Origin of the sequence: Sulfurimonas indica, from assembly GCF_009192995.1 — a bacterium.
GTDB lineage: Bacteria > Campylobacterota > Campylobacteria > Campylobacterales > Sulfurimonadaceae > Sulfurimonas > Sulfurimonas indica.
On the sequence record NZ_SDID01000011.1, the window covers coordinates 1 to 56,916 of the forward strand.

At 37.9% G+C, this 56,916-nt stretch carries 61 protein-coding genes, 1 tRNA gene and 1 other RNA gene (1 of these 63 only partly in view); 17 read left to right on the forward strand and 46 right to left on the reverse strand.

Annotated features, from left to right (window positions below):
* The first annotated feature begins 85 nt into the window (after window positions 1-85).
* The 3 genes from ssrA to ES948_RS06640 all read left to right on the forward strand — a co-directional run bounded on the left by ssrA (window position 86) and on the right by ES948_RS06640 (window position 2,667).
* Window positions 86-479, forward strand: a transfer-messenger RNA (tmRNA) gene (gene ssrA / locus ES948_RS06630).
* An 83-nt stretch (window positions 480-562) separates the two neighbouring features.
* Window positions 563-1,243, forward strand: coding sequence for a phosphoglycolate phosphatase (locus ES948_RS06635; protein ID WP_152184169.1), 681 nt, complete (start codon window positions 563-565; stop codon window positions 1,241-1,243).
* A 2-nt stretch (window positions 1,244-1,245) separates the two neighbouring features.
* Window positions 1,246-2,667 carry an FAD-dependent oxidoreductase gene (locus ES948_RS06640; RefSeq protein ID WP_152184170.1) on the forward strand — a complete coding sequence of 474 codons (1,422 nt, stop codon included), beginning with the start codon at window positions 1,246-1,248 and terminating at the stop codon, window positions 2,665-2,667.
* On the opposite strand, the gene ES948_RS06645 is transcribed toward ES948_RS06640, so the two are convergent.
* Window positions 2,646-2,720 (reverse strand) — tRNA-Val (locus tag ES948_RS06645). The genes ES948_RS06640 and ES948_RS06645 overlap by 22 nt on opposite strands.
* Window positions 2,721-2,921: 201 nt before the next feature.
* Here ES948_RS06645 and pckA point away from each other — a divergent pair.
* Window positions 2,922-4,508 carry a phosphoenolpyruvate carboxykinase (ATP) gene (gene pckA, locus ES948_RS06650; protein WP_152184171.1) on the forward strand — a complete coding sequence of 529 codons (1,587 nt, stop codon included), beginning with the start codon at window positions 2,922-2,924 and terminating at the stop codon, window positions 4,506-4,508.
* A 17-nt stretch (window positions 4,509-4,525) separates the two neighbouring features.
* Here the strand turns inward: pckA and ES948_RS06655 are convergent, their stop codons facing one another.
* Window positions 4,526-5,095, reverse strand: a complete 570-nt coding sequence (locus ES948_RS06655; RefSeq protein ID WP_152184234.1) for a DedA family protein — start codon at window positions 5,093-5,095, stop codon at window positions 4,526-4,528.
* A 33-nt stretch (window positions 5,096-5,128) separates the two neighbouring features.
* Entirely contained in the window at window positions 5,129-7,111 is a 1,983-nt protein-coding gene (gene uvrB, locus ES948_RS06660; RefSeq protein WP_152184172.1) for an excinuclease ABC subunit UvrB, read from the reverse strand.
* An 83-nt stretch (window positions 7,112-7,194) separates the two neighbouring features.
* Here uvrB and ES948_RS06665 point away from each other — a divergent pair, with 83 nt between their 5' ends.
* Window positions 7,195-8,799, forward strand: coding sequence for an ATP-binding protein (locus tag ES948_RS06665; protein ID WP_152184173.1), 1,605 nt, complete (start codon window positions 7,195-7,197; stop codon window positions 8,797-8,799).
* On the opposite strand, the gene ES948_RS06670 is transcribed toward ES948_RS06665, so the two are convergent.
* Window positions 8,800-9,372 (reverse strand): outer membrane beta-barrel protein, encoded by a 573-nt coding sequence (locus ES948_RS06670; protein WP_152184174.1) that lies wholly within the window; start codon window positions 9,370-9,372, stop codon window positions 8,800-8,802.
* A gap of 34 nt (window positions 9,373-9,406) precedes the next feature.
* Window positions 9,407-10,552, reverse strand: coding sequence for a BaiN/RdsA family NAD(P)/FAD-dependent oxidoreductase (locus tag ES948_RS06675; RefSeq protein ID WP_152184175.1), 1,146 nt, complete (start codon window positions 10,550-10,552; stop codon window positions 9,407-9,409).
* 48 nt (window positions 10,553-10,600) lie between these two features.
* Between ES948_RS06675 and rimO the strand changes: the two genes are divergently transcribed.
* Together rimO and tilS are read left to right on the forward strand one after the other, a co-directional pair.
* Window positions 10,601-11,929: a 30S ribosomal protein S12 methylthiotransferase RimO gene (gene rimO, locus ES948_RS06680; RefSeq protein WP_152184176.1), complete on the forward strand. Its 1,329-nt coding sequence runs from the start codon at window positions 10,601-10,603 to the stop codon at window positions 11,927-11,929.
* Entirely contained in the window at window positions 11,910-12,899 is a 990-nt protein-coding gene (gene tilS / locus ES948_RS06685) for a tRNA lysidine(34) synthetase TilS (protein ID WP_152184177.1), read from the forward strand. The genes rimO and tilS overlap by 20 nt, the downstream gene beginning before the upstream one ends.
* Here the strand turns inward: tilS and ES948_RS06690 are convergent.
* Genes ES948_RS06690 through ES948_RS06725 form a run of 8 tightly spaced genes read right to left on the reverse strand, consistent with a single transcriptional unit; the run spans window position 12,845 to window position 18,387 of the window.
* Window positions 12,845-13,402 (reverse strand): hypothetical protein, encoded by a 558-nt coding sequence (locus ES948_RS06690; RefSeq protein WP_152184178.1) that lies wholly within the window; start codon window positions 13,400-13,402, stop codon window positions 12,845-12,847. The two genes, tilS and ES948_RS06690, sit on opposite strands and share 55 nt — an antisense overlap.
* Window positions 13,392-13,925, reverse strand: a complete 534-nt coding sequence (locus ES948_RS06695) for a hypothetical protein (RefSeq protein WP_152184179.1) — start codon at window positions 13,923-13,925, stop codon at window positions 13,392-13,394. Before ES948_RS06695 ends, ES948_RS06690 begins: the two co-directional genes overlap by 11 nt.
* Window positions 13,922-14,947, reverse strand: coding sequence for a hypothetical protein (locus ES948_RS06700; RefSeq protein WP_152184180.1), 1,026 nt, complete (start codon window positions 14,945-14,947; stop codon window positions 13,922-13,924). Before ES948_RS06700 ends, ES948_RS06695 begins: the two co-directional genes overlap by 4 nt.
* Window positions 14,947-15,783, reverse strand: a complete 837-nt coding sequence (locus tag ES948_RS06705) for a tyrosine-type recombinase/integrase (RefSeq protein ID WP_152184181.1) — start codon at window positions 15,781-15,783, stop codon at window positions 14,947-14,949. The genes ES948_RS06700 and ES948_RS06705 overlap by 1 nt, the downstream gene beginning before the upstream one ends.
* The gene (locus ES948_RS06710; protein WP_152184182.1) at window positions 15,764-16,219 is read right to left on the reverse strand and encodes a hypothetical protein; all 456 of its coding nucleotides are present in this window, start codon (window positions 16,217-16,219) and stop codon (window positions 15,764-15,766) included. Before ES948_RS06710 ends, ES948_RS06705 begins: the two co-directional genes overlap by 20 nt.
* Entirely contained in the window at window positions 16,209-16,832 is a 624-nt protein-coding gene (locus ES948_RS06715) for a lysophospholipid acyltransferase family protein (RefSeq protein ID WP_152184183.1), read from the reverse strand. Before ES948_RS06715 ends, ES948_RS06710 begins: the two co-directional genes overlap by 11 nt.
* Window positions 16,825-18,129: a tRNA (N6-isopentenyl adenosine(37)-C2)-methylthiotransferase MiaB gene (gene miaB / locus ES948_RS06720; RefSeq protein ID WP_152184184.1), complete on the reverse strand. Its 1,305-nt coding sequence runs from the start codon at window positions 18,127-18,129 to the stop codon at window positions 16,825-16,827. The genes ES948_RS06715 and miaB overlap by 8 nt, the downstream gene beginning before the upstream one ends.
* 12 nt (window positions 18,130-18,141) lie before the next feature.
* Window positions 18,142-18,387, reverse strand: a complete 246-nt coding sequence (locus ES948_RS06725; protein ID WP_152184185.1) for an HP0268 family nuclease — start codon at window positions 18,385-18,387, stop codon at window positions 18,142-18,144.
* 173 nt (window positions 18,388-18,560) lie between these two features.
* Here ES948_RS06725 and nusA point away from each other — a divergent pair, with 173 nt between their 5' ends.
* On the forward strand, window positions 18,561-19,694 hold the full coding sequence (gene nusA / locus ES948_RS06730) for a transcription termination factor NusA (protein WP_152184186.1): 1,134 nt from the start codon (window positions 18,561-18,563) through the stop codon (window positions 19,692-19,694).
* A gap of 6 nt (window positions 19,695-19,700) precedes the next feature.
* Here nusA and ES948_RS06735 read toward each other — a convergent pair whose 3' ends face one another.
* From ES948_RS06735 to ES948_RS06760, 6 genes are all read right to left on the reverse strand, one after another.
* Entirely contained in the window at window positions 19,701-20,660 is a 960-nt protein-coding gene (locus ES948_RS06735) for an ABC transporter permease (RefSeq protein WP_152184187.1), read from the reverse strand.
* 7 nt (window positions 20,661-20,667) lie between these two features.
* Complete coding sequence (gene hepT / locus ES948_RS06740; RefSeq protein WP_152184188.1) at window positions 20,668-21,075, reverse strand: type VII toxin-antitoxin system HepT family RNase toxin; 408 nt, start codon at window positions 21,073-21,075, stop codon at window positions 20,668-20,670.
* Entirely contained in the window at window positions 21,065-21,439 is a 375-nt protein-coding gene (gene mntA / locus ES948_RS06745; protein WP_152184189.1) for a type VII toxin-antitoxin system MntA family adenylyltransferase antitoxin, read from the reverse strand. The genes hepT and mntA overlap by 11 nt, the downstream gene beginning before the upstream one ends.
* A gap of 35 nt (window positions 21,440-21,474) precedes the next feature.
* The gene (locus ES948_RS06750; RefSeq protein WP_188109474.1) at window positions 21,475-21,765 is read right to left on the reverse strand and encodes a nucleotidyltransferase domain-containing protein; all 291 of its coding nucleotides are present in this window, start codon (window positions 21,763-21,765) and stop codon (window positions 21,475-21,477) included.
* Window positions 21,762-22,244, reverse strand: a complete 483-nt coding sequence (locus ES948_RS06755) for a hypothetical protein (protein WP_152184191.1) — start codon at window positions 22,242-22,244, stop codon at window positions 21,762-21,764. Before ES948_RS06755 ends, ES948_RS06750 begins: the two co-directional genes overlap by 4 nt.
* 112 nt (window positions 22,245-22,356) lie before the next feature.
* Window positions 22,357-23,670 carry a hypothetical protein gene (locus tag ES948_RS06760; protein ID WP_152184192.1) on the reverse strand — a complete coding sequence of 438 codons (1,314 nt, stop codon included), beginning with the start codon at window positions 23,668-23,670 and terminating at the stop codon, window positions 22,357-22,359.
* A 107-nt stretch (window positions 23,671-23,777) separates the two neighbouring features.
* On the opposite strand from ES948_RS06760, the gene ES948_RS06765 reads away from it, so the two are divergent.
* Window positions 23,778-24,203 carry a hypothetical protein gene (locus tag ES948_RS06765; protein WP_152184193.1) on the forward strand — a complete coding sequence of 142 codons (426 nt, stop codon included), beginning with the start codon at window positions 23,778-23,780 and terminating at the stop codon, window positions 24,201-24,203.
* A gap of 9 nt (window positions 24,204-24,212) precedes the next feature.
* On the opposite strand, the gene fabI is transcribed toward ES948_RS06765, so the two are convergent.
* From fabI to gap, 4 genes are all read right to left on the reverse strand, one after another.
* Window positions 24,213-25,031 carry an enoyl-ACP reductase FabI gene (gene fabI, locus ES948_RS06770; protein WP_152184194.1) on the reverse strand — a complete coding sequence of 273 codons (819 nt, stop codon included), beginning with the start codon at window positions 25,029-25,031 and terminating at the stop codon, window positions 24,213-24,215.
* 138 nt (window positions 25,032-25,169) lie between these two features.
* Window positions 25,170-25,886, reverse strand: a complete 717-nt coding sequence (locus ES948_RS06775) for a triose-phosphate isomerase (RefSeq protein WP_152184195.1) — start codon at window positions 25,884-25,886, stop codon at window positions 25,170-25,172.
* Window positions 25,887-25,889: 3 nt separating this feature from the next.
* Window positions 25,890-27,098, reverse strand: coding sequence for a phosphoglycerate kinase (locus ES948_RS06780; RefSeq protein ID WP_152184196.1), 1,209 nt, complete (start codon window positions 27,096-27,098; stop codon window positions 25,890-25,892).
* 9 nt (window positions 27,099-27,107) lie between these two features.
* Complete coding sequence (gene gap, locus ES948_RS06785) at window positions 27,108-28,109, reverse strand: type I glyceraldehyde-3-phosphate dehydrogenase (RefSeq protein ID WP_152184197.1); 1,002 nt, start codon at window positions 28,107-28,109, stop codon at window positions 27,108-27,110.
* A 331-nt stretch (window positions 28,110-28,440) separates the two neighbouring features.
* Between gap and nadD the strand changes: the two genes are divergently transcribed.
* Both nadD and rsfS read left to right on the forward strand, forming a co-directional pair.
* Window positions 28,441-28,989, forward strand: coding sequence for a nicotinate (nicotinamide) nucleotide adenylyltransferase (nadD, locus tag ES948_RS06790; protein WP_152184198.1), 549 nt, complete (start codon window positions 28,441-28,443; stop codon window positions 28,987-28,989).
* A complete protein-coding gene (gene rsfS / locus ES948_RS06795) occupies window positions 28,973-29,293 on the forward strand; it encodes a ribosome silencing factor (protein ID WP_152184199.1) in 321 nt (106 codons plus the stop codon). The genes nadD and rsfS overlap by 17 nt, the downstream gene beginning before the upstream one ends.
* Here the strand turns inward: rsfS and mltF are convergent.
* The 5 genes from mltF to ES948_RS06820 are packed head-to-tail and all read right to left on the reverse strand — an operon-like array spanning window position 29,290 to window position 35,225.
* Window positions 29,290-30,828 carry a membrane-bound lytic murein transglycosylase MltF gene (gene mltF / locus ES948_RS06800; RefSeq protein ID WP_152184200.1) on the reverse strand — a complete coding sequence of 513 codons (1,539 nt, stop codon included), beginning with the start codon at window positions 30,826-30,828 and terminating at the stop codon, window positions 29,290-29,292. The genes rsfS and mltF overlap by 4 nt on opposite strands.
* 35 nt (window positions 30,829-30,863) lie before the next feature.
* Window positions 30,864-32,141 (reverse strand): ArsS family sensor histidine kinase, encoded by a 1,278-nt coding sequence (locus ES948_RS06805; RefSeq protein WP_152184201.1) that lies wholly within the window; start codon window positions 32,139-32,141, stop codon window positions 30,864-30,866.
* Window positions 32,141-32,803 carry a response regulator transcription factor gene (locus ES948_RS06810; RefSeq protein WP_152184202.1) on the reverse strand — a complete coding sequence of 221 codons (663 nt, stop codon included), beginning with the start codon at window positions 32,801-32,803 and terminating at the stop codon, window positions 32,141-32,143. Before ES948_RS06810 ends, ES948_RS06805 begins: the two co-directional genes overlap by 1 nt.
* A gap of 53 nt (window positions 32,804-32,856) precedes the next feature.
* Window positions 32,857-35,001: a ferrous iron transport protein B gene (gene feoB, locus ES948_RS06815; protein WP_152184203.1), complete on the reverse strand. Its 2,145-nt coding sequence runs from the start codon at window positions 34,999-35,001 to the stop codon at window positions 32,857-32,859.
* On the reverse strand, window positions 34,998-35,225 hold the full coding sequence (locus ES948_RS06820) for a FeoA family protein (protein ID WP_152184204.1): 228 nt from the start codon (window positions 35,223-35,225) through the stop codon (window positions 34,998-35,000). Before ES948_RS06820 ends, feoB begins: the two co-directional genes overlap by 4 nt.
* Window positions 35,226-35,416: 191 nt before the next feature.
* Here ES948_RS06820 and ES948_RS06825 point away from each other — a divergent pair, with 191 nt between their 5' ends.
* A complete protein-coding gene (locus tag ES948_RS06825) occupies window positions 35,417-35,974 on the forward strand; it encodes a CDP-alcohol phosphatidyltransferase family protein (protein ID WP_152184205.1) in 558 nt (185 codons plus the stop codon).
* Window positions 35,975-35,976: 2 nt separating this feature from the next.
* Here ES948_RS06825 and ES948_RS06830 read toward each other — a convergent pair whose 3' ends face one another.
* From ES948_RS06830 to ES948_RS06840, 3 genes are read right to left on the reverse strand one after another with little or no spacing between them, the layout of a single operon-like run.
* Entirely contained in the window at window positions 35,977-36,363 is a 387-nt protein-coding gene (locus ES948_RS06830) for a DoxX family protein (protein WP_152184206.1), read from the reverse strand.
* 3 nt (window positions 36,364-36,366) lie between these two features.
* Complete coding sequence (locus ES948_RS06835) at window positions 36,367-36,561, reverse strand: hypothetical protein (RefSeq protein ID WP_152184207.1); 195 nt, start codon at window positions 36,559-36,561, stop codon at window positions 36,367-36,369.
* A complete protein-coding gene (locus tag ES948_RS06840) occupies window positions 36,562-37,833 on the reverse strand; it encodes a DNA recombination protein RmuC (RefSeq protein ID WP_152184208.1) in 1,272 nt (423 codons plus the stop codon).
* Window positions 37,834-38,161: 328 nt separating this feature from the next.
* On the opposite strand from ES948_RS06840, the gene ES948_RS06845 reads away from it, so the two are divergent.
* Window positions 38,162-39,676: a DEAD/DEAH box helicase gene (locus tag ES948_RS06845; protein WP_152184209.1), complete on the forward strand. Its 1,515-nt coding sequence runs from the start codon at window positions 38,162-38,164 to the stop codon at window positions 39,674-39,676.
* 76 nt (window positions 39,677-39,752) lie between these two features.
* Entirely contained in the window at window positions 39,753-40,136 is a 384-nt protein-coding gene (locus tag ES948_RS06850; protein WP_152184210.1) for an HIT family protein, read from the forward strand.
* A 69-nt stretch (window positions 40,137-40,205) separates the two neighbouring features.
* Here the strand turns inward: ES948_RS06850 and ES948_RS06855 are convergent, their stop codons facing one another.
* From ES948_RS06855 to metK, 7 genes are all read right to left on the reverse strand, one after another.
* On the reverse strand, window positions 40,206-41,204 hold the full coding sequence (locus ES948_RS06855) for a beta-ketoacyl-ACP synthase III (RefSeq protein ID WP_152184211.1): 999 nt from the start codon (window positions 41,202-41,204) through the stop codon (window positions 40,206-40,208).
* 1 nt (window position 41,205) lies between these two features.
* Window positions 41,206-42,201 carry a phosphate acyltransferase PlsX gene (gene plsX / locus ES948_RS06860; protein ID WP_152184212.1) on the reverse strand — a complete coding sequence of 332 codons (996 nt, stop codon included), beginning with the start codon at window positions 42,199-42,201 and terminating at the stop codon, window positions 41,206-41,208.
* A gap of 4 nt (window positions 42,202-42,205) precedes the next feature.
* Window positions 42,206-42,355: a 50S ribosomal protein L32 gene (rpmF, locus tag ES948_RS06865; RefSeq protein WP_013326319.1), complete on the reverse strand. Its 150-nt coding sequence runs from the start codon at window positions 42,353-42,355 to the stop codon at window positions 42,206-42,208.
* A gap of 159 nt (window positions 42,356-42,514) precedes the next feature.
* Window positions 42,515-42,877 (reverse strand): DUF177 domain-containing protein, encoded by a 363-nt coding sequence (locus tag ES948_RS06870; protein WP_246153836.1) that lies wholly within the window; start codon window positions 42,875-42,877, stop codon window positions 42,515-42,517.
* Between the two features lie 19 nt (window positions 42,878-42,896).
* A complete protein-coding gene (gene ndk / locus ES948_RS06875; RefSeq protein ID WP_152184214.1) occupies window positions 42,897-43,310 on the reverse strand; it encodes a nucleoside-diphosphate kinase in 414 nt (137 codons plus the stop codon).
* A gap of 149 nt (window positions 43,311-43,459) precedes the next feature.
* The gene (locus tag ES948_RS06880; RefSeq protein ID WP_152184215.1) at window positions 43,460-43,744 is read right to left on the reverse strand and encodes a 4Fe-4S dicluster domain-containing protein; all 285 of its coding nucleotides are present in this window, start codon (window positions 43,742-43,744) and stop codon (window positions 43,460-43,462) included.
* Window positions 43,745-43,859: 115 nt separating this feature from the next.
* The gene (gene metK / locus ES948_RS06885) at window positions 43,860-45,017 is read right to left on the reverse strand and encodes a methionine adenosyltransferase (protein WP_152184216.1); all 1,158 of its coding nucleotides are present in this window, start codon (window positions 45,015-45,017) and stop codon (window positions 43,860-43,862) included.
* Between the two features lie 170 nt (window positions 45,018-45,187).
* Between metK and ES948_RS06890 the strand changes: the two genes are divergently transcribed.
* Window positions 45,188-45,784 carry a peroxiredoxin gene (locus ES948_RS06890; protein ID WP_152184217.1) on the forward strand — a complete coding sequence of 199 codons (597 nt, stop codon included), beginning with the start codon at window positions 45,188-45,190 and terminating at the stop codon, window positions 45,782-45,784.
* Window positions 45,785-45,978: 194 nt separating this feature from the next.
* Here ES948_RS06890 and ES948_RS06895 read toward each other — a convergent pair whose 3' ends face one another.
* The 3 genes from ES948_RS06895 to ES948_RS06905 form a co-directional block, all read right to left on the reverse strand.
* A complete protein-coding gene (locus ES948_RS06895) occupies window positions 45,979-47,238 on the reverse strand; it encodes a sensor domain-containing diguanylate cyclase (RefSeq protein WP_152184218.1) in 1,260 nt (419 codons plus the stop codon).
* Between the two features lie 65 nt (window positions 47,239-47,303).
* Window positions 47,304-48,188: a DMT family transporter gene (locus ES948_RS06900; protein ID WP_246153837.1), complete on the reverse strand. Its 885-nt coding sequence runs from the start codon at window positions 48,186-48,188 to the stop codon at window positions 47,304-47,306.
* Window positions 48,182-49,450 (reverse strand): ATP-dependent DNA helicase, encoded by a 1,269-nt coding sequence (locus ES948_RS06905; protein WP_152184219.1) that lies wholly within the window; start codon window positions 49,448-49,450, stop codon window positions 48,182-48,184. Before ES948_RS06905 ends, ES948_RS06900 begins: the two co-directional genes overlap by 7 nt.
* A 67-nt stretch (window positions 49,451-49,517) precedes the next feature.
* Here ES948_RS06905 and ES948_RS06910 point away from each other — a divergent pair, with 67 nt between their 5' ends.
* Window positions 49,518-50,771 (forward strand): diguanylate cyclase, encoded by a 1,254-nt coding sequence (locus ES948_RS06910; protein ID WP_152184220.1) that lies wholly within the window; start codon window positions 49,518-49,520, stop codon window positions 50,769-50,771.
* Here ES948_RS06910 and ES948_RS06915 read toward each other — a convergent pair.
* From ES948_RS06915 to ES948_RS06925, 3 genes are read right to left on the reverse strand one after another with little or no spacing between them, the layout of a single operon-like run.
* Window positions 50,768-51,901 (reverse strand): vWA domain-containing protein, encoded by a 1,134-nt coding sequence (locus ES948_RS06915; protein ID WP_246153838.1) that lies wholly within the window; start codon window positions 51,899-51,901, stop codon window positions 50,768-50,770. The two genes, ES948_RS06910 and ES948_RS06915, sit on opposite strands and share 4 nt — an antisense overlap.
* Before the next feature lie 3 nt (window positions 51,902-51,904).
* A complete protein-coding gene (locus ES948_RS06920; protein WP_152184222.1) occupies window positions 51,905-52,900 on the reverse strand; it encodes an AAA family ATPase in 996 nt (331 codons plus the stop codon).
* A complete protein-coding gene (locus ES948_RS06925) occupies window positions 52,897-54,141 on the reverse strand; it encodes a hypothetical protein (protein ID WP_152184223.1) in 1,245 nt (414 codons plus the stop codon). The genes ES948_RS06920 and ES948_RS06925 overlap by 4 nt, the downstream gene beginning before the upstream one ends.
* A 126-nt stretch (window positions 54,142-54,267) precedes the next feature.
* On the opposite strand from ES948_RS06925, the gene nhaA reads away from it, so the two are divergent.
* Complete coding sequence (nhaA, locus tag ES948_RS06930; RefSeq protein WP_152184224.1) at window positions 54,268-55,608, forward strand: Na+/H+ antiporter NhaA; 1,341 nt, start codon at window positions 54,268-54,270, stop codon at window positions 55,606-55,608.
* Here the strand turns inward: nhaA and ES948_RS06935 are convergent.
* Window positions 55,595-56,623 (reverse strand): dipeptide epimerase, encoded by a 1,029-nt coding sequence (locus ES948_RS06935; RefSeq protein ID WP_152184225.1) that lies wholly within the window; start codon window positions 56,621-56,623, stop codon window positions 55,595-55,597. The genes nhaA and ES948_RS06935 overlap by 14 nt on opposite strands.
* Window positions 56,620-56,916, reverse strand: partial view of a hypothetical protein gene (locus ES948_RS06940; RefSeq protein WP_246153839.1) — the 3' portion only. 84 nt of this gene lie beyond the right edge of the window; 297 of the gene's 381 nt are visible here — the last part of the coding sequence; the start codon falls outside the window, past its right edge; it ends in the stop codon at window positions 56,620-56,622. Before ES948_RS06940 ends, ES948_RS06935 begins: the two co-directional genes overlap by 4 nt.

Consider the following 56,916-nt stretch of genomic DNA (forward strand, 5'->3'; position numbering starts at 1 on the left):
TTTTACCTATATCAAATCTTAAAATATTAACAAACTAAACATAATCTTTGATATAATTCTTTTGCTACATAATTGTAGTTATTTTGGGGACGACATGGCTTCGACTGGAGTCAATCGTCTGCGGTTGCATGTCGGACTGAGCAACTCCGTTACACGGCTCATCTTGCAATAAATGCAAACAATACAAATTATCGCCCAGCTTTAGCAGTAGCTTAAGTTTTACCCCCTCTTAAAGAGGACGGGCTGCTTCACCTGTGGATTCTAAATAAGCAGGATTTTCTCAAAGAGAATGAAGAAGTATAACCCTTTATTTAGATATATCATGAGTCTGTCTCAGCTCATGACGAATAAAAGAGACTGGTCTTGTGTAGCTTTGCAGGTTGTGTGAAGCAAGATAAGAATAAACAACCTTTCTAAGCATGTAGACGCCGCAGATAGTTGGCTCTAGGACTCCGGTTCGATCCCGGACGTCTCCACCAAATATTTTAACTTCCTCTTAAACTTTCATAATACTAACTAATAATAATCATAAATAAATTATCTCCTGTGTTATAATCAACTTATGAAATTTACAGATAAAGAATTACTCATTTTTGATTTTGACGGTACTTTGATAGACAGTGTACCGGACTTGGCTGATGCACTCAATAAAATGCTTACACAGATAAACAAAGAACCTTTTGAGGAAGATACTATACGTTATTGGGTAGGAAATGGTGCACAAACTTTAGTAAAAAGAGCTCTCTTAGGGAAAAATGACATATCCGATTTTCAAGAAGATACAGAATTTACTCAAGCCCTCTCTCTTTTTCTCTCTTTGTATAAAGAGATGCTTTGTAATAAAACAGTTATGTATGATGGCGTGGCACAAACACTGCAAAAATTAAAAGCAGATGGATACAGACTCACAATTGTGACCAATAAACCCTATGATTTTATCGAACCAATTTTAGAAAGACTTGGTCTTTCAGGGCTCTTTGAACTATTACTTGGTGGAGATTCACTGCCAGAGAAAAAACCATCACCACTTCCTCTTTTACATATTTGTGAAAAGTTAGCAGTTGCCAAGGAGCGAACTCTTATGATAGGTGATTCAAAAAATGATATTTTAGCTGCAAAAAATGCGGGAGTTGAAAGTATTGCCGTGAGCTATGGATATAATTACGGTGAAGATATCCGCACTTATCACCCCTCCGCTGTTATTGATACATTTGCAGATTTGACAACACTTTTAGAGAAATAACAATGTCAAAAGAGAACAAAGCAAAAATTGCCATTATTGGAGGAGGAATTGCCGGTGCTTCCGTTGCACTTTACCTTAGCGAGTTTCCTCTTGAGATTACACTTTTTGAAAAAAACAGTTCACTTGTAAGCGGCCCTCCAATGTGTCATCTTCACGCGGGAGGTAATCTCTATAGAGAGATAGATGATGCACAGTGCATAAAATTGCTCAAACAATCCATAGAGCTTTTGAGATTTTATCCTCACGCAATCGATTTTCGTCCTACTGTTATTGCCATACCCACAACAGATACAGGAGAACCATGTGAGCTTTTTTCAAGGCTTGAGAAACTCCAAAAGGAGTATGCATCTCTTATACAAAAAGATGAAAGTAATAAAGTCCTTGGAGAGAGTGAAGAGTACTATAAGCTCTTTGGTAAAGAAGAAGTTGAAAAACTAAGAGAAGAAACAGTTAAAAAGCATCCTGAAACGTTGGATGACTGGCTTATTCCCATTGCCAAAAACCTTGATTTAACAAAGATAAAATTTCCTCTGATATTGGTACAGGAGTATGGGCTTAATGTTTTTCGTATTGCGGCAAACAGCTCATTAGCACTACAGAAAAAAGAGAATGTTACGCTTAAAACAAACACTTTTGTAAAAGAAATCATCAAAAAGAAAGACTCATTTATTATCGAAAATGAACGCTTTGATTATCTTATCAATGCTGCAGGATTTCAGAGTGGTGTTATTGATGATATGCTTGGTATCAAAAGAGAACGTCTGGTTGAATTTAAAGCGGCTTATGTTACAAAATGGGAGACAAATGAAACAGTCTGGCCGGAAATCATCTTCTATGGGAAAAGAGGTACTCCAAACGGCATGGCACAGTTTACCCCTTATCCAAACGGTTATTTTCAGCTCCATGGAATGACAAAAGAGATCACACTCTTTGAAGATGGTTTGGCAAAAAGCTCAAAACTCAGTGCACAACCAAAACTCGAATCTAAGTTTATAGAAAAGATTGATAAAGGCTGGAAATTTTCTGTGACAAAAGAGCGAACAACACGGGCAATTGAGCATATCTCAAAATTTATGCCGGCTTTTAAAGCATCAAAAGTCGCTTCCAAACCTCTTTATGGAGCACAGCAAATTCCGGGTGATGATGCTACACTTCGAGCTTCAGAAGTTTCCTTTGAAGGAGAACGATATGCACGTTGTGAAATTGTCAAGGCATCTTCCATTCTTACTATGGCTGATGCCATCACAAAAAAACTGATTGATTTAAATATTTTAGATAAAGAGATGTATGGTAAAAGAGATTTTTCCACTGCAAAAAAAATAGAGAGTGAAACGATCACGAATTATGCTGAGAAGTTATGCTTGGAGAGAGAATACCCAAAATCTTTGGCATCTGTAAATTATGGTGTTCGAGAGAGGATTTGAACCTCCGACCACTTCGATGTCAACGAAGTGCTCTACCCCTGAGCTACCCGAACATTGTTTAATGAGTGAAATTCTAGCACAAATTCCTTAAAGTAATTTTCTTTTTTAAAGATTTTTTCAATGACTATTTTCTTTTGAAAAATATTGCAATATTCTCAAAATTTTACTTTTAATTTAGGTATAGACGTAGTATAATTTCACTCATAAGAAGATGCTTGAAAGTATCCATATAAATATTACCCCGAAGGTAAAACATGAATGTAACAGAATTAGAAGATATTGGAATTAAAAATGTCGGTAAGGTTTTTCATAATCTTAGTTATGACGAGTTGATTCAACATGAACTAGACAATGGTGAAGTAAAACTTACTAAAAAAGGTGCAACAGCAGTTGACACGGGAATCTTTACAGGAAGAAGTCCAAAAGACAAATATTTTGTTTACCGCGATCCTTCAAACAAATATATCGCATGGGGTGATGTTAACCAAAAAGTAAGTGAAGAAGTATTCAATGAGCTTTTAGATGTAGCTCGTAATCAACTCTCTGGAAAGGATCTCTATGTAACAGATGTATTTTGTGGTTCATCTCCTGCATCAAAAAGATCGATCCGCTTTATTTCAGAAATTGCATGGCAATCACACTTTGTAAAAAATATGTTTATCCGTCCAACAGAAGCAGAACTTGAAGTGTTTAAATCAGACTTTACAGTACTTAATGCTTGTAAAGCAGTAGATAAAAAGTGGAAAGAACATGGTCTTCACTCTGAAGTCTTTGTAATGTTTGACATTGAAAACAACATGGCTATCATCGGTGGTACTTGGTACGGCGGAGAGATGAAAAAAGGTATCTTCTCTATGATGAACTACTGGCTACCATTAGAAGGTAAACTTGCTATGCACTGTTCTGCGAACGTTGGTAAAGAGGGTGATACAGCTCTTTTCTTTGGTCTTAGCGGAACAGGAAAAACAACACTCTCTACTGACCCGAACCGTGCACTTATCGGTGATGATGAGCATGGTTGGGATAACCATGGGGTATTTAACTTCGAGGGTGGATGTTATGCAAAAGTCATCAACCTAGATGGAAAAAGTGAGCCTGAAATCTATGGAGCGATTAAAAAAGGTGCCCTACTAGAAAATGTTGTTATGGATGATGACGGTGAAGTAGATTACGAGGATGGTTCTAAAACTGAAAATACTCGTGTATCTTATCCAATCGGGCATATTGAGAATCATAAAGAAGACCTTATGGCAGGTCATCCACAAAACATTATCTTCTTAACGGCAGATGCTTTCGGTGTACTGCCACCGGTATCTAAACTTACACGTGAGCAGGCAATGTACTACTTCTTAAGTGGATATACTGCAAAAGTAGCAGGAACAGAGCGCGGAATCACAGAACCTGTTGCAACGTTCTCAGCATGTTTTGGAGAGGCTTTCTTACCACTGCATCCAACAGTTTATGCAAAACTTTTAGGTGAAAAGATTGACAAGCATGATGTAAGTGTCTACCTTGTAAACACAGGATGGACCGGTGGAAGATATGGTGTTGGTAAGCGTATGAGTATAAAAGATACACGTGCTTGTATCAATGCAATCCTTGATGGAACTATCAAAGAGAGTGAGTTTGGCACTACAAAAACATTTGGTCTTCATGTACCAAAAACACTCGGAGATATCGATCCAGACATCCTTAACCCACGTAATGCATGGGAAGACAAAGAAGAGTTTGATGCAACACGTGACAAACTTGCAAAGATGTTTATAGAAAACTTCAAAAAATACCAAGATGCAGAGAGTGAATTTGACTTCTCAGCAGCAGGACCAAAACTAGAGAAATAATTTTCTCTGGTTTACCCTTACTTTTTCACCTTTTTCTTCGTAGCTTTTTCCAAATAAAACCAAACACTCCCACCGATTACAAGTAAAATCACAGGTGCAAGCCATTTGTTTTCACTGATATAAATAGCAAAAGACTTCAGAGCCGCTCCAAAATAGTAACTAGAAAGCCCAAAAGCAAGCGCCCAAATAGCTGCTGCAAAAACATTTAAAATCGCAAACTTTTTAAAGTCATACTTTGTAAGTGCAATGGCAATCGGTACTACAGTTTTCAAACCATAGATAAACTTCTGAATAAAAATCACCCAGTCACCATGTTTTTTCATCAACATATGCGAAAGTGCCAACTTTCTTCTGTGTTTACGCAGCCCTTTCATCATCATAGATTTCTGATAACGTGTCAGCCAAAAAAGCATGATATCTCCCAGAGCGTTACCGGCAAATGCGATAGCTATTGAAGTTGTTAAATCCATCTTTCCCATAAAACTAAGCACTCCGGCAGCCACAAGCCCGATAAATCCACCACCAAGTGAGTAGATAAAAAGACCTATATATCCGTAGGTTACCAAGTTGCTAAATGTATCTTCCATTCCTGTTATATCCTTATTTTTCAATCTGCTCTTTTACAGTTTTTTTATTTTTTTTATTTCATCACGAAGTCGTGCTGCCTCTTCAAAATTAAGCTCCTTGGCTGCTGCTTTCATCTTTAATGACAACTCTTTTACAAGTGCCTTTTTCTCTGATGCCGGCATTTTATCCATTTTTTTATGTTTTTCATAGAGTCCGCCTGCATCTTCAATCTTCAGATTTTCATCAAGTGTACGTTTCGTTGTCTTAGGCATAATACCATGCTCTTTATTAAATGCTTCTTGTAATTCTCGACGCTTTTTCGTTATCTCAATAGCACGCTCCATTGAGCCCGTCATCTTGTTTGCATACAAAATCACCCGACCATTCTCATTTCTTGCAGCTCGTCCAATAGTCTGAATCAGTGCTGTTTCACTCCGCAAAAAGCCCTCTTTATCCGCATCTAAAATCCCAACTAAACTCACTTCCGGAATATCCAAACCCTCACGCAGAAGGTTAATTCCAATAAGCACATCAAACTCTCCCTGACGTAAAGCTCGTATGATTTGATTTCTCTCTATGGTATCGATATCTGAGTGCATATACTGCACTTTGATGCCTAAATCTGCCAAGTATTTTGTCAAAGCCTCTGCCATCTTTTTGGTCAGCACCGTTAAAAGTACCCGCTCATCTTTTGCAACTATCTTTTTGATCTCATCATGGATGTCTTCAACCTGATTATCTACAGGTTTTACTTCAATGATAGGATCAAGCAGTCCGGTCGGACGAATAATCTGCTCTGCTTTTACAGCGCTTCTCTCTAACTCATACTCATTTGGTGTAGCAGAGACAAAAAGATAATGTGGTGCTTTTTCGATGTACTCTTCAAGTTTTAAAGGACGGTTATCAAGTGCTGAAGGCAGACGAAAGCCATAATCAACAAGTACCTCTTTTCTAGCTCTGTCTCCTGCATACATCCCGCGAAACTGTGGCAATGATACGTGCGACTCATCAACAATTATCAGATAATCTTTATGTCGCACTTCAAAATAATCCAGTAGTGTAAAAGGAGCCTCTCCCGGCTTTTTGTTGGTTAACAGTCTGGAATAGTTCTCAATCCCTTTACACATTCCCGTAGTTTGGAGCATCTCTAAGTCAAACTCAACACGTTGCTTGAGACGCTGATATTCTACAAGTTTTCCCTCTTTTTGAAAATATGCAAGCCGCTCATCAAGTTCATCTTCTATACGTTTGATTGCTACTGCCATCTTCTCTTTTGAGACGGTAAACTGACTTGTTGAGTAGATAGTGAACTTTTTATGATCTTCAAGTCGTTTATTATCTATCACATCAAAGGTATAAATCGCTTCTATCTCATCCCCAAAAAACTCTATACGAATCGCCTCTTGTTCAAAATATGGCGGATAGATATCAATGCTCTCACCATTGACACGGATGTGCCCACTGTCAAAATAACTATCATTTCGTGAGTAACCCATCTCTACAAGTCGAAGCAGTAGTTTTTTCTGTCCTATCTCATCACCGACTGCTACAGACTGTACCATACTTTGATACTCCTGGGGATCTCCCAAACCATAGTTTGCAGAAACTGAAGCAATGACAATAACATCATCGTAGCTAAGCAGGTTCGCCGTAGCTGAGAGTCTCAGACGCTCCAGTTCATCATTGATAGCTGAATCTTTTTCAATGAAAAGATCCTGACGTGGAATGTAAGCTTCAGGCTGATAGTAGTCATAGTAGGAGACAAAATACTCCACATGATTGTTTGGAAAGAACTGACGAAACTCAGAGTAAAGCTGTGCTGCGAGTGTTTTATTATGCGTCATAATAATGGTTGGCAGTTTCGTTTTTTCAATGACACGCGCCATCGTATGTGTTTTACCAGAGCCTGTTACACCTTCAAGTGTCTGGTAACGATTCCCATCAAGGATACTTTGACTTAGTTTTTCTATGGCTTGTGGCTGATCACCTGCTGGCTCGTAGGGTGAAACCACTTCAAAATTTATATCTTTTTTCATTGATAAAATTATAGCTTTTTATAGTCAATAACAAAGCAGGTAACAAAACTATGTTATGATATAAAAAACAAAAAGGTATAGGTATGCACATTTTTCATTGGCTTGTTCTTTGTGCTCTCTTTTCTACAACACTCTTTTCATCCATTTCTTTACAGCTCAACGATAAAGAAAAGACTTGGTTAGAACAACACAAGATGATAAAACATACCGGTGACCCGGATTGGTTGCCTTTTGAAGCTTTTACACAAAAGGGCGAATATATTGGTATTATTTCTGATGGTCTCAATGTAATAGAGGCCAATACCGGTCTCAAGTTCAAAGTACTTCCATCTACATCATGGAACGAGTCACTTGAAATGCTCAAAAGTGGAAAAGTTGATATGCTAACGGAGACAACAGACTCTTACCTCCGCAAAAACTATCTCTTTACAAAAGCGTTCTTATCAAACTCCATTGTCATTATCATGCGTACACGAAGCTCTTACATCGACAATATCGAACAGTTGAGAGATAAAAAAATAGTCATGATAAAAGATTATGGTTATGTCCACAAGATTGAAGAGAAATATAAAAACATCCACTTTTATAAAGTCAGAAATATTCAAGAAGGACTTGAAGCCATAGCCACTGGAAAATATGATGTTATGCTTGTAACTATGGCTCTTGGTTCCTACGCTATTCATGCAATGCAACTCTCCAATGTACAGATAGTCGGAAAAACCGAATTTACTACACAGGTTGGATTTGCAATCAATCCAAAAGACAAACCTCTCGTGGGAATTTTAAATAAAGCATTTGACTCTCTTGATGAGCCGACAAAGCAAGCGATTCTCAGTAATTGGATTACACATAAATATGTAGAGAAAATTGACTATAAAATGATTTGGCAGGTAGCCATTATATCTTTTTTAATAGTTACCGCTGTTTTACTTTGGACACTGAGACTTAAACGAGAAATACGACGAAGAATAAAACTTGAAAAAGAGAATCAAGAGATGCTCGTACAACAAGCAAAACATGCAGTTCTTGGAGAGATGATGGATGCAGTTGCTCACCAGTGGAAACAACCGCTCAATGCCATTACGATGCTCAATGAACTTCTTATTTTAGAAGAAAAAGACGGCTTCGTGTCCGATAAATATCTCAAGCAGTATAAAAAGGATATGGATATTCAGATAAACCATCTCTTGACAACACTCAGTGAATTTCGCTCTTTTTTCAGGCCGGACAAAGAGCCAGAAAAGGTAAAGCTGCGTGATCTTATAGCATCAGTAGAACTTCTTGTAAAAGATGAACTTATGAAAGACTCCATCATACTTTCTGTTCACTGCGATCCAGAGATCTCAATAAAAGTAATAAAAAATGAGTTTAAACACATCTTACTCAATCTTATTAGCAACTCAAAAGATGCTTTTATAGAAAACGATATAAAAGAGAGAAAAATTTCTATTACTGTAACACAAAATGAAGATGAAACAATTATTGAATTTCGTGACAATGCAGGAGGTATTCCCAAGAAGATTCTACCACATATTTTTGAAGCAAATGTAACATCAAAACCAGAAGGAAAAGGAAGTGGGATAGGTCTTTATATGAGTAAGCAGATTGCAGAGAAAATGTCTGCAAAATTACATGTGCAAAACATTGCAAAAGGTGCAATGTTTACACTCATTATGAAAAATAATTAATTAATCCATCTGCCATTTAAGGATGATACTTGCATATGCAGTTGTTAATGAACTGAAATCATATGTATATGCACCCTGTGTTACTTTTTTATCAAGACTCATATATCTAGCACCTACTTCCAGATCTATCAGCTCTGTCGCATGGATATTAAAGCCAGCATCTGCTCCAAGATATCCTGTACTTGTATCTACCGAAGGCTGTGTACCATTTGTAGCAACTTTCATATATGCTTTTCCTGCATTTGCACCCAAGAAAAAGTTAGCACGCTTTGTAAAATTAAACTTGTATTGGAACTCTCCACCAATTGTATTTAATTTGTTGAAGTCTTTTGCATCATAATATCTTGCACTCAAAAAAATTCTAAAATTTTCAGATTCAGCACCAAGTTTAAGCCCTACATTACCAAATCCATTTTTTTGAATCTTTACGCTTCCAGCACCTGCAGTTTCAACATTAATATTGCTATATCCACCTTCTATACCAAAAAGTGAATTATATTCATCCGCCATTGATAGTGCTGGTATACTTAGTAAAGTTAAAGCTAAAGCTGCTTTAGTCAATCTATTTTTCATGTAGATTTCCTTTTTTTAATTTTATTTATTATACCTATTTTATTGCTTTTGCACAAACATAGGCACTACAAAACGCCCATTGGAAGTTATAACCACCAAGCTCTCCCGTTATATCGACAACTTCACCTATAAAATAAAGCCCTTTGACTTTTTTTGCTTCTAATGTTTCAATGTCCAGTTCATCTGTAACAACACCTCCACGACTCACCTCAGCTTTAGAAAAACCAAAGTTTCCCGCAGGTGCAAAAGTATAGTTATGAAGTTGCGTGAGCTTTACAAGTTCTTCACTTTGAACTTTACTGCACTCTTTATCCTTAAACTCTATGGCTTCTAAGAGTGCTTTAGACAATCTCTTTGGCAAAGGAATGACAGATGATACAAGTTTCTTTCCACCCTTTTTTATTAAAGAGATTATATCTTTATCTACTAAGAAATTTATACTGATATCCCCTTTTTTCCAATAAAGTGAAGTAGACAAAACCGCCGGTCCACTTATACCTTTATGTGCAAAGAGCATCTCCTCACGTAGAACTCTATCTGCTACTTTTATCTCCACAAAACAGGAGAGTCCACTGAGTGCTTTCATCCAAAACTGCTCTTTTTGCAGTGTCAGACCTACTAAAGCCGGTTCAAATCTTTGAACATTGATATCGAAATCTTTTGCAATTTTAAGGCCGATATCACTCGCACCTATATTTTTAAAACTCTCTCCTCCAGTTGCGACTACTACTTTTTTCGCTCTTTTAACACCCCTGTCTGTAAGAACTTCAAAACTATCTCCGCTCTTTTTTACCTCTAAAATCTTTTCATTTAAAATTATCTCTGCATACTTTGCATGACGCAGCAGAAGATTAATGATCTCATCAGAGCTTTTTTTACAAAAGTAGTATCTTCCTTTTCGAAGCTCTAGCTCAATACGTCCTCTCTCTAAAAAGTCAAGCAGATCATCTCGAGAGAACTTTTTTAAAAGTCTCTCTAAAAACTGCTGCTGGGCATCAAAATTATTGACACTAACATGCGTATTTGTGATATTACACTTGCCACCACCCGATATTTTTACTTTTCTTGCCACTTTTGTATTGACATCAATTATGCCGACAGAGAGTCGTTTTGGCAGATTTCCAGCACACATAAGCCCACTGGCACCTGCACCTAAAATAAGTACATCATAGTTTTTCATAAAGAGATTATACGATATAATTGCACAAATAATTAAAAAAGAAGAAAAATGGCTAACAAACTCCATATCGTCTCACTTGGATGTACGAAAAATCTTGTTGATACCGAAGTGATGATGGGAAAACTCCAAAACTTTGAACTGACAGACAATAATGAAGATGCAGATGTTATCATTGTCAATACCTGTGGTTTTATCGATGCAGCAAAAGAGGAATCTCTAAATACTGTGCTATCTCTGCATGAAACTCGTAAAGAAGATTCTCTTCTTGTAATGGCGGGATGCCTATCTGAGCGTTATCAAGATGAATTGATGGAGCAGATTCCTGAAGTAGATATCTTTACAGGGGTTGGAGATTACGACAAAATCGATGAACTTTTGGTCGAGAAAAAGAGCCGTTTTTCAGAAGAGGTCTATCTTATTGACGGTGCAGAGCGTGTAGTGACGGGGTCAACATATCATGCCTATATTAAACTCTCAGAGGGGTGCAATCAGACATGTTCTTTTTGTGCTATTCCTTCTTTTAAAGGCAAACTGCACTCTCGTGACCTGGATTCCATTGCACGTGAGGTTGAAGAGCTTGTGAAAAAAGGGTATTGGGACTTTTCATTTGTAAGCCAAGATTCAAGCTCTTACCTGCGTGACCAGAATGTAACAGACGGTCTCTCTTTGCTCATCCAGAGAATTGAGCTGATTGAAGGAGTAAAAAGTGCACGAATTCTTTACCTCTACCCTTCAACAACAACTATAAAACTTTTACAAAACATTGCAAAAAGCAAAGTTTTTCAAAACTACTTCGATATGCCGATTCAACACATCAATGACGATATGCTACGCATTATGAAGCGTGGTTTTGGCAAAGAAAAGACGCTTGAGCTGCTCAACTTCATGCGCTCTCTTCCAAACTCTTTTGTACGTACAAGCTTTATCGTTGGACATCCCCATGAGAGTGATGTGATGTTTGAAGAGATGTGTGACTTTGCGAGCTCTTTTGGTTTTGACAGAATCAATGTCTTTTCTTATTCTGATGAAGAGACAACTTCTGCCTATGCTATGGAAGAGAAGATTGATGATGAGACAAAGGCAAAACGTGCTCAAATCTTAGGTGATATCGCAGCTGAGTCTGCACAGAAATCACTTCAAGCAGAAGTTGGAAAAACACGTGAGATTGTCATTGATGGTGAGAGTGATGAACATGAGTTCTTACTCTCGGCACGTGAACTTCGCTGGGCTCCGGAGATCGATGGGGAGATCTATGTCAATGACCGTACAGATGATGCAAGTGAGCTTGAGTTTGGAAAAGCGTACGAAGCAAAAATCACAGAACTTGTCGGTAATATCTTAACAGCAACCGTAGATAATGCTAAAAAAGACGACTAAAGCACTCTTAGAAACTTCGAAAAACCTTCTAGCCTTCTCGGCTGGAGTTGACTCTACAGCTCTATTTTTTATCCTGCAAGAAAACAAGATTCCTTTTGATATCGCCATTGTTGATTATGGTCTGCGTGAGCAAAGTAAAGAAGAAATTGCTTATGCCCAAGAGTTAGCTAAAAAATACAATATAGAGTGTCATGTTCAAACTGCTGCTAAAATTGATAGTAATTTTGAAGCAAAGGCACGTGAGATACGCTACTCGTTTTTTGAAGAGCTTATTAACTCACATAACTATGACAATCTTCTGACTGCCCACCATTTAGGAGACAGGTTTGAGTGGTTTTTGATGCAGTTTTGTAAAGGTGCCGGCTGTGTAGAGCTTAGTGGTATGCGGGAGATTGAGCTGCGTGAGCATTACAGACTGATCCGTCCACTCCTGCACCTTGAAAAGCAGGAGCTGCTTGTGTATCTAAAAGAGAACAATCTACACTATTTTGAAGATGAAAGTAACAGAGATGAAAAATATAGTCGAAACTACTTTCGAAAAGCTCACGCACAACCACTTTTAGAGAAATATCTCTCAGGCATTAAAAAAAGTTTCTCCTATCTTGATGAAGACAGAGGGCAACTTATACAAGAGACTGAAATAAAAAAAATCAATCAGCTCGCCTGCTTCAGGCATCAGGATAAACGTTGTGATATTTATCATATTGACAAATATCTCAAATCCATCGGCCATATCATAACAAACGAAGAGAGAAAACTCTTAAAAGAGGAAGAGAGTGTTATCGTGGGACGAAAATATATTGTCACACAAGTAGCAGAGTATATCTGTATCGCACCCTACCAAGAAGCAAAAAATCTGACAAAAGCATTTAAAGAGAGCATGCGTCTCTTAAAGATAGAACCAAAGCTCAGAGGCTATTTGGCAGAAGATACAGAAGCAGAAGAGTTCTTGTCTTTATTATTGGCATAGACCTTCATTGTAAAAGATGATTTTATCATCTCCCCGTCACGCACAAATTTAATAGGAAAATTGACACCGATTATCCAGTCGCCTTTGTTCAGTGCATCTAAAAAGTCATAGAAGTTTGTCGGTGAAGAGATATGTGAAGTAGTATTGACTTCATAAACACTAAAACCCTCTTCATCTTTTGCTCTTTGGATCTTAGAGATCGTCAGCGATGAAAAGTGTGACTTATGTTGCTTCTCAAAACGTTCTGGTGAAAAAGGTCTGTCAAATGCTGTAATGATATTTCTGTTTTTGCTCTGCAACTCTTTAAGTGTTTCCAAAGTCTCATTATGAAAAACTTGATACTGATTGTACTCTTTGAGCTCTTTTTTCAGTGCTGTTCGTTTGAGGCGATACTCCTGACCTTCCGGTATCAAAAGTCCAAAAGAAAAAATCAAGACAAACAGAAAAAGAAAGAAAGACAGAAGCAGTATATAGATCTGATGACGCGATATATTAATCTTCACTGTTTAACTCCTCGCTTTCATCTTCATTGATATAGTTTGTTGAGACAAAATGCAACCAACCACTATCTGTCGGATAAAAACTTGTATATGTCTTCTGAAAAATCGAGCGCAGTGGTGCTTGCAACATAAAGTTATATACATCTTTATTCGGCGTTACACCATACAAAATCAGACCGTTTTGTAAAAGCTCTGCACGTGAGAGTGTTATACGCTCAGGTACGAGATCAAAAAGATTGGCAATCGAGTCTTTGAGCACCATATTTTGTGTAAAGACTTTTTCTGAGAGTGCTTTTTGCTTTTTAATATAGGCAATTTTACTATCCATATCTTCTATGTTTTTTTCCAAATCTATGCGGTTTTGTACCAAAGTCTCTCTCTCATTGACAAAAGAGTAATCTTTAAAGAGTAAAAATGCATATGTTGATAGTAGCATAATGATGGTAATTGAAAAAAATGTAACAATAAGCTGTACATCCGTAGTAAAAGGGGTCTTTTTACGTGGTTTTATGTAGCTGTATTTCATAAACCAAGCTCCTCTTTTACAAGTTCACATATTTCCGTATCTATCTCTGTATGTCTGATGTAGACATTTAAAAACATCTCTTCTTCAAGATACTTTTTCAAGTCACTGCTCACGCCAACCGCATCTGCGATATACATATTTTCTAAAAAAGTGCTCTCATACTTTTCATCTTTATAAAAATGAGCGACAGATGTCTGAATAAGTGAAAAACGCTGATAGTCCTCATTAAAACTTCCGTCATCAGCCTCTTGTAAAACATCATCACTTTCTAAGAACTCCTCTTCAACGTCCTTAGATTCATCAAACTCTTCAATCTCTTCAATCGCATCTAAATCCTCTATATCACTTAAATCTTCCAGGACCTCCCCAGTATCATCAACATCAATATTTTCCAAGTCAATGCCACTATCCATCTCAAGGTCCAGAACTTCTTCATCTTCAATATCATTTGTCAAAAGAATATCATCCACTTCACTAGTTGTCTGCATATCCATATGCTCAGCATACAGCAGTTTTGAATTCTCAAAAACAGCTATGGAGATAAAGCTGTCCTGTATAAGTGCATAGAGTGCTAAATTTCCACTTATCTTATCTTTGAAAAAATTGGCAAGTACGACAAATGGAGAGAAGATAAAATCTACTCCTGTCTCTTTATAGGTTTTTTCTATCTCATACAGTTCTGATTTTGATGTATAGTAGGTCCACTTTCCATTATAACACTTATATTCACAATTACTCAGATCATAATAGTATGGCAGTCGATTTTTTGAGCACGTCGGTAAAGCACCTTGTAAGCTGGAGTAGTCTAAAAGAGCGATGTAATAGTAAGGTGACTCTCTGACGTAGCTTTGAATAAACTCTAAAAGTTTTTCATCGAGTTGTGTAGTCTCAAACTCTGCATGAATATTATCAGCACTACCCTTTTTGGAATACAACTCTATATAGACAACAGTTGATGCACGCTTGACAATAATATTGACAAAAACTTTCAGATATAAAGCTTCAAAAATTTTAGCAAGCACTACTTTTCATCCTTACAGAGGGGATGTGCTTTGTCATAATTTTGTTGTTTCAATGCACTACCTAATTTCGTATATATTTGTGTTGTAGCCATAGAAGAGTGACCTAACAACTCACTAACATCGACAATCGGCGCACCACTGTTTAGCAGTGATGAAGCATAGGAGTGACGAAGTTGATGTGGTGTTACGCTCAAGGCTACACGACCAAAGACTTTAGTTATCATATATCTTAGACTATTTTCGCTTAATCTTTCGCCATTTTTTTCAAAAAGATATTTTTTTACCATAAAAACTGACAAATATTCATCAATTAATTTCTTTACACTCTCAAGAAGTGGAATATCTCTCTCTTTATTACCTTTTCCAATAATACGAATCCACTCACCATTGATATCTTCTACTTTCAGAGTTGCTAGTTCAGAGATACGCAGTCCTAAAGTGTAGAGCATCAAAACAACAAGTTTTTCCTGCAGTTCTGCCTTCTCTAATGCCTCCATAATATGCTCGTGTGACACCGGTTTTGGCAGAGTTTTTGCTACTTTTATACTCTCATCGGCACGCAACAGTACCTGCATACCGTTATCATTAAGATACTTGACAAAACTTCTTATAGCACTGAGTTTTTTTGAGATTGTTTTTGCATTCAGTGAAGCGATGTGAATGCGATACGGCATCAGATTAAAAAGCAGATGTTTTTTTTCATCAATGATTTCGATGTGCTTAAATGCTTCTTCTAAAGTTTCTGAGTAGCTTTTAACAGTGAGCTTGGAATACCCTCGCTGTTTTTGTAAATAATCTAAAAAAGCCGCTCTTTTCTTATCTATTGACTTTTTCAAGGAGTTGCTCGAAGTTTTTGTAGTAAGTCGCTGCTTCTTTTACCAAAGCCTCATCTGTAATCACACTAGGAGCAAGTTTCACATACGAGTCCACCATTATCTCACTCATAAGTTTTATCTTTGCTCTGTCAGCATCTGATATACTCTGCTTGGATGCTATGGTATTTATCTCACGCAGATACTCTTTTGCCTGGTCCACATACTTTTTATACTTCATAGATGTCTTAGACTGTGCCATAATCGTTGATGCCATACGATTGTAAACATCTATACTAAAGGCTTCATTTGCAAGTTCGTATGCTTTTTGATACTCTCCTGTTTCATAGTAGTATTTTGCTTCTAAGGATTTTTCATACGAAGGATTAATCAAAAAATAGACAACCATTACTATTATAAGACCAAGAGCGACAAAAGGAAAGAATATTTTAGCATTCATGTTTGAGTAACCCCTCTTTGAGCAATTTCCGTGCAGATTCAAGTTCCATGCCACTGATGTCTATCTCAGGACTTGCATAATAGTTAAGTATACCAAAAGGTTTGGGAATTGTAAACTTATCCCATGAATTTAGCTGCCAAAACTTTGTCGGCTTTATCTCGACAAGAACAATTTTGGCTTTTGTTTTCTGTGCCATCACAATGATACCGTCAGCTACTTCATGGCGAGGTCCTTTAGGACCATCAGGAGTAATGCCTATATCATACCCCTCTTTAATGGTCTTGATAGCCTGAATAAGTACACGTGCCGGATTTTTATCAGATGAGCCTGCAAGTGTTCCAAGCCCAAAGTATTTGATAGTGCGGGAGATAAGCTCTCCGTCAAAATGTGGAGAGATAAGTACCTTTGCATGCGGTTTCTTACGATAGTACTTGTAAAGGTAAGGAAGCATTAAAAGCTCTCCATGCCAACAGGCGAAGATAACAGGCTCATCTGTTATAGATTCTGGCGCATGAAAATTTTTTTTGTTTGTAAGATATAAAAAACGAATGACCAAAGAGCCGATGAAAGGGACAAGAAGTAGAGCCAAAGAGCGGCTGAACTTTTTAAGCAAGAATCTCACCTGTATAAATCGTTCGTCCAATCTTTGTGATTTTCACATCTCTAAACTCACCAAGCAACTCTTCTGAACCTTTTACTTTGACAACAAGGTTGTTATCTGTTCTTCCTGAGACATATCCATCTGCATTAAGCTCTTCAAAATAGACTTCATAGGTTTTACCCATCTGTTTTTGGCTCTTTTCATCAAGCAGCTCTGTATAGAGTGTCTGCAGGTACGAAAGTCTCTCAGATGCCACTTCCGGATCTACAACATCACTAAAATGCTGTGCTTCTGTTTCAGGACGCGCGGAGTATTTAAAGGAGAATATCTGATCGAACTTCACCTGTTTCATCACATCAATCGTCTCGGCAAAATCTTCTTGGCTCTCTCCGGGAAATGCAACGATGATATCGGTAGATATACTTACCTCAGGGCAGTGAGAACGCAGCTTCTCTACACGGTTTAAAAACCACTCTTTAGAGTAGCCGCGTTTCATATCTTTAAGTACTTTTGTACTTCCACTCTGCAGTGGCATATGCATCGACTTACATATCTTCGGATTGCTCGAAAACTCTTCGATGAACTCGTCATCCATATGAAAAGGGTGTGGAGAAGTAAAGCGGATACGGCGAAGCCCTTCTATCTTTGAAAGACGGCGAAGGAGCTCTGTAAAATTTACCTTTTCATGCTCACTTGAAGAGAATCTACGACCATAATTGTTGACATTTTGCCCGAGTAAAAATATCTCTTTTGCACCATTGTCAACTGCACGCTGCGCTTCTCGCACGATTAATTCATCCGGGATGGAGATCTCTTCACCACGCGTCTTTGGAACGATACAGAAGGTACACTGTTTGTCGCAGCCTATGGAGATATTGATGTAGGCTTTATAGGGTGATGTTCTAAAATCATCAAAAGCAAATTCACTCTCATCATAGTTGATGTCAACTTCAACAGCTCTCTCTTTATGCAGTACTTCTGTAATCTTTGAAACATTACGGGCACCCAATACAAAACTGACATAAGGAGCACGTTTAATGATCTCATCACCAAGGTGTGAAGCAGTACAACCGCATACACCTATCTTTGCACCCTCTTTCTTCTTTTTATTAAACACACCGAGTTCCGAAAAAAGCTTTGCAACAGGTTTTTCACGGACTGAACAAGTGTTAATCAAAATCAGATCGGCACTCTTCATATCATCTGTTGTTTCATAGCCCTCTTTCTCTTTGAGCGCTGCTATCATATGCTCACTGTCACGTGAGTTCATCGCACAGCCGAGTGTCTCAATAAAAAGTTTTTTACTCATAGATATTCCGTCTTAGCTCATTATGTGAACTTGGTACATATAGTCATTATCTGACAATCCGTACTTCACTTCACTCATGTAAAAACTTTTACCCTGCTCTTCAAAGTGATCTTGCAGTGCAAGTAAATCTTTGTGAGAATTTTCTCTGTCGAAGTAAAAAATCACACTCTCTTCTTTTGCAACTTTCTCTTCAATCTTTGCCAAATCAATCTTTTTTGGTTTCGCATCTAAATCTGTTCTAGCTAATTTTAAATCCATCTAGGTAGTTTCCTTTGCATTATTTTAAAAGTTTTGCATTATACTTAAATTCTACTAAAAAGCTGATTAAAGATGTTTTTAGCAGAATTTAAGTATAATACCTTACTTCAATAAGAAATCCCCCAAAGAATTATCATTGTTAGAAAGATTTCTTAAAATTTAAGGAAATAACTATGGAAAAAATATTAGACATTGCAGAAGCAATCGGTCATGAAAAAGGGCTCCAGCCGGAAAAAGTTTTAGAAGCTTTAAAGACTGCATTTATCCAGACCGCAAAAAGAGTCATCGATCCAAACTTTGCTTTTGAAGCAGTGGTAGATGAAGAGTCAAAAAATATAAAAATCGTTCAAACTATTACAGTTGTTGCAGATGATGATGAGAGACTGCAAGATGAAGAGAGTGCACCTGCATATATCTCAATCACTGATGCCAGAGAGTATGATGATCAAGTAGAGCTGGGTGACCAACTCCAAATTGATCATGACCTCGAAGATTATGGAAGAACTGCGGCATCAGGACTTCACCGTGAGATCGAGTATCACATCCAAAGACTTGTAGAAGATGAAGTCTATAACAAGTACAAATCAAAAGTAGGCACACTTGTAAGCGGGCGTGTGACACGTGTCGATGCACAAAATGCAACGTACATCGAAGTCGATGAGATTCGTGCAGTATTACCGATGAAAAGCCGTATCAAAGGTGAAATTTTTGAAGTGGGTGATCATATCAAAGCGGTTGTTCGCCGTGTAAATATGGACAAAGAGCATGGCATCTCAATCGAGCTCTCACGTACATCACCGAAGTTCTTAGAAGCACTTTTAGAGCTTGAAGTACCTGAAATCGCAGATGGTACTGTTATCATCGAAAAATCAGCTCGCATTCCGGGTGAGAGAGCAAAAGTAGCAGTACTCTCAACACATCCACAAGTTGATGCTGTTGGTGCTACTGTTGGTGTAAAAGGTGTACGTATCAACTCTGTAAGTGCAGAACTTATCGGTGAAAATATCGACTGTATCGAGTACACGAACATTCCTGAGCTTTTTGTCTCACGTGTCATGAGTCCGGCTATCATCTCTCACGTAGAGATTGTCAAAAATGAAGAAGGTGAGAATGAAAAAGCGATCATTACACTTCCATCTGACCAAAAAAGTAAAGCAATCGGAAAAAGCGGCATCAACATCCGTCTTGCATCTATGCTTACAGGCATGCAGATAGAGCTTATAGAGAGTGATGAAACAACCAATGAAAATGGTGAGATTGAAGAGAAAAAAGATGGAGTAGATGCACTTGAAGCACTCTTTAGCTAATAAGCACTAAGCCCTGTTCATATAAGGGTTTAGTTTTAAGAGCACTAGGTCTGCGAACATATTACCAAGCAGAGTTAGAAAGGCTGTTATCATCAGTATTCCCATAATGATGGGATAGTCGCGTGAGAGCGCCGAGATATAAAACAGCTGTCCCATCCCCTCAATACCAAAGATAGACTCCAAAATAACACTTCCACCAATAAGCCCCGGCAGAGAAAGCCCAAGCAGTGTAATGATAGGCGGCATAAGATTTGGCAAAATATAATAGCGCAGCAGTTTGGCTTGCGTGAGACCGCGTGAGCGTGCAAAGGTGTAATAATCACTTTTGAGTATCTCCAAGGTCAAAGAGCGTATGTAAATTATCATACTTCCCAGTCCTACAAATATCATTACCCCTATTGGCAGTATCAAGTGCCATGCCATATCAACAATATTCGCAAAACCCTCTTTTGCTTCTATGGAGTGTAGTCCTGCTATAGGAAAGAGGGATAGCTTGATGGAGAAAAAAATGATAAAAAGCAGTGCCAGATAAAAAGAAGGCATAGAAAAGGAGAAAAGTGAGAGCTGACGGATAATATAGTCAGCCCTCTTTTCGTAGTTAAGGGCTGCTTTTATACCAAGATAAAGTGAAAGAATAAAAACAGCAACAAGTGCAATAACATTCATCCAGAGTGTTACAGGCAAACGCTTTAATATCTCAGAACTTACATCCTGCCCACTGACAAAAGAGATACCGAAGTTGAGTGTCACTATATTTTTCATCCAGTCAAAATACTGCTGCAGCAGTGGTTTATCCAGTCCATAAACAGCTTTAAGTTTTGCTATAGCCTCCTTTGTCATATTTGGATTGAGCTCCCCTGCTCCAAAAAAAGAGTTTGGTGCTGAGTGAATTGCCAAAAAAGAGATGACAGATATCAAAAGAAGCATAAAAAATATGTAAGCAATTTTTTTTAAAAATAACACCATAACTCTGCTATAAACTTTTTCGTATATATTTGAGATATTCTCTTATATCGCTTAATTTTGCAAGTGTACTCTCACATATCTCTTTATAATCAACTCTTTCATAGTGATGTGCCAAAAAATTTCTAAAAGAAGCGATTTTAGCAAAATCATAAGCAAAATCAGCGGGGATAATATTATATTCTCCAAGTAAATCTATACTTTCATAATAACTGTTTGATTTTCTTAAATTTTTATATTTAATCATCATCTCCGCCAATGCAATTGAGCTGTCAGAGACAAGATAAAGATAGTGCAGCAGAGCACCCTGATATATTTTATCTCTCAAAAATCTCTCTTTACAATCACTTTTCAACTCTTCTAAAATCTTGAGTAGTTCTTCAATAGAAATAATTTTTTGCTCTATCTTATGCAACATCTAACATTCTTTTAAAAACTTTATAATCTTGTATCTCATGTTCTTTAGCGAGTTCAAAGAGTAGGCGTTCATCATTTTTTGCTTCTTTAAGGACAATACCTTCATTAAAAATATCTTCTAAAAGAGTGAAATTTTTGGCACTGTTTAGTATGATTAGATCGATATCTTTATGTAAATTTATTTCTAATTTATGGTGAATTTTTAATTTTGTATCAAAATGGTTGTATTGTTTTTTTAGATACACTGCGATGTCAATATCACTTCTAGCACTTTGCGTTTTTTTTGCATAAGAACCAAAAAGATATGCAAATTCTACCTCATCTATAGTTGCAATAATTTTTTGAATTTCATCTATTCTTACCATAAGATATTATAACATAAGTTCAAAACCAATTGGGATTACAGCTTAATCGAATTTTTTCGGATTTCATCACGCAAAAGTTTGTCTGTCGTACCCATAAGTACCAAATCTACATCGTAAAAAAAATCCATTTGCATCAAAGCAGTAAAAAATTTTGTCTTTTTTTTACGAAATTCATCTTTTGATAGGCTCATATCAAGAGCGATGTCTATATCTCCGCCTCGTTTTGTATCATCTACACGACTGCCAAAGAGGTAGATGTCAACATCACCAAATATTCTATGAACAGTTTGAGTAATCTTTTGTTTTACTTTCTCTGAGAGTCTCATCTGTAGCATCCATAAAAGTCCAGACTCTTTTTATAATAGTTTTCAAGTCTGGTAAAATTCTCTATGCAGTATCTCAAATCATCCAGTGCATCTTTTAGCTCCTGTGGATAATCATGTTCAAGCTCATTTCTTACCTCACGCAGCTCTATCCAATTCTCAATGCTGTCTATGATCTCCTCTTTTTCTATCAAAGAGAGTACCTCACTCATCTTACTAGTATGGACACCTGCTACCTCCAACAGAAGAGGAAATATTTTAGCACCCAGAAAATCCTGCAGTGATGCAAAACGTTTCAGGTAGGCATCTAAGATTGCGCGTTGTTGTGGGTTGAGAGTATTAAAAATAAAGGGCTCATAAATATTGTTATTTTCCTGCATCTCATCGATGAGTGTTTTATATTCAGAAAGAGCAATATAGTGCTTTTCAACTTTATCAAATCGTTTTTGTAAAATATTTTTCAGGGTATCTATTTTTGTCATAAAAGTATTATAACATAAGTTGGTTTTTTCAGGAGTTTGTGATTTTTATACTGGGAGGGGAAACTAGCTCCCTCTAGGGGAGATAGTTAAAGTTTCTAGTCTAATGTTTAGATTAGAAGTTTAATGTTAAGTATGCTTGGATAGTATTATAAGCTGAACCTTTTGTAGCTCCAACTTTAATGTTTTGATCATCAGCTTTTGTATAAATATATGCTAATTTCGCATCTAAAGGACCAAATGCTTTACCTGCCGTCACAGTAAGCTCTTTCATATCTGGACGTTCTGCTGTTCCGCCATTTTTATCTGAGTTCGTTTGTGTATAGTATGCACCTAAATCAATACCAGCAGCATTACCAGTTACAGTAACATTAAGAGCTGAAGTATCTGCACGAGTTACATAGCCATAATTCCACCAAGCTTCAGTATAAAGTTTAGTTTGAGCATTATTACCTAAAGTTGCAAGATTTTGTGCTGCACCAAGTCCGAAACCTGATTTTGTTTCTTTACCTGTTTGAGAGTAAGCAACACTTGCACTTAAAACATCTTTCATTTCATAACCAAGTTTGAATGCATATGCATCATTATCAGAATCAGCTGTAATTGCTAAATTATTACTCTTATTATAGTTGATTTGTGTATATTGTGCTCCAGCAGAAATACCTTCCATAGCTACATCAGCTTGTAACCAGAAACCATCAACATATTGTGGTGCATCATAATACCATGCTTGAACAGTTAATGGTTTTACAGAATTATTTACGATACCTGCTGCGAATGCTCCATTATAAAATTGAGAAAACGTACTACCATCATAACTTGCATCATTATTCTGAATTCTATTAGCTATTCCAACAGGTGCATTTGTCCCTGTACCATTTCCATTAAAAAGACTTGATCCATTAGAACCACCAACATAGGCACCTACTAAAGTAGTATCTGGAATATCTTGGTTAATTACTACAGCAGCTTCAAATGTATTTTCAACAATTGACCACGTCTCAGTAAATACTAATGGTGTGTCAAGTTTCATACGACCAATTTTACCTGTAGTGTTACCTACAGTTGCAGCAATCCATGCTTCATCAACAATCCAAGAATCAGAAACTAAATCTGTTCCTTCCCACACATTATTAACAAGTTGACCTTGCAGACCAAGTGTAGTCAATACAGTTGTATTTACACCAGCTGAGATATTTTTAGTTAAATCAGCAGTAATTCCAAGGCTCAATGCAGCTTGACCAGCAGATGAACCAGCATTAAACAAGCTATCAGAAGCAGTTGTTGTAACACTACTAATACCATCTGTTTTTGCATCATCAGTTGCATAGTAAAGTTTAGCATCACCACTAACTTTAACGTTATCGATAGCAAACGCACTTGAACCAATTAGTAGCGCTGCTACTAAACTCATTTTTGTAAATTTCATATATTCTCCTTATCCTTTTACAAATTTCAGAAGCAGTATAACATAATCTTTTCTTAACTTTACATAAATTTTACATTATTTATCTTTTTTTTGGCTATAATTCCCATATGAAACAACTAATTATAATATCAAACACACTCTTGTTAGCTTTTGTTCTGAGTTCCTGTGCTTCTTCTTCATCAAAAGTAGCACCGTCACAAAATTCTGCTTTAAACAGTATAAGTAATTCAAATGCAGGAAAAAAAGAGGGAGCAATGCAGAAATCCCTTGACTCTTGGCTCAAAGAGGATTGGGAGCCGACAATATCAAAAGACAAAAAGATTCAAAAGAAATATATGCAAGAGAAAAAAGGGAGGACAGCAGAGGGTTCAGTCAAGCAGACTCAAGAATCACACTTTGTTGATAAAGAGGATAGAAACTTTACTTTACAGGAGTATGTTGATAAAGCTTCTGCCTATATGAGAGCAAAACCAAATGATTATAACAGCTCTCATGTTAAGCAAGTCGAGTCACTTCCTGTTATAGGAAAGTAACTCTAGAGTCTATCTTGCATCCCATGCAAGAATAGTTTTACCCTCTTCATTTGTCTCAGCCATTGCCATACCCATAATGTTATAACCGTTATCTACATAGTGTGTCTCACCTGTTACACCAGAGCTTAAATCACTAAGAAGATACATAGCTGAATTTCCAACCTGTTCGATTGTTACATTTTTACGCAGTGGTGCATTTGTCTCATTCCATTTGAGTATCTGAGAAAAATCACCGATCCCTGCAGCTGCAAGCGTTTTGATAGGTCCAGCTGAAATTGCATTTACACGCTGACCTTTTTTCCCAAGGTCCACTGCCATATAACGCACAGTTGATTCTAGGGCTGCTTTAGCTACACCCATTACATTGTAGTTTACGATGTACTTTGGTCCACCAAGATATGATAATGTAAGGATTGATGCATCATCACTTAGTACTGGCTCTAAGCGGTTTGTCAGATCAATAAGAGAATATACAGAGATATCCATCGCAATTTGAAATGCCTGTTTTGTTGTTTTCATAAAAGGCTCAGAGAGTGCTTCTTTAGGAGCAAAAGCAACAGAGTGTACAAGAAAGTCAATCTTTCCGAAATCTTTTTCGATTTTTGCCGCTATACCTGCCATATGCTCTTCATTGCTAACATCAAGTTCATATACATGACTGCTTCCAAACTCTTTAGCAATCGGCTCTACTCTCTTTTTTAGTGCATCATTTAAATATGTAAATGCCATTTCAGCACCCTGCTCATGACATGCTTTTGCAATTCCATATGCGATTGATTTGTTATTTGCCAATCCTACGATAAGACCGCGTTTACCTTTCATTATCATCTCTTTTTTCTCCTTAATTTTATTTCATAAAATGAAGGGCACCCCTCCATCTATTTAGTACAGAAAAGGAAGTAATTCCTTTTCTTACGCTAACACTATGTTTCCCTCAGCGGGAAGCTCTCGCACTTTACGCTCTTATTATTTCATAAGATTTTGCTTTTCTAGTTCATCTGCATACTCTATCATTGTGCAGAAATGTTCAACATAGAGTGCTGCACTCCCGACTAAGATGCCATCTACATTATTCAGTGCCAAAACATCTTTTGCATTGGACACTTTTACACTGCCACCATACAATAGTGGTGCGTGAGATCTCTTTTTGAGCTCTGTATGAATATCTTCGATATCTTCGAGTGTTGGTGTAAGTCCGGTACCTATCGCCCAAACAGGCTCGTATGCGATAATGAGCTTCTCATACGATGTATCTATGCCTGCATATTGTGCAGAGATATAGTCCAGCATCTGCTCTTTACCAGCCTCACGCACATCTTTTGGCTCACCGACACAGTAAACTATCTTAAAACCCTCTTTCTTAAAGTAGTCAAATTTTTTAGCGATGAACTCTTGAGACTCACCTAAGATATGGCGTCTTTCACTATGACCGATAAGGATAGTTTTGATACCAAACTCACTGAGCTGCTCCAGACCAATTTCACCGGTAAAGGCACCATTTACTGTCGGATAAGCATTTTGAGTACCGACCTCGACTTTTGTAGAAAAACTGTCCAGTGATGAGATTGCAGGAAAAACCAAAACTTCTTGCTCGCTTTTTTGTGCACATTTCTCCAACTCTTCTATATAGAGAGCCGTATCATGGCGCGATAGGTTTGTTTTTAAATTCGCTGCAATTATCATCTCTTACTCCTCTTCGCTTTTTTCTACCATAAGCGGTTCAACACCAGGAAGTGTTTTACCTTCTAACAACTCTAACGATGCACCACCGCCTGTAGAGATAAAACTCATCTCATCATCAACACCTACACGCTGAACCAGGTCTGCAGTGTCACCACCACCAACAACAGTTGTAGCATAAGAGTCTGCTACAAAGTGTGCTATCTTAGAGCTTCCACGGGCAAATTTTTCCATCTCATAAACACCCATTGGACCGTTCCAAAGAACAGTCTGCACATCATTAAGACCCTCACGGTAAAGTCGTACAGTTGCAGGACCGATATCTAGTCCCATCCATCCATTTGGAATCTCTTGAGCCGTTACAATCTTACTAACCGCATCTTCAGAAAACTTTTCAGCTGCAATAACATCTACAGGAAGGTAAAACTTTACACCGAGTTTTTTTGCTTCATCCATGATATTTTGTGCCTCTTGTAAGAGTTCATCTTCAACCAAAGATGCCCCAATATCATAACCCATCTGTTTTAAAAATGTAAATGCCATCCCACCACCGATGAAGATTTTATCTACCTTTGGCAGTAGGTTAACAAGGGCTTCAAGTTTTCCAGACACTTTACTTCCACCAACGATGGCAGCAAAAGGACGCACAGGATTGTTAATAAGCTTTCCAAAGAAGGTGATCTCACGCTCTAGCAAAAATCCTGCAGCTTTGTGTTCATTATCAAAGAATTTTGTAATCCCATGAACAGAAGCATGTGCACGGTGACTGACACCAAAAGCATCATTGACATAGAACTCTGCCATAGAAGCAAGTTTGCGTGAGAGCTCTTTGTCATCTTTGGTCTCACCTGCTTCAAAACGCAGGTTTTCAAGTAAAAGTACTTCATGACGCGGCAATTCTTGTGCCATTTTGAGTGTTGCATCATCAACAACACCAGGAGCCAACTCTACATGACGTTTGAGGAGTTGCTGTAGTCTTCTTGCAACCGGTGCCAAAGAGTACTTCTCAACTACTTCACCTTTTGGACGACCAAGGTGAGAAGCAAGTATTACTGCACAATCTAGATCCAAACAGTAGTTAATCGTAGCAATGGCAGAGCGGATTCTTCTGTCATCAGAGATATTCCCAAACTCATCCATAGGGACATTAAAATCACAACGAATAAAAACTTTTTTATCTTTGAGGTCTAACTTTTTTAAGTGTAGTAGTTCCAAACTGCTTTCCTATTTTGAGATGTGTAGAGCCATGTCTAAAAGACGCATAGAGTAACCCCACTCATTGTCATACCATGCCATCACTTTTACCATATCACCACCGATTACCTGCGTGAGGTCCTCTGCAACGACTGAGCTGTACTCACAACCAACGAAGTCCTGTGATACTCTCATATCTTTATCTACAAGCAGAAGATTTTTAAGGCGACCTGCTGCTGCTTCATTGAATGCTGCATTTACTTCTTCTTTTGTAGTCCCTTTTCTTACAACGACATTTAAATCAACCATAGAAACATCCGGAGTCGGTACACGAACTGACTGACCATGAAGTTTTCCTTCAAGCTGAGGAAGTACAAGACTGATAGCCTTTGCAGCACCTGTAGTAGTTGGGATCATATTGATAGCACCTGCACGGGCACGGCGCTTATCTTTGCTGTGTTTTACATCAAGGATGTTTTGATCATTTGTATACGAGTGGATTGTAGTCATCAAACCTTTTTCAATTCCGAACGCATCATCAAGAACACGTGCAACAGGACCAAGACAATTTGTAGTACATGAAGCATTTGATACAATTTTTTGTCCGTCATACTTCTCTTCATTTACACCCATAACAAATGTTGGTGTGATTTTGTCTTTTGCAGGAGCAGAAAAAAGAACTTTTTGGACACCATTGTCAATATGAACCTGAGCGGACTCTTGTGTAAGAAATACACCCGTACACTCTAAAACCATATCTGCACCACAATCAGCAAAGCCGAGATTTTTCGGGTCTCTATCAGAAAATACTCTAATTTTCTCTCCATCTATGCTGATGTAGTTTTCATCTACCTGCTCTACTTCACTATCAAATGTTCCGTGAACTGAATCATTTTTAAGTAGATAAAGCATCATATCCATGCTAGCCATATCATTGATAGCTACAATCTCAACATCATCTCGCTTTGCTGCAATACGAGCAACACAACGACCTATTCTACCAAATCCGTTTATTGCAATTTTGAGTGCCATTCTATATCCTAATAGTAAAAAATTCAGTAATTTTATCCAAAATTAGTTATAATTCGTATTAAAGTACCTATCCAAAAATAAAATCAATTAACAGCGATAAGAAAAAGGTATAGATGCAAGGCAGATTTTTTGCAGCACTAGCTAGTCTAATGCAAAAAAATCTAACGAAGTCAGATGTACCTTTTTCTTATCGCCCGTAGGGAGGTTTAAAATGATACCTATTACTGCGTTAAAACCACTTGAAGCTACTAGTAGCTCCTGCGTAGTTTCACCTTGTACTAAGCATCATTTTAAGCCTCTGTTATTTGGTTTTATTTTTGGATAGGTACTTATGAAAACAATAGCACTTTATGGAGGTTCATTTGACCCTCCACATATCGCTCACGAAGCGATTGTAACAGCTTTAAGCAATCTAGATTTTTTAGATAAAATCATTGTAATGCCAACATATCTCAATCCATTTAAAGATAGTTTTACAACTCCGGCAGAGTTACGTCTAGAGTGGCTTAAAAAAATATTTTCAGAGTATGAAAATGTTGAGATAGATTCATACGAAGTAGATAAAAAGAAAAAAGTTCCTACTATTGAGAGTGTCAATCACCTGCTTAAAGAGTATGACAAGATCTATGTAGTAATTGGTGCGGACAACTTGTCCTCACTTCATAAATGGCATAAATATGATGAGCTTAAAGCCAAAGTCACTTTTATTGTCGCAACTCGTGATGATATAAAGATACCAAAAGATTTCATACAACTCAAAATTGATGAGGATATATCTTCTTCAGAATTGAGAAAGAATTTAGATATTTCAAAATTACCAAAAAAATGTGCACATGAGATTGCACAATATTATAAGGAACACAATGCAAACAAGAATTGAAAAGATTACAGAGACTTTAGATAAGAACAAAGCAGAAGCGATAGAGGTATTTGATCTGCGTGATAAAAACTATTTTGTTGATTATGCGATCATTGCATCATCACTTGGACAAAAACATACGATAGCACTGCTTGACCATCTCAAAAAAGCTCTCAAGCCTGCTGAGAATTTCAATAATGTTGATGAGAGTGGAGATTGGATTGTTGTTGATTTAGGTGATATCCTCATCCATATCATGACGCCAGAGTATAGAGTCAAATATGATATGGAAACATTTTTAAGTGAACTTGGAAACAACAACTAAGATTTTTTCTTTGTTGTTGTAGTCTTTTTCTTACTTTTTTTCTTTGTAGATTTCTTCTTTGAAACGCTCTTTTTCACACTTTTTTTCTTCTTAGTAAGCACTTTTTTCGCTGGCGAAGGATTCTCTTTCTCTAAAGCTTTCTCTTTTTCATACTTCTCTAAAATATCTTTATAGTTGTAAATCGCTTCTACATACTTCACAGGTTCTGCACCACGGGCATATCCATACTTCAAATTTCTGTAGTATCTTTTTTGAGAAAGCAGTGGCAGAACGATTTTCAGATCACTCCAGATATTATGATTGAGCCCCAGTTTTTTAGCAAGCTCACGAGCATCTTTGATATGCCCCATTCCTATGTTATACGCAGCCAGTGCAAATTTAAGTCTATTTTCACCCTCAACAGATTTTGGTACCAGTTTTATCATCTGATTGAGATGTCTTGTTCCACCTACAATACTCTGTTTTGGATCAAGTCTGTTTTTCACGCCTAAGATTTTTGCTGTTGTACGTGTAAGCATCATCAGTCCACGTACACCTGTGAAACTTTTTGCCCGTGGGTTCCAGTGTGACTCTTGATAAGAGACGGATGCCAGAAGCGTCCATGGAATTCCAAAACGTGTACCTGCTTCTTTGAAATACTTTTTATATTTTGGCAGTCTCGATTTTAACCGTTTATAGAACATCTTTGTATTGTAATAATCAAAAAAGAGGACATAGGAGTAGTAGTGATCTTTGAGCTCTGTAATTTTGCCTCGCTGATTAAAATCATTGAGCCATGCATACATATCTGCTTCGAGTTTTTTTGCATCTTTTGGCAACAGCCATGCAAGTTGTTCCCGTCCACTGATAGAAAAAGCAAGGGCAATTTCCGGAAAAAACTTCAAATTGAGTGCATAGATATTTGAATCTGCTACAGTACAGTCTATCTCATGTTTTGCAACCATCTCCAAAAGTTCTTCCGTTGAATACTCTGAACTTGTTGTAAAGTTGATATCAAAACCGTCTTCTTTGAGTTTTTTGAGTGTTTCACTGTAGCTGGTATCATCTCCTACCATAATTGTAAGACCCTCTAAGTCCTCCACATCTCTTGGAAATTTTGAACTGCCAAGCATGCCACGATTACAGATGACCTGTTCTTGCACTTCAAAATAGGATGGTCCAAAGTGATAAAGTTTTTCTCTGCTTGGTGTTTTTGCCAACGAAGCGGATGTGATATGAACATTTGGATTACTACTTAAACGTAGTGCCTCTTTGACCGTATGTGCGGGGATAATGTTGAGCTTTACACCCAAATGATCCGCATATGCTTTTAAGAGATCATATTCAAACCCCTGTGGTCCTTCATTTCCAATATAGTACGTAGAAGGGGCATTAAGCAAAACAACATTTAATCTCTTTTCTTGTTTAATTTTATCAAGCAATGATGATGTTTCAATTCGTTTACCCGGCATATATGCACTATGGCTTAACCAACCAAAAACAAAAAAAGAGAAAGCAAAAAAGATTGCTATACCAGTATAGAGGAGCTTATTCATTATACTAGTTTACACTAGAGTTCTTTTAAAATTCCTTATACGAAGATAAAGCGATTAACCCCATTCTCATATTCATGGGCAAGAACCTGTCCATGCGCTTTTAAGATTGAGTCAACTAGATAAAGACCCAATCCAAAGCTGTTCTTGGAAGGATTTTCTTTTGTAAAAGGTTCAATATAGTACTGCAGTGGGTGCTGCAGACACTCCCCTTTACTCTCAAAACAGAGTTCACCCTTTTCATTGATAAGAATTTTTATATGGGAATCTGTCGAGTATTTCATAGCATTGTCAATCATATTTTTAATAGCAGTTGTATAGAGCCTATAGTTTGCCTGTAGTTTAAAATCAGTCGGTACCTCAACGCTCACTCGCTCTCTCTCCACCATTGCCATATCAATAGCACCATCAATAATATCTACTAGACGGTACTCTGAAAAATCTTTTTTATCATCAAGACTTGTCACTTCTTCAATCATTGCAAACTCATTTACAAGAGTTTCCAAGCGTTTGAATATAGAGCTAAAACGCTCTTTTTGTTTCTCAGAATCTAACATCTGTGTAGCAATCGTACCTTTGGCGATAGGCGTCTTTAACTCATGCATCAAGTTACGCAAGAAGAGTGTGCGGGACTCTAGGATATTGTTGATTTTTCGTCGCGCATACTCAAGTTCATTGGCAACGGAGCCGATCTCATCTTCACTTCTTGTTTTAAAGGAGACATTCATATTTCCCTCTCCATAGAGGGCTATCTTTTTTCGCAATCGGATCAGTGGGCGTAGTTTTTGTAAAACCAGCACAAAAGAGAGACTGATAATAAGAAAAATAGTTGTATAGGTGTAAAGAATATTGATATAACTGTATGGTTTGAGGTCATTGTCTTTAATGAGAATATCTCCATTTGGTGTTTCAATGTAGAAGTAGATTTTTCGCTTATACTGTAACATCGTAGCGCGAAGGTTTGTAACCGTATTTTTCGTATACATCCCTTTTTCACTAATCATCAAAGAGGTGTTAAAACTTTTAAAACCTTCACGTTTTAAGATTTTACTTTTCGAGAGGATTTTATTTTTCTGCGTTTTTGCTTTAATGACTTCAAGATCATAAACGGCCAAATTGGCTTCAAGCATGATCTCGGAGCTTTGGCGTTGCTGATGCTCTCTGTATATCTGTGTAATTACTGTATATTTTGTAAAAATGTGATTGATATACTGTTGATAATTAAGTTTATAGAATTCCCAAAAGATCGCACTGACACTTACCAAAGAGACTGTCAGTGCAAAGAGTACAGTAATTAAAACAGCATGTTTTTTCATTATTTAAGAAGTTTGTATCCTACACCACGTACAGATTCTATGAGTGATTTGTCACCTAGTTTGTTTCGAATACGCCCTACCATTACATCGATACTTTTGTTTGAAGAGTCTTCATTTATCGCGTTTACATTGTGAATGAGGTCCTCACGTGAGACAACAAGTCCCTGCTTGCTTATCATATAAGAGAGTATTCCAAACTCTGCATTTGTCAGGTCAATATTACGCCCTTTGTATGTAATCGTCATTGTTGATTTATCGCATTTAAAATCACTTTTATTTTCCTCTTTTGCAGAGGTTTTTGCTTCATAACGACGCAATACTGAATGAATACGTGCTTCAAGCTCACGTGGATCGTAAGGTTTTGGTAGATAATCATCAGCACCCAGTTCAAGCGCTTTTATCTTATCTGTCACATCACTTCTTGCACTCGAGATAATAATAGGAATATCTTGACGCTCACGTATCGCTTCACATACTTCAAGCCCATCCATTCCAGGCAGTGTCAAGTCAAGTATTACCAGATCAAAAGGCTCCAGTTTTAAAATGCTCACTGCTTTAAACGGGTCATCTTCTGTTATTACTTTAAAGTCAAACTGTTCAAGATACTCCGTAAGTATCTCTGCAAGTTCTAAATCATCTTCAATCATCAATATTTTTTGCATTTTTCTTTTCCTTCTGGTTTATTCTAACAAGTATGAACTAATAATAAGTTAATTTAGCTAAATACGAGTGCGATTCTATAAGCAAAAAAAGCCAGCACATAAGCAACAATTGATGTAAAGATAAAGAGATAGACTGCATACCTCCAACTACCTGCCTCTTTGGCAAAGACTGTTGTTGCTGCCAGACACGGCAGATAGGTCATCACAACGACGATAAAGGCAACTGCCGAAGCAAAGGGAATATTTTGGCGGATATTATCCGCTAGTGATTTGGATGTCTCATCCACATCACCTCCGATTGAATAGAGCACTCCAAGTGTTGAAACCACAACCTCTTTTGCCGCAAGTCCGGTTTGCAGGGCAACATTCATCTTCCAGTCAAATCCAAGCGGAGCAAAAATCGGCTCTGTAAGTTTTCCTATTCTTCCCAAATAGCTTGACTCAAGCTCTTTTTGTGCAAGCTCATTTTCAAAATGAAGCTTCTCTTTTGCATCTACTGCTTTTTCAATCTTGGTGGCATAGAGTCTCTCAAGTGTCTCATTGTGCGGATAATTACTCAAAAACCAAACCAGCATGGCAGCACCGGCGATGAAAGTCCCCGCCTTTTTGAGATACATGATTGTCTGCGTAAGCACTGTGTGCCAGATAAGTTTGAGTGCCGGCAGGCGATACTTTGGCATCTCCATAACAAAAGGCTCATCGACACCTTTAAAGGCTGTCATCTTGAGCACTTTTGCAAGTATGAGTCCCAAAATTGCCCCAGATATATAGATAGTAAAAAGAACATTTCCAGCCATTGCTTCACCAAAGAAGGCTCCGGCAAAAAGAACATAGACAGGCAAACGCGCACCACAGGACATAAAACCGATGATAAAGAGCGTGAGCAGTCTGTCTCGGTCATTTTTTAAAATTCTAGCCGACATATATGCCGGAATTGAACAGCCAAAACCGGTAACCAGCGGGATAAAACTCTGTCCATGCAGACCAAATTTATGAAAAAATCCATCGAGCAAAAATGCCACACGGCTCATATATCCTGTCGTCTCAAGCAGTGCAATTCCGATAAAAAGAATAATAATATTTGGCGTAAAGAGCACAACTGCACCCACACCGCCGATGATGCCATCCACCACAAGTGAGCGGACATCATCATTGCTGATTGTTGGAGCTATAACATCCCCAAGCCATGTGAAAAATCCATCTATCCACTCCATCGGAATGTTACCTATTGTAAAGGTAAGCTGAAAAAGACTCCACATAAAAAAGAGAAAAATAGGGATGCCAAAGAGCGGATGGATTAAGATGTTGTCAATCTTCTCCGTGAGTGTTTTCTCCTCTTTTTTATCATTACTGTGGCGGACAACTTCTGTCACAATCCCACGGTTAAATGCTGCATACTCCTCGGCAAACGCCTCTTTGATATCATCCGTGTCATGGTGCAGTTCAATATGTTTGGATGCCTCAATTAAGATAGGCTGCAACTCTGTCCAGATCGGATCACCATGGAGTTTTTCATAAGTTTTTTTGTTGTTTTTTAGAAGATTGATGGCAATGTTTCTATAAGAATTTACCGCTTTGTATTTGTGCTTTTTGAGATAGGAGACGATAATCTCTATCTCCTCTTCCACCGCCTCACTAAAGATGAGTTTTGGCTCTTTCTTTGGTGCTGTGTATGTCTCTACTACAGTATCAATCAACTCCTCAATGCCTGTTTTTGCTGCGGCTGAGACCTTCACGCAAGAGATACCCAAAAGTTCAGACATATAAGTGGCATCAATTTCTATGCCTTCTTTCTCGGCCTCATCACTCATATTGAGTGCGATAACCATCTTTTTGCTCATTGTCAAAAGCTCAGAGGTGAGTTGGAGATTTTTTTCAAGATTTGTTGAGTCTACGACATTGATGATAATGTCATAATCTTCCGCACAGAGATAATCATGCGTGACCCGCTCTTCTATCGTGTAATCTGTAAATGCATAGGTCCCCGGCAGATCAACAACCGTAAAATGGTAATCTTTATAATCAAACAGTACCTCTGTCTTATCCACCGTTACACCGGAAAAATTTCCTACATGCAGGTGTGCGTTACTCACTGAATTGATAAGCATACTTTTACCGACATTAGGCTGACCTACAAGTGCAACCTTGATATGATTTGCGATAATAGGACAGGCTTTTGGATCAATATGTTCTTTCATACTTCCTCCACCTCTATAAGTTCCGCTTCTTGCGCTCTAAGTGCAATACGCATCTTCCCTATCTTAATCTCAATTGTTTTCTTTCCTGGAGCATGCTCTAAAACTTCAAGCTCAGCTCCTTTCATGACACCAAAAGAGATAAGACGCTGTTTTAAATTATATTCTGCATTTATTTTTTTTACTTTTACTTGACAGCCCTTATGGCAATTCAATAAATTATTCATTTTTACTCTTATACTCTTAATTGTATATTTCTACTCTTTAATGATAATAGAATCTTACTTACAATTCTCTTAATAATGATAAATATTATCATTATCTAATATTTGGACTTTTTTATTTTGAACTATTTTATCTGATTTTGCTATAATTCGACATTAATAGACTTCTTACATATTTTTAAGGACAATACTTTATGAAATTTTTATGGAAACCCTCTTCTCATTTCAATCTGGCAAACCTCTTTACTTTTGTAAATATTACCGCGGGACTTATGGCAACCTACTTCATCACGCAAAACAATTTTACTGTAGCCATCGTTCTTGCCTGGATTGGGGGTGCATTTGATATCTTTGATGGAAAAATCGCAAGAAAGTACAAACTCTCGAATGAATTTGGAGTGCAACTTGACAGTTTTGCAGACTTTTTAAGTTTTGTTCTTGTTCCTGTATTTCTGATTTTTCAAGCCTCGTATGCACCAAATCTAAATGGTTTTTGGCTTATCATTGCAGCAGTTGTAAGCATATACTATGTGATTTCCGGTCTTCGCCGTCTGATTCACTTTAATCTCAATGCAGATGCCGGAGAGGTAGAAAAATATTTCACAGGAGTACCAACACCACTTGGAGCAATCCTGTTGTGGCTAGTATACCTTTTAAATGCCTATGAAATTTTACCCTCCCTTGGTGTTATTCTCTTTATGTTGGCTATTGGTTGGAGTTTAAACTCAACCATTAAAGTAAGACATCCCTAGTCTTACTTTGAATTGACTGCGTACTTTCCGCTTCCAAGTAAAATCACTAAGATACTCATGATAAAAAAGAGCAGTGGCGTCTCCCAGGAGAGTCCGCCAAACTTAGAGGTACTGAGTGAAAATCCATATGCCAGATAGATCGCTACAAACATATTAAAGGCCAAAATACCGGAAGCTACTCGGGCATAGAGCCCTAGTATGATAAATATCGGTGCTATTAGCTCTCCGACATAGACTCCATAAACAAGAAAAGGTGGCAACCCACTTGAAAGAAGCAGTGCTTTTACCCCATCAATTCCGTGTATAAGTTTATGAATGCCGTGAAACAGTATTAAAACTCCCAGTGAAATTCTCAAAATCAGTTTTGCAATATCTGGCTGATACAACATCTTTTATCCTTCTCTTTTCATTCGGAACTTACAGCTTCCCACTGTTATCTCTTTACCATTTTTGATGGCCTCTTTGATATATGAGAGTGTACCTCTACTCTCAGCATCACCGATCTCTTCTTCAATGATTTTTAGCAGATCCTGCTCCTGCGTGAGCGTCCAGATTTTTTCATAATTGTAACGTGTTTCTATCTGCATCTACTCTTCCTCACTTTTTAATGGTAGCTCTTTTTTAGGTTTCAGTCCCAACTTTACAATGTTTTGTGCTCTTCGAATCACATTGCCTCGACCGGTGTGGAGTCTTGCTACTGCTGTATCGTAAGACTCTTGAGCACGACCAAGATGTGTGCCCACCTTTTGCAGTTCTTCAACAAAACCGACAAGTTTTTCAACCATAGCCTCTGCTTCTTTTGCTATCTGCTTTGCATGTTCTTCTTGGCGTTGTGTTCGCCAAATATGCTCAATTGTACGCAGAGTCACTAAAAGTGTAGAAGGTGAAACTACCAAGATATTGTTCTCATAGGCACGTTTAAAAAACTCACCGTCTTGTTCAAGTGCAAGTAAAAAAGCTCCCTCTATCGGCATAAACATCAAAACAAAGTCAAGAGTATTGATACCTTCAAGCCGCTCATACTTCTTCTCACTCAGCTCTTTGATGTGTGAAGCAATACTTGTCAAATGCTCTTTTAAATACTTTGGTTTTAGTTCCGGATTCTCTTCATTGACAAAACGCTCATATGCAGCAAGTGATACTTTAGAGTCAATGACAATATCACGCTCTTGCGGCATATGGATGATAACATCAGGACGATAGCTTTTGCCCTCCTCTGATTTGCGTGAGGCTTGGAGTTCATACTCAACACCCTCACGCAGACCGGATTGTTCTAAAATATTTTCTAAAACAAGTTCACCCCAGTTTCCTTGGGTTTTATTTTCTCCTTTGAGTGCCCGCGTGAGATTGAGGGCTTCCTCTGCAAGCTGTGCGTTCATCTCTTTTAAATGTTTGAGCTCATCTTTAAGCAGGTGTCTCTCTTTTAGCTCCACCTCAAACTGCGCACGTGCTTCTTTGGAAAAATTTGCTATCTGTTCACGGAAAGGTTTTAAAAGAAGCTCTAACTGTTCTTTATTAAGAGATGAAAACTGTTTTGACTTATCTTCAAAAATTTTGTTTGAGAGGTTCTTAAATTCACGTGAGAGCTCATCTTTTGCATTTTGTAAGAGTTTTATCTTCTCCTCTGCTGATTGCATCTGGCTCTCATATTTACTCTGCAGTACTGCATTTTGCAGCTGGAGTGTCTGGTTTTGCTCTTGCAGTTCTGCATATTCTAGCTCCATTGCTTCAAGCAACTGCTTACTTTCTCCTTTATATCTCTCTTTTTCACCTTTTTCTTTGAGATACAAAAAAAGACTAATAATAAAAAACAGTCCTAAAAGAGCAGTAGATATAAGATAGATATTGAGTTCTTGCATAGATACATCCAGTTTTTTTTATAGACTTCTTGTAAAACTCCTATATGTCGTATAGGAGTTTTACAAGAAGTCTAATTATACACAGAAAAGCTCTTTCCTGAATAAAATATGACAATATGCAAAATATCATAGCCGTTTTGTAGCAATCTAAACTTAACCCATTTAAAATATTTATAACTTTAATAAAAACTTAGAATAATTTCGCTATAATTTCGCCAATATTTTAAGGGGAAGATGCCCTGATAGACCTCGATAGATTTTCAAAAGTTAATGCAAGCGTCATCTCCTTATATATAACAGAGCATAAGGCTCTTATTAAAGGATATTGATGCAAGAGAATGCACAAACAAACGAAAACACAAATGAAGAAGTTATCACTTTTGATAGCTTAGGACTCAAACCAGAGATACTCAAAAGTATAAAATTCGCAGGATTTACTGCTCCTTCACCGATTCAGGCACAGGCTATTCCTGTAATACTTGCTGGCAAAGACATGGTTGGCCAAGCACACACTGGTACAGGTAAAACTGCTGCTTTTTCACTCCCAGCCCTTAACAACATGAAACTTGACGGTTCCGTTGAGCTTTTAGTGATCACTCCAACACGTGAGCTTGCAACACAAGTAAGTGACGAGATTTTCAAATACGGACGTAACTTAGGTGTAAAAACGGTTACTGTGTATGGTGGCAGCTCATATAAACGTCAACTTGATCTTATCGGTCGTGGTGCTTCTGTAGTTGTTGCGACACCAGGTCGTATGTTAGACATCCTTAAAAAAGGTATGCTGAACGACTTCAAACCAAGTATGGTTGTTTTAGATGAAGCTGATGAGATGCTTGACATGGGATTTTTGGATGATATCAATGAGATTTTCTCTTATCTTCCAACAGACCGCCAAACGCTACTTTTCTCAGCTACTATGCCACAACCTATCAAAACACTTGCAAGCAGAATTCTTCAAGACCCTGAGTTTATCTCTATTACAAAAGGTGAAACGACAAACTCTGATATTGAACAGTTATATTATGTAATTGATGAACATGAACGTGATGATGCTATCATTCGTCTTATGGACTCTGAAGAGACACAAAAATCGGTAGTTTTTTGTAGAACAAAATCTGAAGTTGATAGACTTTCAAACGTACTGAGTAATGCAGGTTACTTGGCAAACGGCCTTCATGGAGATATGGAACAGCGTCAGCGTGAGACAGTTATCAAAGGTTTTAAAAACAACTCAGTAAAAGTACTTGTTGCTACTGATGTTGCGGCACGTGGTATCCATGTGAACAATATCTCTCACGTATTTAACTACCATATTCCGTTTGATCCTGAGTCATATGTTCACCGTATTGGTAGAACCGGACGTGCTGGTACAAAAGGAAAAGCTATCACACTGCTTACTCCTTTAGAGTTTAAAGAGCTGCAACGTATCAAACAAAAAGTTGGTACTTCAATGGAACACGCTTTTGTTCCAAGTAAAAATGACCTGCGTGAGAGCACAGTTGAAAATATCGTCAATAACATTGAAAATCAAAAGATTTATGATGAAGCGCATAAAGTTCTTGACCGTTTAAAAGAAGATATCGATGAAGAGACAATTATGTTCAAACTCATCTCTATGATCTTAGACAAGCAAGATATCAAAGGACCAAGTAACATCGGTATTCCTGCTGATAAACTCAAAGCTATTCTAGAGAGAGCCGCAAAACGTAATGACTCACGCGGCCGTGGCGGAAGAAGCCGTGGCGGATACCGTGGAAGTAGAAACCGTTCAAGTGGAAATCGCGACAGAAATCGCAGTGGCGGTGGATATCGCGGTAACAGAAACAGACATAGAGACTAAAAAAAGTAAAAACTCTCATACCTTTTAAAATTTTGCTATAATTGAGATAACACAAAAAATAATAAGGTAAACTCTTATGCAATATCTTATATATGAAAACAGAGAGTTATATGTAGAGAAAGAAGATGCGGAGGTTCCTTGGTTAAAAATCTTTACCAAAGAGCCCTATAAAGAGCTCACAGAACTACCTGAAGCATTGCGAAAAAAACTCTGGAGAGTTTATGAAATCATCGAAAAAGAAATGCTTTCATACTACAAACCTACAAAAATCAATATGGCATCTTTTGCGAATATGCTTCCCCGTGTGCATATTCATGTCATGGCACGTTTCAAAGAAGACAGCTACTTTCCAAACCCTATGTGGGGAGAGAAGTTACGTAAAAGCAGTTTGGATCTTCCAAATGAAGAAGCGTTTCATAAAAAAGTGTTTGAAGCACTCAACAGAGAGTTTAGAAACTAAACTTACAATGCTCAATCAGAACAAAAATACTTCTTAGCTTTTATCCAACGCAGAAATTGGATAAAAATGTTACTTCAGTGGTGAAAATGGGACGAGAGCTGAACCCCACGTTAAACCACCACCAAAAGCATCAAGAAGCATCATCTCACCTGCTTTAAGTTCACCTGCTTCATACAAATCATTAATGGCCATAGGAATCGAAGCACCTGATGTATTTCCATATTTTGCAACAGTAAGTACAACCTGCTCTTCTCTCATTTTCAGTGCATCACCAACAGCTTTAATAATACGGTAGTTTGCCTGATGCGGAATGAAGTGTTTGATATCTTCACTTTTGATGTTGTTCTCTGCCAAAATCTCTTTGACATCATTTGTAAGAGTACGTACAGCAACTTTAAAAGTCTCATTCCCTTTCATCTGCATATAGCATCCTGCAGTTTCTTTGTCCAATGCATCATGAGCAGAACCGCTTCCACCATTTGGTGTCATCAGCAGGTCTGCATACTCACCGTCTGCACTGGTATGGACATCAGTGATACCCTCTTCTTTTTTATCTGTTGCAGAGATAACCGCTGCACCCGCACCATCACCAAAAAGAATACAAGTACCACGGTCACTGTAATCCGTAATAGCAGAGAGTTTTTCAGCTCCTACTATAAGAACATTTTTCTTCATTCCAGACTCTACAAACGCTTTGGCAATAGAGAGTGCATAGACAAAACCTGTACATGCTGCAGAGATATCAAAAGCAGTTGCATTCTTTATGCCTAACTTTGTAGAGATGATTGTAGCCGTTGATGGCATACAAAAATAATCCGGAGAGATTGTTGCGCAAACAATCATATCAATCTCTTCTAATGCAATACCACTTCTCTCTATCGCTTGAGAAGCCGCTTTTACACCAAGATCAGATGTAAATTCATCTTCAGCTGCAATGTGTCGCTCTTTAATACCAGTTCGTTTTGTAATCCACTCATCTGAAGTATCAACCATCTCAGAAAGTTCTTCATTTGTTAAGATTTTTTGAGGAACATAAGCACCTATTGAACGAAATGCAGCATATGGCATACTAATCCTTTTGTTTTAGCTCAGCTAATCTGTTTATGATGTGCTCATTTACACCAGTATCAACATAGGCGATTGCTTGAAAAATAGCATTTTTAATCGCTTTTGCATTACTTTTTCCATGAGAAACAATTGCACACCCTTTAATTCCGATAAGTGGAGCACCACCTACTTCAGCATAATCTATCTCTTTTTTGAGCAGTTTGAAGACTTTACGCATCAAAAGTGCACCCGTAATACGAATCGGTGATTTTTTGATATAGTCTTTAATGAGGATTGAAATAGTAGAAGCAACACCTTCACTTGTTTTAAGCACCAAGTTTCCGATAAAGCCGTCACAAGTGATAACATCACAGCTTCCGTTAAAGATATCTCCACCTTCAACATTCCCTTTAAAGCCACGATAACCTTGTAAAAGTTTAAATGCCGCTTTTGTGACCTCGTTTCCTTTAGAGTCCTCTTCACCATTTGCCAAAAGACCGATAGATGGTTCTGCAACACCTAAAACATCTTCAGCATAACAGCCACCCATAACGGCAAATTCTGCCAAATGCTCTGGTTTTGAGTCGACATTTGCACCTACATCAAGAACAACAGAACGGCGTCCTGTTTTTGTCGGCATAAGTGTTACAAGCGCAGGACGAGAAACACCTTTAAGGCGTCCTAAACGAAGTGTAGCAAGTGTCATTGTCGCACCACTGTGCCCAGCACTCACAACTCCATCAGCTTCACCGTTTTTTACAAGTTCAACTGCTTTAAAAATTGTACTCTCTTTACGCTTTACTGCATCCGTAGCAGCATCGCTCATTGCAATAACATCATCAGCTTCAACGATTAAAATCTTATCTCTATAACGTTTTGGTAACAGAGGTAAAATTTCTGATTCTTTTCCTACTAAAATAGGTGTGAAGTTTTTCTTTTTGAGTGCTTGAAGTGTTCCCTTGACAATTGGTTCGGGACCAAAGTCCCCACCCATTGCATCGATTGCAATTTTTACCATTTAATTATTTATACTCACCAGTAGTTGGGTTGATGTGGTGTGGTAATCTGTATGTTCCATCTTTATCTTTAACCGGACGAGCTAAAGAAATTTTGTAGTGTGTTCTACGTTTTGCTGAACGAGAGTGAGATACTCTTCTCTTAGGTACTGCCATATCTATTTCCTTTAATTTTATTTTATAAAATGAAAGGAATCCTTTCATCTTAATTTAAAACAGTGTCGGAAGTAATTCCGCCACTTACGCTAACGCTGGGTTTTCCTCAGCGGAAGGCTCACGCGACTAGTCGCTTTTCTTCATTAAAGATGAGTTTGATTAAAATTCAAACTCATCTTTATCTTCGCAACTATCACAGCGGTGATAATCACTTCGGATAAGCTCTATCTCTGAGTGTAATAACTCATCAATATTTGCAAATCCGTCAAAAGATTCAACAACATCAAGCTCGATACTGCCGTCATCTTCAAATAAACCATCACTGATAAAGAACTCTACATCTTCATCAACCGATAATTTAAAATCTTTTGCACAAATATCACAAGGCTTTTCAAGTGAGCCGCCCAGCTTTGCTTTGAGCAAAATCAATTTCCCACCATGATACTCCAAATAACCTTTAAAAGTTATTTCATCAGATTTCAAATCAAAATCTAACGGTGTCTTTGTTACTTTTCTAAGCATCACCTTCATTGGTAATTACTTAAGAGATTTCTCTCTCTGCGAAAAAGAATGCAATCTCAACAGCAGCGTTTTCTAAAGAGTCACTTCCATGAACTGCATTTGCATCTATATTTTCAGCGAAATCTGCACGGATAGTTCCAGCTTCTGCTTCTTTTGGATTTGTAGCACCCATTAAGTCACGGTTCTTTTGCATTGCATTTTCACCTTCTAAAACTGAAACAACAACAGGACCACTGATCATAAAATCAACAAGATCGTTGAAAAAAGGACGCTCTGCATGAACTGCATAGAATGCCTCTGCATCTGCGCGTGAAAGTTGAAGTTTTTTTGTAGCCGCAATTCTAAGACCATTGCTTTCAAAACGATCTAAAATTTTGCCTATAACACCTTTTGCAACTGCATCTGGCTTGATTATTGATAGTGTACGTTCCATCAAATCTCCTCTGAAAATATAAAATTAGAGTGGGATTATACCTAAAAAAACATCTTTTTTAGTTTAAAAAATAAAATTTTATGATTATTGAATAATTGAAGTGTAATTTTGAAGAAAAAAGGAGTGCTAAAAACACTCCTTTATAGAGACTATTCTACAACAGGCTCATGGTTTGAACGTTGCTCATCAGTGATGTCTTCACGATGCTCTGGAGATTCACCAATAGCATCCCATGTGATACAACCTTCTGTTGGACATGCTGTAGCACATGCTGGTTCATCATGATAACCAACACACTCTACACATTTGTCAGGGTAAACATAATAGATCTCTTCACCCGTTGGATTATCATCCTCATCTACGATTGCTTCTACAGGACACTCATCAATACAAGCGCCACAGTTAATACATGTATCATTAATAACTACTGCCATTATCTTCTCCTAATTTTTATTAAAAGTAACTATACAATGAAGAATTTTAAATGTAGCTAAAAATTCTCTATTAAGTGAGAAAATGTACACATTGTTACATTTCCCCCATCTAGATTTAAAGGCCTAAATAAGCCTTTATCTCGTCAGCTTTATCTGTCTTTTCCCAGGTAAAGCTATCTTCCGTACGACCAAAGTGACCATATGCTGCAGTTTTTCTATAGATAGGTTTTAAAAGGTCAAGTGACTTAATAATACCAGCCGGTGAAAGGTCAAAAATCTCTTTTATACAACTCTCTATCTTCTCTTCAGTAACTTTGCCTGTTCCATGCGTATCAACCATAATTGACACTGGCTGAACAACACCAATAGCGTAGGCTACTTGGATTGTTGCTCTGTCACATGCACCTGCAGCTACTAAGTTCTTAGCAACCCAACGTGCAGCATATGCAGCTGAACGGTCAACCTTGGTCGGATCTTTTCCAGAGAATGCTCCACCACCATGTGGGCAGCTTCCACCATACGTATCCACAATAATCTTACGACCTGTAAGACCGGCATCACCTTGCGGTCCACCGATTACAAATTTTCCTGTCGGATTGATATGAAACACTGTTTTCTCATGCATCATATCTGCAGGAATTACCTTGTTGATTACCTCAGCAATGACATCTTTATGAATCTGCTCTTGAGAAACATCCGGAGCATGCTGTGTTGAGATAACAACAGTCTCCACTGAAACTGGTTGCCCGTCAACATACTTTACACTGATCTGTGCTTTTCCGTCTGGACGAAGATATGGAATAGTTCCATCTTTTCTCACTTCTGCCAGACGTTGTGTAAGGCAATGTGCCAAATGAATCGGAAGCGGCATCAACACATCAGTCTCACGACATGCATAACCAAACATAAGTCCTTGATCACCTGCACCTGTTTGTCCACCAGCCTGATCAACACCTTGATTGATATCTGGTGATTGTTCACCTATACCATTAAGTACTGCAGCTGAACGGTAATCAAAACCATATGTTGCATCTGTATATCCAATCTCTTGGATAACTTGTCTTGCAATCTCTTGCATCGGGGCATACGCCGTAGTCTTCAGTTCGCCTGCAATTACACAAAAACCATTAGACACGAGAGTTTCACACGCTACTCTCGCATTTTTATCATTTTCAATAATATAATCCAGAATTGCATCACTGATCTGATCTGCCATCTTATCAGGATGCCCCTCTGTTACAGACTCTGAAGTAAAAATATACTCTTTCGTCATCGATTTTCCTTATTGAAATACAAAGTCTAGCTTCATAAATCGCTGCAATTATATCTAAAAATATAAAACTTTTCTTTAAGCTAAACAAGTTTTCTGATCTATTCAGAACTTTATTAATATATTTTGGATAAAATCCTATTCATTAAAAAAACAATACAAGGACATATAATATGTTAGTAACAAACCCAGCTCCGGATTTTACAGCTACTGCAGTTTTAGCAGATGGTTCAATCGTAGAAGATTTCAAATTAAGCGAAAACTATGGCGAGAAAGGTACAGTTGTATTCTTTTATCCACTAGACTTTACATTCGTTTGTCCATCAGAGATTATTGCATTTTCACACAGATATGAAGAGTTCCAAAAACGTGGTGTAAATGTTGTAGGTGTATCAGTAGATAGCCAATTCTCACACTTCGCATGGAGAGAGACTCCAGTTGAAAAAGGTGGTATCGGACGTATCAACTTCCCACTCGTAGCAGACCTTACTAAAAATATCGCTCGTGACTATGATGTACTTTTAAATGACGCAGTTGCACTTCGTGGTTCATTTTTAATCGATGATAAAGGAATCGTACGTCACGCGGTAATCAATGACTTACCACTTGGACGTAATGTTGATGAGATGTTAAGAATGATCGATGCACAACAATTTACTGATGAGTTTGGTGAAGTTTGTCCTGCTGGTTGGCAAAAAGGTGACGAAGGTATGAAAGCTGACGCTGAAGGTGTTGCAGAGTACCTTGCTAAACACGAATCAGAGTTATAAGAACTCTTTTAGGCAGAGATTATTCTCTGTCTAACTTATTTAAAGCCTTCTGGCTTGCAGCGTTTGAACGCTGATACTCTTTTTCTGAAAGTCTATTTTTTTCTGTACTACAAGCACTCATAAACAAAAACAGACTCACGAACAATAAAAATATTTTCATATTAATTCTCCATTTTTTATCAATTATACACTATTTAATTAAAAACGACTCTGTTTCTTCCAAGGTTTTTAGCAGCATAGAGGGCTATATCTGCTCGCTCTATACACTGCTCTTTTGTATCACCTTGTCGATACTCTGTCACACCTATACTAACAGTAATACAATAGAGTTCATCGAAAACTGAACCTGCAACAAGATCATTTAACTTTTGAGCGATACGCATAGCATCATGCTCATCAGTAGAGTCCAAAAGCAGTAGAAACTCTTCACCACCCCATCTTCCAAACTTATCGATACTTCTTATATTTTCTACAATTAACCTGCTAAAATCTTTTAAAATATTATCCCCTACATAATGTCCAAAGTTATCATTGATCTGTTTAAAATGGTCTATATCAAAGAGTAAAATCGAAAAAAAGTTTTTCCTATGTTCTGTTTTGGCGATAAAATCATCAAAATATTGATAGAGTTGATACCTGTTGGGGATTTGTGTAAGCGGGTCGATAGTTGCAAGTTTTTTGAACTTTTGTTCATTAAGTATTCTTTCAGTGATATCTCTTGCACTTACAGCAAAATAGGAGATATTTTCACCTCTTTCATCTTTTACCGGAGTAATCTTTGTATCGACATGTATCAGATTACCATTTTTCTTTTTATTTATAATTATCTGATGGTAGTTTTTCTCTCGTTGTACAGTATCCCACAACTCTTTATAAAAACTTTTCTCATGTTGCCCTGATGAAAAAATTCTGGGAGTCCCCCCTACGATCTCTTCTCTTGTATATCCGTAAATTTCTAAGAGAGCCCTGTTTACATACTCAATGGTCCCCTTGATATCTGTGATGAAAATAATATCATCACTTTGAGAGAGCGCCTGTATCAAAACTTTTATAATCTGATTTTTCTTTACAATATCAGTAATATCAATAATAATACCAATCCCCGCATACTTGCCTCTATAATGAATTGTTTCTGCGGAAACTTTCACATCAAGTGTTGTATTGTCTTTTTTGACAAGAAGTGCCTCATTATGGACAGAGGTAAATTCCTCACCTTGTAAACGTCTTTGGATGATTGTCTGAAAAGATTGTTTGTTACTCTCATCCACTAATTCCCATGGATGCATCTTTAGAAGCTCTTGGGTTGTATATCCAGTCATTTTAGCAAATGCTTCATTGACATAGACAAAATATTCAGTATAGATAAACATACCTACAAGTGAGTTTTCAGCAATTTTACGAAACTTTTCTTCGCTCTCTTCTACCAATTCTAAGCATGATTGGGTGTTTTTCACTGATTTTCTCCGGAATATTCTTCCTAAATAATAGCTTTTATTTGTTATATTTCAACTTAAAGTAACTATTTACGGCTGACCAGAATGCCTCCTACAACAATGAGCCCTATTCCTAAAAATGTCAACGAGTCTGGAAATTTATCTCCTAACAGATATCCAAACCCAATGGCAAAAGGAATATTTGTATAACTAATAACACCGACAACGCTCAAGTTTTTTGCCGAGTATGCTTTGGTTAACAGCCATTGCGAGAGTGTGGAGATAAGGGCCATCAAAGCAATCAGCAGCCAGACTTTCAAACTCATCGGTAAAATAAACTCCGGAAATAAAAAGCTTAAAAATTCTGGGGTATTTATGTGAGGTGCAAGCAAAAAGAGCAGTGCCGGCATTAAAGTTCCCACACCGACAAAAGAGAGAACAATAACACGTGAATCATAAATATCTTTGATCTTTTTTATCGTTGTGTAAGCTGCTGCAGCAAAAAATCCACCCAAAACACCCAAAATATGTGCTGATGAGAATTCCATACCAAATGGTTTTGCAATCAGCACAACACCTGTAAAACCGATAAAGAGTGCAATGGCAGTTTTTATACTTAAATGCTCACGCAACAGAAAAAAAGCCAAAATCGTTACAAAAAACGGAGAAGTTTTATTCAGCGTGATCGCTTCACCCAAAGGAATGACCGTAATGGTATAAAAGAAAAGTATCATCGCCATAAAACCAAAAAGACCACGTGTGAAAAGCAGATGAATCTTGCCTCCCGTAAGCTTTGGTGGTGTATGTTTCAAAGCGTAGAGAATAATAAAAACACCGATAAGATTACGAAAAAAAACGATCTCCAAGGCTGAAATATCTTCTGAAAGCATCTTTGTAAGAGCACCGTTAAGTGCAGAGATAAGAGCAGAGCCAAGCATAAAAAGTATGCCACTGTCACTTCTTTTTAGCATACTTTCTCTCCTCGTACAAACTCTATGGCACAACTGTTTACAAAGGCAAGCTCATACCACTGTCTACTAGGCGCAATAAGTGTCAAGTGTTTTGGATTTGATGCACGTGAGAGTGCAACATAGAACTGTGAAGGAGCAAATATTTCACGCGTATCGATTATCAAATCTGATATACTCATTCCTTGTGATTTATGAATGGTGATGGCAAAGGCAAGTTTTATGGGATACTGATAGATTGTAAAGAGTTCTTCTTCGAGTAGCTCTTTTTTTCCATTGCATATTTTTTCCGTCCACATTGTTTTGCTTTGTCCTACTGCCTCTAACTTTACAACTTTGCCGTCACTCTTTTGTACATAGACATAAGAAGCATCAACATTGATAACTACACCCCGCTCTCCGTTAAAATAGTTCCATGCATTACGGGTAAAAAGCACAGGTGCTCCGATTTTAAGCTCTAACGCTTTTTCAATCCTAGCATCATCCAAAAACCGTTCTATCTCTTTGTCGTTCACACTCTTTTTATGCTTGACAATATGTGCTTCTTTGACAAAAAGTTCCTCTGCAATATGTTCAAGCTGCTTTTTATTATGCTCTGAAGCAGAAATATTTTTACCAAACAAAAAAGTAAATTGACTCAGATCATTTGGCAAAGGTTTTATAAAAGCATTGAGTGCATTATGCACCGCTTCATCGATAAGACCAAAACGGACATGATGCAAAAGATCTATGAAATCTTTATCATCCGTACGATAGATATGTGTGAGTTCTATCGTCTCAAAAGCAAAGTTTTTCCATGACGGCGATTCAAAGGCATAATGTACTTCACCATAACCACGTACCACGGGCGGCAACTGTAAAAAATCACCCACAACCAGTAGTGACCCTTGAAACTCACCCTGTTTTAGACGCAGTTCTATCATCTCAAAGAGCTTGTCACTCACCATAGATATCTCATCGATGACAATCAAATCCATACTGTGTATGAGTTTTTTAATTTTCTTCTTTATCTCAAACTTTCCATTTTTTTCTAACTCTTCAATATTAGAAGCTATCCCTAAGTCTAAAAAACTGTGCAGTGTCTGCCCGCCGATGAGTGTTGCTGCCATTCCGGTTGAAGCAAGCTTGACCACTTTTTTGGCCTCTGCTTCATAAGCTTCTATAATAGCACGGGTCGTAGTTGTTTTGCCAACTCCTGCGCCACCCGTTAAAAAGATATTGTGACAACTGCGTAGTTTTTCTAAAATAACATACATATAATTCATAAACGAATATTACTATAATTTTAGATGAATATCGCTATACTCCAAGTATATAATTTGGAGACAATAGATGAGTGACAGAATTTTAATCGTTGAAGACAACCAAACACTGGCAAAGCTGATATCTAAAAAAATTGAACACGCTTTAGAGATGGAGGTTGATGTTGCCTACTCTCTTGGTGAGGCAAAACTTTTTCTAGCACGTTATAAATACTTCATCACTCTGCTTGATATCAATCTTCCCGATGCTCCAAACGGTGAAATCGTTGATTATGTTTTGGCAAAAAAACACCGTGTTATCGTGCTCAGTGCAAACATAAATAAAGAGTTTCGTACAAAAATGCTCGCAAAAAATATTATTGACTATGTCAATAAAGATGGAGCAGAAGATATAAACTACATCATTCAAATCATTGAGCGTCTAAGAAAGAATCAAAACCATAAAGTCCTTGTTGTTGATGATTCTATGGTCTTTAGAAAACAGATGCAAAATATGCTTGAAAATATGTTCTTTGAAGTCGTTACTGTTGCTCACGGAGAAGAAGCACTGGGTATGCTTCAGGCAAAACCAGACATATCTTTAGTATTGACAGATTACAATATGCCTGTTATGAACGGTCTTGAACTTACCTTTGAAATTCGCCAGACTTACTCCAAAGACGAGCTCTGTATTCTTGCGCTCTCAGGAAATGAAGATACAGAAATCAGTGCTCTGTTTTTAAAACACGGTGCAAATGACTACATCAAAAAGCCTTTTTCCAAAGAGGAGTTTTCAGTTCGGATAAATAACTCTATTGAGGCTTTGGAAAATATCCAGATGATTACGAACTATGCCAACCGTGACTATCTGACAGGACTTTACAATCGCAGATATTTCTTTCATGAGATGCATGCGTATGTTGATGATGTCAAAGAGAGTGGTGAAAAATTTGCAGTAGCTGTGATCGATATCGATCACTTTAAAAATATCAATGACACCTATGGGCATGAGGTAGGAGATAGGGTTATTGTCACTCTTGCAGATATCTTGCGAAGTTCTACGAGTCCAAGAGATGTTGTTGCACGTTTTGGCGGAGAAGAGTTTTGTATTGTACTCAAAAACATCAACAGATTCAGTGCCTTTGATATTTTAGAGCGAATCCGGAGAGAGGTTGAAACATACACATTTGCCGTGGAAAAAGAGACACATATCAACTTTACTATATCCATCGGTGCAGTTGTTCATCACAATGATAACAATCTGGAAGAGACACTCAATGAAGCAGATTTGATGCTTTATAAAGCAAAAAACAGTGGACGTAATCAGGTTGTTTTTGAAGCCTAGTCCTCTAGTACTATAAGTTCACCAAAAGGAGTTTCTCTTTCCTTTGACGTTATCCATTTTACACTGTAATTAGGTACTTCTTTTGGAAAGTTTCCCTCCAAATCAGTAAAATACAACAGTAACTTCAGATCATCAAAATTTGCTTCAACAAACTCAAACAGAGGACGAAAATCAGTTCCTCCTCCACCTTTTAACTGCACATCCAAAGCCTCTCCGCTATAGAAAATGTTGTGCGAGTGAATCGTGTCATCACAGACTATGATATCAATCACGTAGTTTTGTACCTGCTCCATAATAAAGCTCACTTCACTCAAAAAGAGATTGAGCAGTGCTTCATCTACTGAGGAGGAACTATCAATGGCAATAACAAGACGAAAGGTCTGTGAAGTGTTTGAAGGAAGATATATTCCCTTATAAAGCAGTTTTTTCGAAGGTGGCATCACAACATAGTCATCCCGGAAGTATCTGTCAATCGCTTCACGTAGCACCTCTCGCCAATCCACTTTTGAAAATGCACCCAGATCAAAGAAACGCTCAATTGCCTCAGGAGCTTCGCCCATTTTGATTTTTGACTCTAAAAGAGAGATGGCCTCCTCTGCCAAAAGCTGCTCACTCAAGATCTCCTCTTCTAACTGCTCTTGTGTGCGTTCCTGACTCTTATTTTGTTCATCTTTTCTCTCAATATCATCAGCATCATCTGCTTCATACTCCAGATTCTCATCCTCACGCAGGATGTCATCTTTGAGCTGGGCATAGATCTCTTCAGCATACATTCCGGCAAAACGTTTTCGATACTGTGCACCATAGGGCATATCAAGTCCATTTTGCAAAAGCATATCATTGATGGCAATATCCGTTGCCATTTGCCAGAGCCAGCCACTGCGATTGTTTTTACGCATATCATGGGCCAGTACAGAGTGCATCGCTCCGTTTGCCAGAATAAACTCTACCTCAGAGAGCTCAAGCTCACGCAGATACTCCTCACGATACTCCAGCTTCACCCCACTGCTTTTAAAACTCTCAATATCATCATTGACCACAAGTTCAAGTCTTGATGCAAGTGTCCCAAAATAAGGGTAGTCTACTAAAAGCTTCGCCTTTGCCTGAGAGATTTTATCTGTAGTGTTCATCATTTATGCCAATAGGTACGCGAACTTCTTTACCCATGCTTTAAAGTTTTGTGAATGCTCCATCGTCACACCATTTTTTTGTAGATCTTGCACAATTAAAACGGCAAACTCACTCTTGAGATCGAGTGTATACTCTAAAATATGCTCCAGTGCTGTATCTGATGGATCTTGTAGATATCTGCTAACTATCCCTGAAGAGAGTGCATATAAAACATCAATTTCTTCCGGGTACTCCTCTGATTTTCCCAGCATAATCATCGTAATATCCGGTAGCTTGTCCATCACCTTAACAAAGGAGAGAAAACTTACAGCAACCTCACGTCCAACTGCACCACTCAGTACATCAAGCAACAACTCTTTTTCTACATTTGCTTGAAGAATATTATGCACATACTCCCAAGACCTTGGTGTTGCAAAGCTCTTTGCTTGAACCTTTGCATCAAAGGTAAAAAGGTGCTCATTTTTATAAGATATATAAGCGATGATACGACTATCAATACTCTTTTTATAAGCCCACTCTCGCCAATCATCCACGCTTACATCAAGCTCAAAGTGAACAAATCTGTTTGCAAGCGGGGCGGGCATTCTGTATGTCACACCTCTGTCACCATCACGGTTTCCAGCTGCTACTATCGCCCAGCCCTCAGGTAAAACATACTCGCCAATACGTCTATCGAGAATGAGCTGATAAGCAGAGGACTGTACAGCAGGTGCAGCGGAGTTGAGCTCATCTAAGAACAAAATGCCTTCACCCTCACGTGGCAAAAATGCAGGTGGTGCCCAGAGTGCACTGTGGGACTCTTTATCATAAAAAGGAATGCCTTTGAGGTCTGTCGGGTCCATTAAGGCTAAACGCAAGTCGATAAAATCAACTCCTTTTTCTTTGGCTATCTGCTTGACAATGGAAGATTTTCCAATACCCGGTGCACCCCAGAGAAATGTTGGTACCTTTTTGCTAACCAAAGCATTCAAACTCTTTGTAACTTCACTTGCTCTCATACTAACCATCCTATATTTTGGCTTTGAATATGTTTTGTAAAGGCCGCATTGGTCTTGACCGCTCGCTCAAACCTGCTGTCAAGCTGCAACTGATACAAAATATCTACCGGTGTCGCTTCATTTCTTGCAAGGGCTTCTAAAACGACCCCCTCAGCACTGTCAAAAAGTGCTGTTGCCAAATCTTCTGGAAGTGATGGATTTTTGGCAAGCGATAGATGATTTTGACTCTTTGTATATGCCTCACGCAGATACTTTTCATCTATATTTGGATTTTCTAAAAGCAGTTGCGTGAGCTTACTCTCATCATATTGCATTAGCTTCTCAATACTCTCTTGCGTTAATGCTGCATTTTGAGCGAGTTCATTCATTACAGTACTATCTGCTAAAGCCAATAATGCTCTTTGCATCCTTTCATCAAGTGATTCGTTCTGTGCCAACTCTTTTGTAAATACTTTAAAAAGCTCGAAACTCTCCTCTGTGAGCTTTACTTTTTGTGCCAAAATTTTTGCATAAAGCTCTTCTTGTGCCAACTCTTTTATGATACTCATATCCAAAGCACTGTTTGTACACATTGCTTCTAAAACATGCTTCTCTCCCTTACGCAGGAGCCGTTTTAAAACTTTTTTTGGTGTTTGAGGATGGCGTGCAAGTAAGATGGAGAGTTTAAAATGAAATTTCAAAGGTTCTAAGTTACTGATAGCTTCCAAAAGTTCAGGATTTTGTGTTTGAGAAACAAGATGAATCACTCCTGTTGTTGCATACTGCACATTATGATTGCGCTCAATATTTTCATAAAATCTTCCAATAAGTGCTGCTGTTACATCACGGTTATCATCATTTTCAAAAAAATCCTCTCCACTCCATTTGTACATCTGCAGTAGTTTGAAAAAGAGTGCATTGCTCACACAGGAGTTCTGCAAAAAGCTTTTGAGGCGCTCTTTGTCATTGGAGAGTTTGAGACTCATCAGCAGAACATCATCATCTATCTCTTGTGCCAAAGTTTTTTCAAAATCATCAATAGTTAAAAAAGTATATCCACCTTTTTCATAGAGTTCATCGCTGAGATTTTGCTCATACGGCGTCATCATTCGCCCCTCTAGAACATAGATGACTCTATCATCTAACTCTTTTGTCGTACTTATATTGTGTGCTTCTATCTGTGCGGCAAACTCTTCCTCACTAAAAGCCCTTGGTTTTCCTAAAAAAAGAATAGTCTGGTTGTTAAGTGGTGCTAAATTCATAAAAGAGATTATACTCAATTTTCAAAACTTCTAAGATTAAGGATTTCAAAAACTGAACTGCTCTCAGTTTTCTTTCTCTTTAGATATGTTAGTATATTCACCTCAAAAAAAGGGAGACAAAGTTTCATGATACTCTATGCACCTTGGGAGAGAGCTTTTAAAAAAGTATATACTCCTTTTGAACACTTTTTACATGCCCAAACAACGACAGGTCTCATTTTAATGGGTATGACCATTGTTGCTCTTGTTGTTGCAAATTCACCCCTCTATGAAGCATATCAACATTTTATTCATCTTCTCATCAAGTTTGATTTTGGTTCATTGCAGATAAAAAACTCTCTGCATCACTGGATAAACGATGGACTGATGGCAATATTTTTCTTTATGATAGGGCTTGAGATCAAACGTGAAATTTTAGTCGGAGAGCTCTCAAACATCAAAGTTGCCATTTTACCTATTCTTGCTGCCATTGGTGGTATGCTTGTGCCTGCTCTTATCTATTTAGGCATTAATACAGGAGGTATTGGGGTAAACGGTTGGGGAATTCCGATGGCAACGGATATCGCTTTTGCCATCTCAGCTCTTGTCTTACTTGGTAATCGCGTCTCACCTGCTCTTGTGACATTTTTAGTAGCACTTGCCATTGTAGATGACCTTGGTGCAGTTTTGGTCATTGCTCTCTTTTATACCGCAGAGATACAGTTGAATTTTCTACTGCTAGCAGGCGGAATGTTTTTTATTATGGTAAGTTTTAACCGTTTTGGTATCCATGCAACACTGCCTTACTTTATCGTAGGTCTGTTTATGTGGTTCTTTATGCTTGAATCCGGTGTTCATGCGACTATTGCCGGAGTGATTGCCGCGTTTGCCATCCCTTCAAAACCAAAAATTCCACCGATAGACTTCACACAACATACAAAAAATCTGCTTGATGAGTATGACAGCTACCCAGTGGCTACAGACCATACAATGCATGAGAAACAAAAAGCACTCCTGCAAAACATCAAAGATCGCATCGATGCTGTCGGCTCTCCTGCTACAAGACTTGAACAATCTTTGCATCTTCCTGTAAGTTTAATTGTCATTCCTCTCTTTGCTTTGGCAAATGCAGGTATTCGTATCAACTTCAGTTCTATCAATGATGTCATATTTGAGCCTGTCTCACTCGGCATCATTTTTGGTCTGATTGGCGGTAAAATTATCGGCATTGCGGGGGTTGCCTTTGTCGCCATAAAAAGCGGTATCGCAAAACTGCCACAAAACAGCTCCATAAGCCAGATATTTGGTGTAGCAGCACTTGGCGGTATCGGTTTTACGATGAGTATCTTTGTGGCTGACCTTGCATTTATAAATGCTCCTGCACTTATCTTTCAAGCAAAGATAGGCATCTTGACTGCATCACTGCTTGCCGGTGCACTTGGCTATATATGGCTGCGTTTTATTGCAAAGCCCGCTACTGCTCTTTAAAAGAGATAACAGCCTCATTATAGATAAAATCCAACTCACTTGGCAGCTTCTCATAAAGCAGCGGTGAGTCGAGGTCGACAAACTGCACTACATCACGGTACGCAAAAGCAAGATAGAGTGTGATATTTATAGAGTATGGTCCTTCTATCATAGACCCAAGCATACAACCTACACCCTTTGCTCTGGCATACTCTAAAATCTCTACTGCTTTTGTAACACCTCCGCACTTCATCAGCTTGATATTTATCATATCTGCAACTCTGTTTTGTATGACATACTCTGCATCTTCAAGTGTAAAGAGTGCCTCATCAGCAAGAATGGGTACTTTTGACATTTTCGTTATTCTCTGTAATGCCCCTAGCTCTTTTGCAGCTACAGGCTGTTCTAAAAGCTCCAGCTTACAATCTTCAGTCGCTTTGAGGTAGTGCAGTGTCTGGGCTTCACTCCAAGCCTGGTTTGCATCGATAAGCAGCTTTGCGTGAGGAAGCTCAGCACTTAAAACTCTTGTCACTTCTGTTGCGTGAGCGATATTACTTCCAAGTTTTATCTTTAAAATATCCATCCCCTCACGCAGCGCCTCTTTTGCATCTAAGAGCATCTGCTCTTTTGTGCCCAAACTGATGGTGACATCTGTTTTTATCGAGCTTATATCTTGCATGTCAAAATAGTCACGCAGTGAGAACTTTTTCTCTTTTGCATAAAGTGATATAAAAGCAATATCAAGAGCTGCTTTGGCACTTGAACCTATCTTTTGTAGATGGAGGAGTCGCATGGCTTCATCAATACTATATCCGTAAAAAAGCTCTTTTACAGTGTTGATATCCTTTTCTATACTTACAAGTGTCTCACCGGTAATGGCTTTGGTAGCAGGTGCTTCACCATAAGCAAAACACCCATCCTCACAGCAGACTTTCACGCGAATAAACTCTGCAAAATGCACCTCACGCAAAGCGGTTATAAAAGGGACTTTTAACTTTATCCTCTCCTGCGTGAGGCTGATATCTGTTATCTTCATGTTAAAGCCATATAGATAAAAAATGGATAAAGAAAAACTCCTATGTAAGGCAAATACGGACCTATGGGAGTAAAGAGTGAAAGCTGCATCTGCTCATCCAAATCTCTGTCAATAAAGACCTTTTTAATCAAAACCATCTTTGTTAAAATATCAGCTGACTTTAACAGAAGCAGCGCAATAGCATAACCATTATAGTTTGTCTCAAAAGCAAACCAGATAGCAAAATAAAAGGTCGGATGCATAATCAAAAACAAAAAGATGCTTTTATGATACTGCTCATACATTCTAGCAAG

What these genes read in the sequence shown, in the direction of transcription:
- ES948_RS06735 (WP_152184187.1), bottom strand. Translation starts at nt 20,660, where the DNA reads ATGGTGTTATTTTTAAAAAAAATTGCTTACATATTTTTTATGCTTCTT.
- ES948_RS06890 (WP_152184217.1), top strand. Translation starts at nt 45,188, where the DNA reads ATGTTAGTAACAAACCCAGCTCCGGATTTTACAGCTACTGCAGTTTTA.
- ES948_RS06910 (WP_152184220.1), top strand. Translation starts at nt 49,518, where the DNA reads ATGAGTGACAGAATTTTAATCGTTGAAGACAACCAAACACTGGCAAAG.
- ES948_RS06925 (WP_152184223.1), bottom strand. Translation starts at nt 54,141, where the DNA reads ATGAATTTAGCACCACTTAACAACCAGACTATTCTTTTTTTAGGAAAA.
- ES948_RS06750 (WP_188109474.1), bottom strand. Translation starts at nt 21,765, where the DNA reads ATGAGACTCTCAGAGAAAGTAAAACAAAAGATTACTCAAACTGTTCAT.
- ES948_RS06835 (WP_152184207.1), bottom strand. Translation starts at nt 36,561, where the DNA reads ATGCAGATAGAAACACGTTACAATTATGAAAAAATCTGGACGCTCACG.
- rsfS (WP_152184199.1), top strand. Translation starts at nt 28,973, where the DNA reads ATGCAAACAAGAATTGAAAAGATTACAGAGACTTTAGATAAGAACAAA.
- hepT (WP_152184188.1), bottom strand. Translation starts at nt 21,075, where the DNA reads ATGTTGCATAAGATAGAGCAAAAAATTATTTCTATTGAAGAACTACTC.
- ES948_RS06695 (WP_152184179.1), bottom strand. Translation starts at nt 13,925, where the DNA reads ATGAAATACAGCTACATAAAACCACGTAAAAAGACCCCTTTTACTACG.
- ES948_RS06665 (WP_152184173.1), top strand. Translation starts at nt 7,195, where the DNA reads ATGCACATTTTTCATTGGCTTGTTCTTTGTGCTCTCTTTTCTACAACA.
- ES948_RS06855 (WP_152184211.1), bottom strand. Translation starts at nt 41,204, where the DNA reads ATGCCATATGCTGCATTTCGTTCAATAGGTGCTTATGTTCCTCAAAAA.
- ES948_RS06845 (WP_152184209.1), top strand. Translation starts at nt 38,162, where the DNA reads ATGCAAGAGAATGCACAAACAAACGAAAACACAAATGAAGAAGTTATC.
- ES948_RS06915 (WP_246153838.1), bottom strand. Translation starts at nt 51,901, where the DNA reads ATGAACACTACAGATAAAATCTCTCAGGCAAAGGCGAAGCTTTTAGTA.
- ES948_RS06810 (WP_152184202.1), bottom strand. Translation starts at nt 32,803, where the DNA reads ATGCAAAAAATATTGATGATTGAAGATGATTTAGAACTTGCAGAGATA.
- ES948_RS06840 (WP_152184208.1), bottom strand. Translation starts at nt 37,833, where the DNA reads ATGCAAGAACTCAATATCTATCTTATATCTACTGCTCTTTTAGGACTG.
- tilS (WP_152184177.1), top strand. Translation starts at nt 11,910, where the DNA reads ATGCTAAAAAAGACGACTAAAGCACTCTTAGAAACTTCGAAAAACCTT.
- ES948_RS06920 (WP_152184222.1), bottom strand. Translation starts at nt 52,900, where the DNA reads ATGAGAGCAAGTGAAGTTACAAAGAGTTTGAATGCTTTGGTTAGCAAA.
- ES948_RS06880 (WP_152184215.1), bottom strand. Translation starts at nt 43,744, where the DNA reads ATGGCAGTAGTTATTAATGATACATGTATTAACTGTGGCGCTTGTATT.
- fabI (WP_152184194.1), bottom strand. Translation starts at nt 25,031, where the DNA reads ATGATAATGAAAGGTAAACGCGGTCTTATCGTAGGATTGGCAAATAAC.
- ES948_RS06635 (WP_152184169.1), top strand. Translation starts at nt 563, where the DNA reads ATGAAATTTACAGATAAAGAATTACTCATTTTTGATTTTGACGGTACT.
- ES948_RS06675 (WP_152184175.1), bottom strand. Translation starts at nt 10,552, where the DNA reads ATGAAAAACTATGATGTACTTATTTTAGGTGCAGGTGCCAGTGGGCTT.
- rpmF (WP_013326319.1), bottom strand. Translation starts at nt 42,355, where the DNA reads ATGGCAGTACCTAAGAGAAGAGTATCTCACTCTCGTTCAGCAAAACGT.
- ndk (WP_152184214.1), bottom strand. Translation starts at nt 43,310, where the DNA reads ATGGAACGTACACTATCAATAATCAAGCCAGATGCAGTTGCAAAAGGT.
- ES948_RS06825 (WP_152184205.1), top strand. Translation starts at nt 35,417, where the DNA reads ATGAAATTTTTATGGAAACCCTCTTCTCATTTCAATCTGGCAAACCTC.
- ES948_RS06755 (WP_152184191.1), bottom strand. Translation starts at nt 22,244, where the DNA reads ATGACAAAAATAGATACCCTGAAAAATATTTTACAAAAACGATTTGAT.
- nhaA (WP_152184224.1), top strand. Translation starts at nt 54,268, where the DNA reads ATGATACTCTATGCACCTTGGGAGAGAGCTTTTAAAAAAGTATATACT.
- ES948_RS06905 (WP_152184219.1), bottom strand. Translation starts at nt 49,450, where the DNA reads ATGAATTATATGTATGTTATTTTAGAAAAACTACGCAGTTGTCACAAT.
- ES948_RS06655 (WP_152184234.1), bottom strand. Translation starts at nt 5,095, where the DNA reads ATGGAAGATACATTTAGCAACTTGGTAACCTACGGATATATAGGTCTT.
- metK (WP_152184216.1), bottom strand. Translation starts at nt 45,017, where the DNA reads ATGACGAAAGAGTATATTTTTACTTCAGAGTCTGTAACAGAGGGGCAT.
- ES948_RS06710 (WP_152184182.1), bottom strand. Translation starts at nt 16,219, where the DNA reads ATGAATGCTAAAATATTCTTTCCTTTTGTCGCTCTTGGTCTTATAATA.
- ES948_RS06820 (WP_152184204.1), bottom strand. Translation starts at nt 35,225, where the DNA reads ATGAATAATTTATTGAATTGCCATAAGGGCTGTCAAGTAAAAGTAAAA.
- ES948_RS06935 (WP_152184225.1), bottom strand. Translation starts at nt 56,623, where the DNA reads ATGAAGATAACAGATATCAGCCTCACGCAGGAGAGGATAAAGTTAAAA.
- nadD (WP_152184198.1), top strand. Translation starts at nt 28,441, where the DNA reads ATGAAAACAATAGCACTTTATGGAGGTTCATTTGACCCTCCACATATC.
- ES948_RS06725 (WP_152184185.1), bottom strand. Translation starts at nt 18,387, where the DNA reads ATGGATTTAAAATTAGCTAGAACAGATTTAGATGCGAAACCAAAAAAG.
- rimO (WP_152184176.1), top strand. Translation starts at nt 10,601, where the DNA reads ATGGCTAACAAACTCCATATCGTCTCACTTGGATGTACGAAAAATCTT.
- nusA (WP_152184186.1), top strand. Translation starts at nt 18,561, where the DNA reads ATGGAAAAAATATTAGACATTGCAGAAGCAATCGGTCATGAAAAAGGG.
- ES948_RS06775 (WP_152184195.1), bottom strand. Translation starts at nt 25,886, where the DNA reads ATGATAATTGCAGCGAATTTAAAAACAAACCTATCGCGCCATGATACG.
- ES948_RS06760 (WP_152184192.1), bottom strand. Translation starts at nt 23,670, where the DNA reads ATGAAATTTACAAAAATGAGTTTAGTAGCAGCGCTACTAATTGGTTCA.
- ES948_RS06900 (WP_246153837.1), bottom strand. Translation starts at nt 48,188, where the DNA reads ATGCTAAAAAGAAGTGACAGTGGCATACTTTTTATGCTTGGCTCTGCT.
- mltF (WP_152184200.1), bottom strand. Translation starts at nt 30,828, where the DNA reads ATGAATAAGCTCCTCTATACTGGTATAGCAATCTTTTTTGCTTTCTCT.
- uvrB (WP_152184172.1), bottom strand. Translation starts at nt 7,111, where the DNA reads ATGAAAAAAGATATAAATTTTGAAGTGGTTTCACCCTACGAGCCAGCA.
- ES948_RS06850 (WP_152184210.1), top strand. Translation starts at nt 39,753, where the DNA reads ATGCAATATCTTATATATGAAAACAGAGAGTTATATGTAGAGAAAGAA.
- miaB (WP_152184184.1), bottom strand. Translation starts at nt 18,129, where the DNA reads ATGAGTAAAAAACTTTTTATTGAGACACTCGGCTGTGCGATGAACTCA.
- plsX (WP_152184212.1), bottom strand. Translation starts at nt 42,201, where the DNA reads ATGGTAAAAATTGCAATCGATGCAATGGGTGGGGACTTTGGTCCCGAA.
- mntA (WP_152184189.1), bottom strand. Translation starts at nt 21,439, where the DNA reads ATGGTAAGAATAGATGAAATTCAAAAAATTATTGCAACTATAGATGAG.
- pckA (WP_152184171.1), top strand. Translation starts at nt 2,922, where the DNA reads ATGAATGTAACAGAATTAGAAGATATTGGAATTAAAAATGTCGGTAAG.
- ES948_RS06830 (WP_152184206.1), bottom strand. Translation starts at nt 36,363, where the DNA reads ATGTTGTATCAGCCAGATATTGCAAAACTGATTTTGAGAATTTCACTG.
- gap (WP_152184197.1), bottom strand. Translation starts at nt 28,109, where the DNA reads ATGGCACTCAAAATTGCAATAAACGGATTTGGTAGAATAGGTCGTTGT.
- ES948_RS06870 (WP_246153836.1), bottom strand. Translation starts at nt 42,877, where the DNA reads ATGCTTAGAAAAGTAACAAAGACACCGTTAGATTTTGATTTGAAATCT.
- ES948_RS06670 (WP_152184174.1), bottom strand. Translation starts at nt 9,372, where the DNA reads ATGAAAAATAGATTGACTAAAGCAGCTTTAGCTTTAACTTTACTAAGT.
- feoB (WP_152184203.1), bottom strand. Translation starts at nt 35,001, where the DNA reads ATGAAAGAACATATTGATCCAAAAGCCTGTCCTATTATCGCAAATCAT.
- ES948_RS06805 (WP_152184201.1), bottom strand. Translation starts at nt 32,141, where the DNA reads ATGAAAAAACATGCTGTTTTAATTACTGTACTCTTTGCACTGACAGTC.
- ES948_RS06765 (WP_152184193.1), top strand. Translation starts at nt 23,778, where the DNA reads ATGAAACAACTAATTATAATATCAAACACACTCTTGTTAGCTTTTGTT.
- ES948_RS06640 (WP_152184170.1), top strand. Translation starts at nt 1,246, where the DNA reads ATGTCAAAAGAGAACAAAGCAAAAATTGCCATTATTGGAGGAGGAATT.